The following is a 57,157-nucleotide window of genomic DNA, read 5'->3' as shown; positions in this document are numbered from 1 at the left end:
TGCGCGGCCAGCAACGACAGCGACAGGAGCTACAGGTGAAGAGAGCGACTCAGGTCACCGCGCTGGCGGCAGCCGCCGCGCTCGCGCTGGCCGCGTGCGGCGCGGCGCCGGAGGACGAGGAGACGACCGGCGGCGAGGACACGGCCGGGGGCAACCCGGACTTCTCCGCGTGCATGGTGTCGGACGCCGGTGGCTTCGACGACCAGTCCTTCAACCAGTCCGGCTACGAGGGCCTGCTCAAGGCCGAGGACGAGCTGGGCATCACGATCCACGAGGTCGAGTCGCAGGCCGACACCGACTACGGCCCCAACATCGACAACCTCGTCCAGCAGGGCTGCAACCTCGTCATCGGCGTGGGCTTCCTCCTCGAGGACCCGATCCAGGCCGCGGCCGAGGCGAACACGGACACCAACTTCGCCCTCATCGACTCCGCGTTCTCGGACGCCGACTTCAACCCGGTCGAGCTGGACAACGCGAAGCCCATCCTCTTCAACACGGCCGAGGCGGCGTTCCTCGCCGGGTACCTCGCCGCGGGGATGACGGAGTCGGGCACCGTCGCGACGTTCGGCGGCATCCAGATCCCGTCCGTCGCGATCTTCATGGACGGCTTCGTCGACGGCGTCGCGAAGTACAACGAGGACAACGGCACCGAGGTGGAGACGCTCGGCTGGGACAAGGAGGCCCAGACCGGCACCTTCACGGGCGACTTCGAGAACCAGGCGAACGGCCAGAACGTCACGCAGGGCTTCATCGACCAGGGTGCCGACATCATCATGCCGGTCGCCGGGCCGGTGGGTCTCGGTGCGGCGGCCGCGGCCGAGGGTGCGGACGCGAAGATCATCTGGGTCGACTCCGACGGCTTCCTCACCACCGACTACGGCAGCATCATCCTCACGTCGGTGATGAAGCAGATCGGCCCGGCCGTGTTCGACACCGTGAGCGAGGCCGCGGACGACGGGTTCAGCAGCGAGCCGTACGTGGGCACGCTGGAGAACGAGGGCGTCGGGCTCGCGCCGTTCCACGACTTCGAGGACGCGGTGCCGACGGAGCTCCAGGACAAGCTCGCGGAGTACCAGGAGCAGATCATCGCCGGCGACCTCGTCGTCGAGTCTCCCAACACTCCCTGACGCACGTGCACGACCGTGTCACCGGGCCGCCGCCGGCCCGCTGACGCGCCGACGGTGGCCCGGGCACCCCGCCCGGGCCACCGTCGTCCTGACCGGCGGGCGCACCCGCCCGTCCCGCGGGCCGACGGCTCCTCGACGCGACAGCGCGGAGCCGGGTGCGGTTCGATGGAGTACTCGGACGAACGGGAGAGGCCCACCGGTGAAGCTGGAGCTGCGAGGGATCACGAAGGTCTTCGGGTCCCTGGTCGCCAACGACCACATCGACCTGGTGATCGAGCCGGGCGAGATCCACGCCCTGCTCGGGGAGAACGGCGCAGGGAAGAGCACGCTCATGAACGTGCTCTACGGCCTGTACGACCCGGACGACGGCGAGATCCTCGTCGACGACGCCCCGGTGAGCTTCGACGGGCCGGGCGACGCGATGGCCGCGGGGATCGGCATGGTGCACCAGCACTTCATGCTCGTCCCGGTCTTCACCGTCGCCGAGAACGTCGCGCTCGGGCACGAGCCGGTCCGCGGCGGGGGCCTCATCGACGCGCGGCGCGCGCGGGGGCTCGTGCGGGAGATCTCCGACCGCTTCGGGTTCGAGGTCGACCCCGACGCGCTGGTCGAGGACATCCCCGTCGGCGTCCAGCAGCGCGTCGAGATCATCAAGGCGCTCTCGCGCGACGCCCGCGTCCTCATCCTCGACGAGCCCACGGCGGTGCTGACGCCGCAGGAGACCGACGAGCTCATCGCGATCATGCGCCAGCTCAAGGAGGCCGGCACGTCGATCGTCTTCATCACCCACAAGCTGCGCGAGGTCCGGGCCGTCGCGGACCGCATCACCGTGATCCGGCGCGGCAAGGTCGTCGGCACCGCGGAGCCGACCGCGAGCGAGACCGAGCTCGCGTCCCTCATGGTCGGCCGGTCCGTCTCGCTCGGCGTCGCCAAGGACCCCGCGGACACCGGCGAGGCGACGTTCCAGGTCCGCGACCTGTCCGTGCTGGACTCCGTGGGCACGGCCGTCGTCGACGCGGTCGACCTCGAGGTGGCGCGCGGCGAGATCCTCGTCGTGGCGGGCGTCCAGGGCAACGGCCAGACCGAGCTCACCGAGACCATCGTCGGCCTGCGCCGGCCCGTCGCCGGGTCGATCCGGCTCGACGGCGCCGAGCTCGTGGGCCGCGGGGTCGCCGACGTGCTGCGCGCCGGGGTCGGCTACGTCCCGGAGGACCGCAGCACCGACGGCATCGTCGGGACGTTCTCCGTCGAGGAGAACCTCGTCCTCGACCTCGTCTCGTCCGCGCCCTACTCCCGAGCGGGCGCGCTCAACAAGTCCGTCATCCGCAGCAACGCGGAGCGTCGCGTCGAGGAGTTCGACGTGCGCACGCAGACCGTCGAGGCGCCGGCCGGCACCCTGTCGGGCGGCAACCAGCAGAAGGTGGTGCTCGCGCGCGAGATGTCGCGACCGCTGCGGCTGCTCATCGCGTCCCAGCCGACCCGCGGGCTCGACGTCGGTTCCATCGAGTTCGTGCACCGGCGCATCGTCGCCGAGCGCGACGCGGGCACCCCCGTGATCATCGTGTCGACTGAGCTCGACGAGGTGCTCGCCCTCGCCGACCGGATCGCGGTCATGTACCGCGGCCGTGTCGTCGGGGTCGTGCCGGGCGACACGGACCGTGACGTGCTCGGGCTCATGATGGCCGGCGTGCCGCTCGACGAGGCGGTCGCCCAGGCGGCCCGGCACCACACGACGCTCGGCGGGGCCGACCTCGAGGCCGACCACCAGCAGCCCGCGCCCGGCGTCTCCCAGGAGGAGGACCAGTGACCCAGCAGGCCACGCCCGACGACGGCGGCCAGCCGCCCGTCCCGCCGACGCCGGCCCCGCCCAGCGACGTCGAGCGCCCGGACCGCCCCACCGGGCAGAGCCTCCTGCGGGAGATGCTCGAGAGCAGCTGGCTCGTGTCGCTCCTCGCGATCGTCGCCGCTCTCGTCCTCGGGGGCGTCCTCATCGCCGCGGCCGACCCCGAGGTGCAGGAGGCCGCGACCTACTTCTTCGCGCGTCCCCTGGACACCCTCACCGCGATCTGGAACGCCGTGTTCGGCGCGTACAGCGCGCTGTTCCAGGGGTCGGTGGTGAACTTCCAGGCGTCCACCGTCGAGGGGGCGCTGCGCCCGTTGACGGAGACCATGACGGTGTCCGTCCCGCTCATCTTCGCGGGTCTGGGCCTCGGCATCGGCTTCCGCGCCGGCCTGTTCAACATCGGCGCCCAGGGGCAGATCATCCTCGGCGGGGTGTTCGCCGGGTTCATCGGCTTCACGTTCGACCTCCCGCCCGGCCTGCACCTCTTCCTCGCGGTGCTCGGCGCCGCGCTCGGCGGCGCGCTGTGGGCGAGCATCGCCGGCGTGCTCAAGGCCCGGACCGGTGCGCACGAGGTGATCGTCACGATCATGCTCAACAACATCGCGATCTACCTCGTCGCGTACCTGCTGACGACGCCCGCGTTCCAGCGGCCCGGTAGCTCGAACCCCATCAGCCCGCCCATCCCGTCGAGCGCGACCTACCCGCTGCTGCTCGGCGAGGGGTACCGCCTGCACCTCGGCTTCCTCCTCGCGCTGCTCGCCGCCGTCGGCGTCTGGTGGCTCATGGAGCGGTCCACGCTGGGCTTCCGGTTCCGGGCGGTCGGGGAGAACCCGCACGCGGCTCGCACCGCCGGGATGTCGGTGCCCTGGGTGACGGTGTGGGTCATGGCGATCGCGGGCGCGCTCGCCGGCCTCGCCGGGTCGGCGCAGGTCCTCGGCACCGAGAAGGTCCTCACCGCGGGCGTCGCGGCGAGCTTCGGATTCGACGCCATCACGGTCGCCCTGCTCGGCCGGTCCCGTCCGCTGGGGACCGTGCTCGCGGGCCTGCTGTTCGGGGCGCTGCGGGCCGGCGGGTTCGCCATGCAGGCGCGCACGGGCACCCCCATCGACATCGTGCTCGTCGTGCAGTCCCTCATCGTGCTGTTCATCGCCGCACCGCCGCTCGTCCGGGCGATCTTCCGCCTCCCCACGCCCGGCGGGCCGACCCGTGCGGAACGCCGGGCCGCCCGTGGGCGCTCGACGGCCCCGACCACCCCGACGACGCAGGAGGCCGGCGCATGAGCACCGCGACCACCCCGGCACCGGCGGCGCCCCCGGCGTCCCGTCCCGCCGCGAAGCCCTTGGCCCCGATCAGCTGGCGCGCCCCGATCGTCTACGCCGTCGTCGGCCTCGTCTCGCTGGTCCTCTTCGCGCTGCTCCCCGCGTCCGGCCACCAGACGACCTTCCGGCTGTCGACGTCCGACGACTTCTTCCAGATCGAGCCGGTCACGGTCAGCTCGACGGGGGCGGCGCTCTTCCTGTCGATCCTCGCGCTCATGCTCGCCGGACTGTCGTTCTGGGCCGCGTACGACCGCCGCAAGACGGGCATGTGGCTGCCGATCGTCTTCGGCGTGCTCGTGGTGCTCGCGTTCCTGTGCTGGGCCGGCGCGGACAAGTCCGCCATCCCGCTCACGGGGCTGCTCCAGGGGTCGCTCTTCCTCGCGGTGCCGCTCGTGTTCGGCGCGCTGTCCGGCGTGCTGTGCGAGCGTGTCGGCATCATCAACATCGCGATCGAGGGCCAGCTCCTCGCGGGCGCGTTCCTCGCGGCGGTCGTCGCCTCCCTCACGTCCAGCGCGTACGCGGGCCTCCTCGCGGCGCCCGTCGCCGGTGCCCTCGTCGGCCTCCTGCTTGTCGTCTTCGCCGTGAAGTACTGGGTGAACCAGATCATCGTCGGCGTCGTGCTCAACGTGCTCGTCGTCGGCGTGACGAGCTACCTCTACTCGACGGTCCTCACGGAGGACCCCGGGACGTGGAACTCGCGCACCCCGCTGCCCGTGATCGAGATCCCGGTGCTGTCGCAGATCCCGGTGGTCGGGCCCGTCCTGTTCCGCCAGACGCTCCTCGTGTACCTCATGTACGCGGCCGTGATCGTCCTGCAGATCTTCCTCTTCCGCAGCCGGTGGGGCCTGCGGCTGCGGGCCGTCGGCGAGCACCCCAAGGCCGCGGACACCGTCGGCATCAAGGTCAACGCGACCCGCGTGCGCAACACGCTCCTCGGCGGGGCGGTCGCCGGGCTCGGCGGCGCGTTCTTCACGGTCGCGGCAGGGCTCGCGTTCGGCAAGGAGATGACGGGCGGCAAGGGCTTCATCGCCCTCGCCGCGATGATCCTCGGTCGGTGGAACCCGGTCGGTGCCCTCGCCGCGGCGCTGCTCTTCGGGTTCTCCGACAACCTGCAGACCGTGCTCGGCATCGTCGGGACCCCGATCCCCAGCCAGATCATGCTCATGACGCCGTACGTCGTGACGATCTTCGCCGTCGCGGGCCTCGTCGGGCGGGTGCGGGCCCCCGCGGCGTCGGGCGTGCCCTACGTGAAGTGAGGTCCGCATGACGCAGGCACCCGACGGGGTCGACTGGGACGCCCTGCGCGACGCCGCGCGCGACGTCATGCGGCGCGCGTACGCCCCGTACTCCCGGTTCCCGGTGGGCGCGGCGGCGCTCGTCGACGACGGGCGCCTCGTCGTGGGCTGCAACGTGGAGAACGCCGCCTACGGGGTGACGCTCTGCGCCGAGTGCTCCCTCGTGAGCGCCCTCGTCACGGGCGGCGGCGGACGGCTCGTCGCGTTCGCGTGCGTCGGGCAGGACGGGGCCGTCCTCATGCCGTGCGGCCGCTGCCGCCAGCTCCTGTGGGAGCACGGCGGTCCCGACCTGCTCGTCGACACCGTGCGTGGTATCAAGACGATGAGGGACGTGCTGCCCGACGCGTTCGGGCCCGACGATCTGGAGGGACGCTCGTGACCGGCGACGACGGGAACCAGGACACCGACCTCGGGCCGGACGGCGCCGCGGAGCACGACGGCACCGGGCAGCAGAGGGGTGGCGAGGAGCAGGGCGTCGAGGCGGACCCCGGTCCCGCCCCCGAGCCGTACGACGCGGTCGACGTGATCCGCACCAAGCGCGACGGCGGGCTGCTCGACGGCGCGCAGATCGACTGGGTGATCGACGCCTACACGCGCGGGGTCGTCGCCGAGGAGCAGATGGCCGCGCTCGCCATGGCGATCTACCTCAACGGCATGGACCGCACGGAGATCGGGCGGTGGACGCAGGCGATGATCGCGTCCGGCGAGCGCATGGACTTCACCGGCCTGTCCCGCCCCACGGTGGACAAGCACTCCACGGGCGGCGTGGGGGACAAGATCACGCTGCCGCTCGCACCGCTCGTCGCGTCGTACGGCGTCGCGGTGCCGCAGCTCTCCGGGCGCGGGCTCGGCCACACCGGCGGCACGCTCGACAAGCTCGAGTCGGTCCGGGGCTGGCGTGCCTCCATGACGAACGCGCAGATGATGGACGCGCTGGAGCACGTCGGCGCCGTCATCTGCCAGGCAGGCTCCGGCCTCGCGCCCGCCGACCGGCTGCTCTACGCGCTGCGCGACGTCACCGGGACCGTCGAGTCGATCCCGCTCATCGCGAGCTCGATCATGAGCAAGAAGATCGCGGAGGGCACCGGCGCGCTCGTGCTCGACGTCAAGGTCGGCACGGGCGCGTTCATGAAGGACCTGGGCTCCGCCCGCGAGCTCGCCCGCACCATGGTCGACCTCGGCACGGACGCGGGGGTGCGCACCGTCGCGCTCCTCACCGACATGTCGACGCCGCTCGGCCTCACCGCGGGCAACGCCCTCGAGGTGCGCGAGTCCGTCGAGGTCATGCAGGGGAAGGGGCCGAAGGACGTCGTCGACCTCACCGTCGCGCTCGCCGTGGAGATGCTCGCTGCGGTCGGCCGCCCTCAGGACCCGGACGACGTCGAGCACGCGCTCGTCGGCGGGCGTGCCCTGGACAAGTGGCGGGAGATGATCGCCGAGCAGGGCGGCGACTCGCGCGCCCCGCTGCCCGTGGCACGCGAGAAGGAGCACGTGGTCGCCGACCGCGACGGCGTGATGTCCCGGCTCGACGCGTATGCCGTCGGCGTCGCCGCCTGGCGGCTCGGCGCCGGTCGTGCCCGCAAGGAGGACGTCGTGCAGGCCGGCGCAGGCGTCGAGATGTTCGCCAAGCCGGGGGACCCGGTGCACCGCGGGCAGCACCTCATGACCCTGCACACGGACACGCCCGAGCGCATCGACCGCGCCGTCCAGGCGCTCGACGGCGCGTGGGAGATCGCCGCACCCGGCACCGACGTCGAACGCACGCCCGTCGTCCTCGGCCGCGTCGACTGACCGTGACGCACGAGCCCGACGAGCCCGAAGGCGACGACCGTCGCCCCCGCTCCGTCTACGGGGTCGGCACCGAGCCCGACGCGCGGTTCAGCCTCGCGAACGAGCGCACCGCTCTCGCGTGGGTCCGCACGGGCGTCGGTCTCGTCGCGGGCGGCGTCGCGCTGACGTCGTTCTCGACGTTCGCGAACCTTCCCGGCCTGGTCGACCTCGTCGCGGCCGTCGCCTGCCTCGTCGGGGCGGCCTGCGCCGTCTACGCCCTCGTCTCGTGGCGACGCAACGAACGCGCGCTGCGTCTGCGCGAGCCGCTGCCCGCGCCGAGCGGTCTCCCGGTCCTCGTGACCTGCGCCGTCCTCCTCGCCGCGCTCATCGGCGCGTACTCCGTCGCCGCCGGGCTCGGGGCGGCGGGCGGCACGTGAGCGGGCCCGCGCGCGACGAGGGGTTGCAGCCGGAGCGCACGGCGCTCGCCTGGCACCGCACCATCCTCGGCGTCGTGGTCGGGGCGTTGCTCCTGGGCGCCGCCGGGCTGCGCAGCGGGCACGTCGTCGTGGTCGTCGCCGCGTCCGTCGTGGCCGTGCTTGCCGTGCCGCGCGTCGTCGTCCGCGCGCCCACGGGCGGGCTCCCCTCCCACGGGCGGCTCCGCTCCTGGTCGTTCCTCGTCCGGCTCGTCCTGCTCGTCCTCGCGCTCGCCGGGACCGGCGCCGTCTGGGCGCTGTCCCGCGCCGTGGAGTCGCTGTGAGCGAGGGGCAGGCGCTCGACCGCGTGCGCAGGCTCCGGCTCACCGACGTCCTCGCCGTCCTCGACCGCAGGCCCCCGGTGCCGTCTCCGGTGCTCTCACCCGTTCCCGACGGATCGGGAGCGGGGGCCCGGACCGACGCCGGGATCGCCGCCGCGCTCGACCGTGCCCGGCGCAGCGGTCACCCGCCACGCGTCGTCGACGCCCTCGCCCACGTCCTGGACGGGCTCGACGCCGACGTGCTCCGCTACGTCCTCGACCCCCTGCGACGTACCACGGCCCGCGACCGACCCGTCGAGCAGGTCTCGCTCGGCCCCGTGCACGCCCATCAGGTCGACGGCACGACGTGCGGGTCCGCCGCCCTCGGCCTCCTCGCCGCCGCGGGCGACCCGGTGCTCGCGCTCTGGCTCGTCACCGGCGCGACGCCCGGCTCCTCGCACGGCACGGCCGCTGCGCGCGGCCCGGAGGAACCCGTCGACCGCTGGCGACACCTCCAGCAGACCCTCAAGCGGCGGACGACCCGCCACGCTCTCGGACCGATCCCCTGGCCGGGCGCGCTCGGCACACCACCCTGGGGCGCCGCGCGCGTCGCCCGCTACGCCGACGTCCGCTACGCCCACCGGGTCGTCGGCCCGCCGCAGGGCGACGCCGTCCTCACCACCGCCCTGCGCGCCGCCGCCCGCGGTGTCCCCGTCCCGCTGTTCACCGGGGGAGACCTCTCCGGCGGTCCGGCGGCCGCCGTCCCCCGCCACGTCGTCCTCCTCACCCGTGCCGACGCCGCGCCCGACGCCGTTCCCGACGATGCCCCCGAGGTGCGCCCCGGCGACCGAGAGCGCCCCTCCACCTCCTGCGACGTGTACGAGCCGTCCTCCGGGACCCTCCACCGGATCGACGCCGCCCACCTCGCCCACGGGGCCTACCACCCCGGCGTGCGGCGCGCCCTCGGCGGGTGGCCGCACGTCGTCTGGGCCCTGCTGCCCACCGCCCCGCCCGGCGTGCTGCCCAGCGTGCTGCCGCGCGTTGGCGACCACCCGCCGACCGCGTGAGGATGGGGACGGACGCACCACCGAGAGGAGCCGCCATGAGCACCGTGCCCGGAGAGGACACCTGGCGAGACGCCGGACTGGTCGAGCACGACGAGGCCACGAACCTCGTCGACGAGGTCGAGACCGGCGACGAGGCCCGCTCGGACGCCACCCGCGCACCCGACGAGTACCACCCCGGCTCCGCACGCCCCGACCTCGACGGGCAGGCCGACGAGGCCGACGTCGCCGAGCAGGCCGCCGCCGTCCCCGGCGACGAGGACGACTACGCCTGACCCTGCGCCCCATCGCCCGCGCTGCCGGTAGCGTGAGCGCATGACCACCGAGAACCGTGCGCTGACCGCCGACGTCATCCGCGAACTGCCCAAGGTCGTCCTCCACGACCACCTCGACGGCGGCCTCCGGCCGGCCACGATCCTCGAGCTGGCCGCCGACGTCGGGCACGAGCTGCCCGCCCGCGACGCCACCTCCCTCGGCACCTGGTTCGCCGAGTCCGCCGACTCCGGCTCCCTCGTGCGCTACCTCGAGACGTTCGACCACACCATTGCCGTCATGCAGACCCCCGACGCGCTCGCCCGCGTCGCCCGCGAGGCCGTGCTCGACCTCGCCGCCGACGGCGTCGTCTACGCCGAGCAGCGCTGGGCCCCCGAGCAGCACCTCCAGCGCGGGCTCACCCTCCAGGAGACCGTCGACGCCGTCCAGGCCGGCATCGAGCAGGGCGTCGCCGCCGCGGCCGCCGAGGGCCGCACCATCCGCGTCGGCCAGCTCGTCACCGCCATGCGGCACGCCGACCGTTGGCAGGAGATCGCCGAGCTCGCCGTCGCCAACCGCGGGAACGGCGTCGTCGGGTTCGACATCGCCGGCGCCGAGGACGGGTTCCCGCCCTCCCGGCACGCCGAGATCTGGGCCTACCTCGCCGCGCACAACTTCCCCGTCACCATCCACGCCGGCGAGGCCGCCGGGCCGGAGTCGATCGCCGAGGCCCTGCACGTCGGCCGCGCCACCCGCATCGGGCACGGCGTGCGCCTCGTCGAGGACATCACCTTCGACCCCGCGCACCCCCACACCGCCCCCGGCGAGACCGGCACCGCCGCACTCGGGCTCCTCGCGCACTGGGTCCGCGACCACCAGATCCCCCTCGAGCTCTGCCCCTCGTCCAACGTGCAGACCGGTGCCGCGACGTCGATCGCCGACCACCCGATCACGCGCCTCAAGGAGCTCGACTTCGCCGTCACGCTCAACACCGACAACCGCCTCATGTCGCGCACGACGATGACGCAGGAGATGACCCTGCTCGTCGAGCAGGCCGGTTGGACCATCGACGACCTCGCCGACGTCACCATGACCGCCGCGTGGAGCGCGTTCGTCCACCACGACGAGCGTCGCGCACTCGTCGACGACGTCATCCTCCCCGGCTACCAGCTCGTCGAGGGCGCGCAGCTCTAGTCCTCGCGCGTCGCGCGGCTCCGTGGGGCGGGTGCGGCTTTCGCGGGAGGGGCGTGGGTCTCGCGGACGGGCCGGAGGGGGCGCGGGTCTCCCATCCGCCGCTCGTTCCTCGCGGCTCCCGCCAGACCCGCCACGACCCGCGCCCCCTCCACCCCACCCGCGTGCCTGGACGTCGCCTCGGCGAGGTAGTACCGCGGTAGCCGAGGTAGTACGCGGGTTCGTCAGTGGTCTTGTCTGTCGGGGGAGAAGCGGTCGGGCCCTGGATGCACGACGACGCCCGGTGCCGTCCTCGGGAGGGCGGCACCGGGCGTCGTGGGCGTGGGTGGTCAGACGCCCTTGGGGTGCCAGACCGTCTTCGTCTCGGTGAACGCGAGGATGCGCTGCGGGCGCGGGGCCTCGGTCCAGTCGGGCTCGGTGTCGTTCCCGCGGCGGTCCGCCGCCGGGCGCAGGACGCGCTTGACCGAGTCGGCGGCCGCCGCCTCGAGGTCGCCCCAGGCGAGACCCTCGGCGCCGACGGCGCCCGCGAGGTCGAGGGCGTTGACGTCGAGGTGGGACGCGAGCGGGGGAGCGAGCTCCTTCGTGTACCCGGTGAGGACGTTGACGACGCCGCCGGGGACGTCCGACGTCGCGAGCACCTCGGAGAGGGTGACGGCCGGGATCGGGCGCTGCTCGCTCGCGACGACGACGGCGGCGTTGCCCGTGACGAGCGGCGGGACGATCGTCGAGACAAGGCCGAGGAGCGACGAGCGCTGCGGCGCGAGGACCACGACGACCCCCGTCGGTTCGGGCGACGAGAGGTTGAAGTACGGGCCCGCGACGGGGTTCGCGGAGCCCGCGACCTGCGCGACCTTGTCCGTCCAGCCCGCGTACCAGACCCACCGGTCGATCGCCTCGGACACGGCGAGCTCGGCCTGACGCGCGGTCAGCCCCTCGCCCGCGGCGACCTCGGCGACGAACTGCTCGCGGCGGCCCTCGAGCATCTCGGCGACGCGGTAGAGCACCTGGCCGCGGTTGTACGCGGTCGCCCCGGCCCAGCCGGCCTGGGCGGCGCGGGCCGCGACGACGGCGTCGCGCGCGTCCTTGCGCGAGCCCTGCGCGACGTTCGCGACGAACCGGCCCTTGGCGTCCGTGACCTCGTAGGTGCGGCCGGACTCGCTGCGGGGGAACTTCCCGCCGACGTACAGTTTGTACGTCTTGCGGACGCCGAGACGTTCGGGCGTGGAGGCGCCCCGTGACGTGCGCGACGACGCCGCCGTGCCGCTCGTGGTGCGGGCCATCAGTACGTGCTCCCCTCGATCAGGTAGGGCGCCAGGCCGTGCCGGCCGCCCTCGCGGCCATAGCCGGACTCCTTGTAGCCGCCGAACGGGCTGGTCGGGTCGAACCGGTTGAACGTGTTGGACCACACGACACCGGCACGCAGACGGTCCGCCATCCACAGGATGCGCGACCCCTTCTCCGACCAGATCCCCGCCGACAGCCCGTACGGCGTGTTGTTCGCCTTGGCGACCGCCTCGGCGGGCGTGCGGAACGTCAGCACGGACAGCACGGGCCCGAAGATCTCCTCGCGGGCGATGCGGTGCGCGGCGGACACGCCCGTGAAGAGCGTGGGCGCGAACCAGAACCCCGACTCCGGCAGGTCGCACGCCGGGCTCCAGCGCGTGGCGCCCTCGGCGACCCCCGCCTCCGTGAGCTCGGTGATGCGGGCGAGCTGCTGCGCCGAGTTGATGGCACCGACGTCGGTGTTCTTGTCCATCGGGTCGCCCACGCGCAGCGTGCCGAGGCGCGCCTTGAGCCGGTCGACGAGCTCGGTGGCGATCGACTCCTGGACGAGGAGGCGCGACCCCGCGCAGCACACCTGGCCCTGGTTGAAGAAGATCCCGTTGACGATGCCCTCGATCGCCTGGTCGAGCGGCGCGTCGTCGAACACGATGTTCGCGGCCTTGCCGCCGAGCTCGAGCGTCGCGTGCTTGCGCGTGCCCGCGATCTGCTGCGCGATCCGCTTGCCGACCGGCGTCGACCCCGTGAAGGCGACCTTGTCGACGCCCGGGTGCGCGACGAGTGCGGCTCCCGTGGCCCCTGCCCCCGTCACGATGTTCACGACGCCGGGCGGCAGCTCGGCCTGACGCAGCAGGTCGGCGAACAGCAGCGCCGTGAGGGGCGTGGTCTCGGCGGGCTTGAGCACGACCGTGTTGCCGGTCGCGAGCGCCGGGGCGATCTTCCACGCGAGCATGAGGAGCGGGAAGTTCCACGGGATGACCTGGGCGGCGACGCCGTGCGGTCGCGGGTCCGGGCCGTAGCCGGCGTGCTCGAGCTTGTCCGCCCAGCCCGCGTAGTAGAAGAAGTGCGCCGCCGCGGTGGGCACGTCGACGTCGCGCGACTCGCGGATCGGCTTGCCGTTGTCGAGGGTCTCCAGGACGGCGAACTCGCGGGCGCGCTCGGCGAGGAGCCGCGCGATGCGGAACAGGTACTTCGCGCGCTCGCGGCCCGGCATCGGGCCCCAGACCTTCTCCTGGGCGCGGCGCGCGGCGCGGACGGCGCGGTCGACGTCGTCCTCGGTGGCCTCCGCGACCTCCGCGAGGACCTCCTCGGTGGCGGGGTTGACGGTCTTGAACGAGCCGTCGTCGGACGCGGGCGTGAACTCCCCGTCGACGAAGAGCCCGTACGACGACGCGATGTCGACGACGGCGCGCGACTCGGGGGCGGGCGCGTACTCGAACGGCGAGCCGGCCGTGGTGAGCTGTGTGGTCATCGTGGTGCTGTCCTCGGTTCCGCTCAGTCGACGGTCACGTAGTCGGGACCCCAGTAGGTCCCCGTGGCGAGCTTGTTGCGCTGCAGGAGCACGTCGTTGAGCAGCGACGACGCCCCGAACCGGAACCAGTCCGGGTCGAGCCAGGCGGGGCCGGCGACCTCGTTGACGGCGACCAGGTACTTGATCGCGTCCTTGGAGGTCTTGATGCCGCCGGCGGGCTTGACGCCCACCTGGACCCCCGTGAGGGCGAGGAAGTCGCGCACGGCCTCGAGCATGACGACCGTCACCGGCAGGGTCGCGGCGGGAGCGACCTTGCCCGTGCTCGTCTTGATGAAGTCGGCGCCCGCGAGCATCGCGAGCCAGGACGCGCGACGCACGTTGTCGTACGTCGCGAGCTCGCCCGTCTCGAGGATGACCTTGAGGTGCGCGTGACGACCGTTCGCGCGGCACTCCGCGCGCACGGCGACGATGTCGTCGTAGACCTGGCCGTAGCGCCCGGACAGGAACGCTCCCCGGTCGATGACCATGTCGATCTCGTCGGCGCCCGCCTCGACGGCGTCGCGCGTGTCCGCGAGGCGCACGGCGCGGCTCGCCCGGCCGGACGGGAACGCCGTCGAGACCGCGGCGACCTTCACACCCGTCCCGGCGAGCGCCTCGACGGCGACGGGGACCATGTCGTTGTACACGCACACGGCGGCGGCGGACGGGCAGGTGGGGTCGTTCGGTTCGGGCCGCACGGCCTTCGCGGCGAGCGCGCGGACCTTGCCGGGGGTGTCGGCGCCCTCCAGGGTCGTGAGGTCGACCATGCGCACGATCGTGTCGAGGGCCCACCCCTTCGACGTCGTCTTCACCGACCGCGTGCCGAGCATCGCGGCGCGGCCGTCGGCGCCGACCGTGTCGACACCCGGCAGCCCGTGGAGGTAGCGCCGCCACGTGGTGTCGTCGAGCGCGGCGGAGCCGGTCACGGAGCGCGCGATCTCGGCGATCTCGGCGGCGGAACGGTCGGCGGCGGCCGGGGTCGCCGGCGTCGCGACCGAACCCGCCGGGCCGGTCCCGTCGACCGACGTCGGTGTCGTTGTGCTCATCGCCCCAGGTTACCCGCCGGTACGGTCGCGCGGCGTGCCCGGGGAGCCCTCACAGCCCCAGCGCACGCCGCATGTCGGCCCGGACGCGGTCGAGGCGCTCGCGGGCGAACGCGCGCGCCGCCGTGAGGTCGTCGTGGGACGCGTCCGGCGCGACGGGGACGACGACCTCGAGGTAGCACTTGACCTTCGGCTCGGTGCCGCTCGGGCGGACGACGACCCGGGAGCCGTCGGCCGTGAGGATGCGTATGCCGTCGGTGGGCGGGAGGCCGTCGAGCCCTCGGGAGAGGTCCGCGACGTCGGTCACGCCGGAGCCCGCGAGCGTGCGCGGCGGGGCGTTGCGCAGGTGCGTCATGGTCTCGCCGATGCGGTCGAGGTCGGTGAAGCGCGCCGAGAGCTGGTCGCTCACGTGCAGGCCGTGCGCCCGTGCGAGGTCGTCGAGCGCGTCGACGAGCGTGCGGCCCTCGGCCTTGAGGCGGTTCGCGAGCTGGGCGACGAGCAGGGCGGCGCTGATGCCGTCCTTGTCGCGCACGTGCTCCGGGTCGACGCAGTAGCCGAGGGCTTCCTCGTACCCGAAAACGAGCCCGTCGACGCGGCTGATCCACTTGAACCCGGTGAGCGTCGTCGCCGACCCGAACCCGTGGGCGGCCGCGACCCGCCCCAGCAGGCGGGACGACACGACCGAGCAGGCGAGCACCCCTCCCGGTGCGCCGGACGCCGCGGCCCGCCGCGCGACGTCGTCCCCGAGCAGCGCGCCCACCTCGTCGCCGTGCAGCACGCGCCACCCGTTGGACCGCGCGGTCTCCGCGCCCTGGTAGGTGCCGACGCGCGGGTCGTACACCGCGACCGCGCAGCGGTCGGCGTCGGGGTCGTTCGCGAGCACGACGTCGGCGCCCGCGTCCTGGGCGTAGGCCAGGGCGAGGTCCATCGCCCCCGGTTCCTCCGGGTTGGGGAACGACACCGACGGGAAGTCGGGGTCGGGGTCGAGCTGCTCCTCGACCGGGACCACGGTCGTGAACCCGGCCTCCCGCAGGACGTGCGCGACGACCGCGCCGCCCACGCCGTGCAGCGCCGTGGTGACGACCTTGAGCCGCCGCGGGGCGCCGTCGGACAGCGCGAGGACGGACCCGGCGTAGGCGCGCACGACGTCCCGGTCGAGCACCGTCCAACCGTTCTCCGCCCGGGGGACCGACCGGGCGGGCGGGGCGGACTCGATCGCCGCGGCGATCCGCGCGTCGTACGGCGGCACGATCTGCGCGCCCTGCCCCGCGTCCGTCACGACCCGGCCGCCCAGGTAGACCTTGTACCCGTTGTCCGCGGGCGGGTTGTGGCTCGCCGTCACCATGACGCCCGCGTCCGCGCCGAGGTGACGTACCGCGAACGCGAGGACGGGCGTGGGGAGCGCGCTCGGCAGCACCGACACGTCGGCCCCCGCCGCCGTGAGCACCGCCGCGGTGTCGACGGCGAACGCGCGCGACCGGTGTCGCGCGTCGAACCCGACGACGACCCGCGGGCGCACGCGCGAGGCGTCCCCGCCGAGCGCGTCCACGAGGTACGCACCGAGCCCGGCGGCCGCCCGGACGACGACCGCGCGGTTCATGCGGTGCGGGCCCGCGGCCATCGCGCCGCGCAGCCCGGCCGTGCCGAACTCCAGCGGACCGGAGAACCGGTCGCGCAGCTCGGCGAGGGCGGCCGAGCGCACGTCGTGCCGGCGCGGGTCGGGGGAGTCGGCGAGGTCGAGGAGCCGACGCAGCTCGGCCTGGTCGTCCGGGTCCACGTCGTCGTCGACCCACGCCGCGACCCGCTCCAGGAACGCCGCGTGGCTCGAACCCGGGTCGAACGACGGGTCGTCGGTGGCCTCGGCCGGGCCCGCGGCCCGGGACGCGGACCCGCGCGGGGTCGTGGCACGTTCGGTCATGTCACACCAGCTTCGCGATGTCGGCCAGGAGTGCGCTGATCCGGGGCCCCGCGGCCTGGCCGGCCTCGATGACCTCCGCGTGCGACAGCGGGGTGGGACTGATCCCCGCCGCCAGGTTCGTCACGAGGGAGATGCCCAGCACGTCGAGACCGCAGTGCCGCGCGGCGATGGCCTCGATCGTCGTCGACATCCCGACCAGGTCCGCGCCGAGCGTCCGCGCCATGCGGACCTCGGCCGGGGTCTCGTAGTGCGGGCCCGGGAACTGGGCGTACACGCCCTCGGCGAGGCTCGCGTCGACCTGCCGCGCGAGGTCGCGCAGCCGCGGGGAGTACACGTCGGTGAGGTCGACGAACGTCGGGCCCTCCAGCGGGCTGCGGCCCGTAAGGTTGAGGTGGTCGGACAGCAGGACCGGCGTCCCCGCCCCCCACGCCGGGTTCAGCCCGCCGCACCCGTTCGTCAGGACGACCGTCTCGGCGCCGGTCGCCGCGGCCGTCCGCACCCCGTGCACGACGGCGCGCACCCCCCTGCCCTCGTACAGGTGCGTCCGCGAGCCGATCACGAGGGCGTGACGCACCGAGCCGTCCGCGCGCTCGACCCGGATCGAGCGCGTCACCGACAGGTGGCCCGCGACCGCGGTCGCCGTGAAGCCCGGGATCTCGGCCGTGGGGATCTCCGCGACGACGTCGCCCAGCAGCTCCGCCGCGCCACCCCAGCCGGAGCCCAGCACCAGCGCCATGTCGTGCCCGTCGACCCCCGTGGCCTGCGCGACGTGGTCGGCCGCGGCGCGCGCCACGACGAAGGGATCGGTGCTCGGGTCGTCGAGCGGGGGTGTGCTCGCAGGCGTCGTCGTCATGTCGTCAGGCTAGCCCTCCTGCGACGCCACGACCTGGGGTGCGGAGGGTCCGGCGCAGGTCCGCGGTGCGGCCCGGCGACGGTGGCACGTCTCGCATCGTGACACGGGACGGTCGCCCGGGCTGTCAGAATGGTCGCCGTGACCCACGAGAGCACCGACCGTCAGGCCACCCGGATCGTCGTCGTCGGAGGGGGGCCCGGCGGGTACGAGGCGGCGCTCGTCGCCCGGCGCCTCGGCGCCGACGTCACCGTCGTCGAGCGGCACGGCATGGGCGGCGCCGCCGTCCTCACCGACGTCGTGCCGTCCAAGACCCTCATCGCGACCGCCGACTGGATGACGATCGCCGACCGCGCCGCCGACCTCGGCATCCGCCTGCCCGTCGACACCGCGCGGGCGCAGCACCCGTCCATGCGACGCCACATCGTCGACCTCGAGGCCGTCAACACCCGCGTGATGGCGCTCGCGGCCGCGCAGTCCGCCGACGTCCACGCCCGCCTGGAGCGCGAGGGCGTGCGCGTCGTCATCGGCGAGGGCCGCCTCGACGGGCCGTCGCGCGTCGTCGTCGACACGCCCGACGGGGGCGACGGACCGGTCGCGCTCGACGCCGACGTCGTCCTCCTCGCGCTCGGCGCCACCCCGCGCGTGCTGCCCACGGCCCAGCCGGACGGCGAGCGCATCCTCACCTGGACCCAGCTCTACAACCTCAAGGAGCTGCCCGAGCGGCTGATCGTCGTCGGGTCGGGCGTCACCGGCGCCGAGTTCGCCGGCGCGTACAACGCCCTCGGGTCCGACGTCGTGCTGGTCTCCAGCCGCGACCGCGTCCTCCCGGGCGAGGACGCCGACGCCGCCGAGCTCCTCGAAGGGGTGTTCCGCTCCCGCGGGATGACCGTCATGTCGCGCTCGCGCGCCGAGTCGGCCGAGCGCACCGAGGACGGCGTGCGCGTCACCCTCTCCGACGGCCGGGTCGTCGAGGGCTCGCACGTCCTCATCGCGGTCGGTGCGGTCCCGTCCACGCAGGGAGTCGGGCTCGAGGAGGCGGGCGTCCGACTGACACCCAGCGGGCACGTCGAGGTCGACAAGGTGTCGCGCACCTCCGTGCGCGGCGTCTACGCGGCCGGCGACTGCACCGGCGTCCTGCCGCTCGCGTCCGTCGCGGCCATGCAGGGCCGCGTCGCGATGTCCCACGCGCTCGGCGACGCCGTCGTCCCCATCAAGCTGCGCACCGTCGCCGCGAACATCTTCACCGCCCCGGAGATCGCGACCGTCGGGTACAGCGAGCAACGTCTCAAGGCCCAGGGGAGCAAGTACGTCACCACGATGCTGCCCCTCGCGCGCAACCCGCGCGCGAAGATGCTCGGCATGCGCGACGGGTTCGTCAAGCTCTTCGCCCACCCCGAGGCGGGCGTCGTGCTCGGCGGGGTCGTCGTCGCGCCGCGCGCCAGCGAGCTCGTCTTCCCCATCACGCTCGCCGTCTCGCACCGCCTCACGGTGGACGACGTCGCGTCCGCCTTCACGGTCTACCCCTCGCTCTCGGGGTCGATCGCCGAGGTCGCGCGCATGCTGCACCACCGCGAGGACTGAGGCGGACCTCCGTCAGAGGCTCACTTGCGCGCGCAGCGTCCCGTCGGCGTACGCCAGGTCGGTGACCTCCACCGCCGGAAGCGTCCCCGCCACGCCCGCGCGCAGCAGCGCCTGGACGTCGACGGCGACCCGCGCGTCGGGCAGGACGCGCACCGCGTCTCCGGGCAGCCCGCGCGAGCGCAGCGCGCCCTGCAGCGGCGACTCGACGACACCGAGCAGCTTGTGCGCCGGCAGGCCGGCGGCGCTCGCCTCCACGGCGACCACCGCCGTGCCGGCGACGCACGACTCGACCCGCAGCGTCGCGCGCACCACCGGCACGAGCCGGGCCGCGAGCCGCAGGGCCGACGGCGGGTCGGGCACCTCGCGCAGGTCCACGACGACGCGCACGTCGTCCCCCTCGCCCGTCACCGACCGCACGAACGGGGGCAGCACGCCCGTCGCCCGCGCGAGCTCGACGGCCTCCGTCACGGTCATCTCGATGCGCACCCGCCGACCCTAACCCTCGCCGAGGGGAGTACCGGGGTCGGCCGAGGGAGAACCCTGGTTGGCCGGGGGAGTACCGGGGTTCTCGTGCCCGACGGCGCGTGGTCGCCTCGGGTGTCGGGGTGGGTGGGGCGCCGCGTCTTCCCTCCGCCGCTCGTTCCTCGCGGCTCCCGCCAGGCCCGCCACGACGCGGCGCCCCACCCACCCCTCCCGGTGCCGTCCCACCAGGGGTGACTGCTCGCCGTCGGGCAGGACCGACCTGGGACTGGGCCGTTGCCGGCGAGCCTGGGTACTCCCTCGGCAGATCCCGGTACGACGTCGGCGGGCTGCGGTACTCCCTCGGCGGAGTGCGGTACCCCCTTGTGCGAGCGGGTGCGGTGGGGTCAGCCGGCGGCGCGGATCTCGGTGAGGAGCGGGCGGTGGTCGGAGGAGGTGTCGTCGAGGACCTCGAACGAGCGGAACGTGACGGCGGACGAGCCGAGGACCCAGTCGATGCGGTGGGCCGGGGCGACGGCGGGCGACGTGAGGGCGTCGGGGTCGCCCGCGACGTCCTGCCCGCTCTCCAGCCCCGCGTCCTCGAGGAGGATGAGCTCGTCCCAGCCTGGCTCGGCGTTGAGGTCGCCCGCGAGGACGTACGCGCCGTCGACCGGCTCGTCCGTGAGGAGCGCGTCGAGCTGGTCGAGGCGCGTGGGGGTGTTCTCCTCGCGGTGCTGCAGGTGGACGGACGTGACCCGCACGGGGACGCCGTCGGCGTCGACGGTGCCGGAGATCGCGGACCGCTGCTGCGGGCCCGCGCCGTACGGCAGCGCGTGCCGGGCGACGTCCGTGAGGTCGCCCAGCGCCGGGTCCCAGAGGATCACGTTGACGAACTGCCGGTCCGCCGCCGGCGCGGCGACCGACCGCATGCCCGTCGCCCGCGCGAGGTACGACTCCATGTCGACGCCCCCGCCCAGCACCCAGCCGCGCGAGACCTCCTGGAGCGTGACGACGTCGGCCCGTGAGGACTCGATCGTCCTCACGACGTCGTCGAGCGGCACGGACGGGTCGGCGCTGACCCCGTAGTGGAGGTTCCAGTCGAGGACCCGCAGGTCGCCCGGGACGCGCTCGGCGGCGACACCGGAGCTCGGGGGCAGGACCTGGGTGACGCCCAGCAGCGCGACGACGCCCACGCCGGCCGCGACGACCAGGGGCGCGGCGGTCGACTCCGACCGGTCGGGCGCCGTCCCCTCGGGTGCGGCCCCGGACGACCACCCGGCGCGCGTCCCTCGGACGACGGCGACGACGGCGAGCAGGGCGGCGGTCGCGACGGGGACCCAGCCGTTGCGGACGGGCAGGGGGACGTCGTAGTCGATCTGGTAGCCGAGGAGCGGGACGACGATGCCGAGCCCGGCGACGCTGGCCGTCCCTGCGAGGCGCAGCCAGGTGAGAGGCCGCGCGGGGCGCAGGAGGCACAGGGCGAGCGTCACGGCGGCGGCGGGCACGAGGACGGTGAGGAGCGCGAGCAGCACCCACCCCCCGACGACGCCCGGGCCCTGCAGGCGGGGCACCGCGAGAAAGGTGACGGCGACGCCGGCGACGACGAGCAGGGGCGCTCCCCAGACGGCGACGGCACGCGCGACGCGACGGCCGCCGCGTGCGGCGCCGACGGCCCAGGGCACGGCGGCGGCCGTGGCGAGCGCGGCGACGGCGAGGGCGGCGACCGCGGCCGGGACGGGGACGTCGGCCTGGGAGGCGACGAACGCGGGGTTGGCGAGGACCTGCACCGCGAGGGCGAGGGCAGGGCCGAGGAGCCAGAGCCCGCGTGCGCCGGGCCGGGCCTCGCGGCCGCGGAGCAGCCAGGCGACGGCGAGCGCGCCGAGGCTCACGGCGACGGTGGTCGTCCACGCGAGGAGGCCGGGCCGCCAGTAGGCGTCCCACGTGCCGAGGGTCGCGCTGACCGCGGCGGCGAGCAGGGTGCCGAGTCCGACGCCGAGCGCGACGGTGCCGGCCCGCGCGGGTCCGGGCGGGCTGGTGGTCGTCCCGCTGGCGAACGCGGCGACGAGCACGAGTGCCGCGACGGCGAGGGCGACGCTCGCCAGGCCGACGCCGTACCGCACGAGGCCGAGGTCGGCCCCGGCCGCGACGGCGGTCCCGAGGCCCTGGAGCGCGAGGCGGGCGACGACGAGCGCGGCGACGGCGAGGAGCACCACCTTCCCGGTGAGCTCGAGCCGAGCGGCGATCATCACGACGAGCACGCCCGGTGCAGCGTAGGTCGCGAGGGCCGTGAGGGCGACCGTCGCGATCCCGGCGGCGAACGCGTGGTCGAGGAGGGGGCCGCTGGACCGGACGAGCTCGACCGTGAGCGCGCTGACGAGGACGAGCAGCACGAGGGCGAGCCGGCCACGGTCCGGTGCGGTGGCCGGGCGCGGGTCGGGCGCGGCCGGGTCCGGACCGGTCGTGGGGTGGTCCTCCTGCGGGGGCGGGGGAGCCTGCGGCGTCGCGCTCACGGGTCCGAACGTACCGGGGGCGGGTCGTGCGCGCGACGGGCGCGACGCGCTGCGGTGGGGCCGCCGTCGTGCCGGGACGCGAGCCCGGTGGTGGTCCGTGTGATCCGTGCCACACTGGGGGATCGGCTGCGACGGCGTGCTACCACCTCGGTGCGCGAGGAGGAGACGATGGAACGGACCACGCTGACGGCGGGCGCCACGAGCACCGCCGCCGGGCTCGTCGGGCACTGGGTCGCGGGCGCGTCGCGGACGGGCGGCGACCGGACGGGACCGGTGCACGACCCCGCGCGCGGCACCGTGACGGGCCGGGTCGCGCTCGCGTCGGCGGACGACGTCGACGCCGCGGTCGCCGCGGCCCGCGAGGCGTTCGGCGCGTGGCGCACGACGAGCGTGTCGCGCCGCACCGAGATCCTCTTCGCGTTCCACCGGCTCCTCGTGGACCACCGGGACGAGCTCGCGGCGGTCGTCAGCGCCGAGCACGGCAAGGTGCTCTCGGACGCGGCGGGGGAGGTGGCGCGCGCGCTGGAGTGCGTGGAGTTCGCGTGCGGGATCGGCCAGCTCCTCAAGGGCGGGTACACGGAGCAGGCGTCCGCGGGCGTCGACGTGCACGAGGTGAAGCAGCCGCTGGGCGTCGTCGCGTGCGTCACGCCGTTCAACTTCCCCGCGATGGTGCCGCTGTGGATGATCCCCAACGCGGTCGCGTGCGGGAACACGGTGGTGCTCAAGCCGAGCGAGCGCGACCCGTCGGCGTCGCTCCTCGTCGCGCGCCTGCTGCAGGAGGCGGGGCTGCCCGACGGCGTGCTGAACGTCGTCCAGGGGGACCGGGTCGCGGTGGAGCGCCTGCTCGAGCACCCGGACGTCGAGGCCGTGAGCTTCGTCGGGTCGACCCCGGTCGCGCGCCACGTGTACGAGACGGCGACGCGCCACGGCAAGCGCGTCCAGGCCCTCGGCGGGGCGAAGAACCACATGGTCGTCCTGCCCGACGCCGACGTGGACGTCGCCGCGGACGCGGCGGTCTCCGCGGCGTACGGGTCGGCGGGGGAGCGGTGCATGGCGGTGTCGGTGCTCGTCGCGGTCGGCGCCGTGGCCGACCCGCTGGTCGAGGCGATCCGGGAGCGGGTGGGGCGGCTCGTCGTCGGGCCCGGGGACGACCCGGCGTCGCAGATGGGGCCGCTCGTCACGGCGGAGCACCGCGACCGCGTGGCGGCGCGCGTGGGGACGGCGCAGGCGGAGGGCGCGACGCTCGTCGTCGACGGGCGCCGGACCCCGCCGGGCGCCGCCGACCTCGGGGACGGGTTCTTCCTGCACCCGACGCTCGTCGACCACGTGCGCCCCGAGCACACCGTGTACCGGGAGGAGATCTTCGGACCGGTGCTGTCCGTGGTCCGCGCCGAGACGTACGACGAGGCGGTCGGCCTGGTCAACGACAGCCCGTACGGCAACGGGGCGGCGATCTTCACGCGCGACGGCGGCGCGGCCCGCGCGTTCGAGGTCGACGCCCGCGCGGGGATGATCGGCGTCAACGTCCCCATCCCCGTTCCCGTCGGCTACTACTCGTTCGGCGGCTGGAAGAGCTCGCTGTTCGGCGACCTGCACGTGTACGGGCCCGAGAGCGTCCAGTTCTACACGCGCACGAAGGTCGTCACGACCCGCTGGCCCGACCCGGCGACGTCGGCCGTCGACCTCGGCTTCCCGCGGACGCGCTGAGACGGGGCCCGATGACGACCGAGGAGCTCGCGCGGCGCACGTCGCGCACGCGCGCCGACGACCGGTACGTCTTCCACTCGTGGTCCGCGCAGGGGGCGATCGACCCGCTGCCCGTCGCGGGCGGGGAGGGCGCGTGGTTCTGGGACGAGGACGGCACGCGCTACCTCGACTTCGCGTCCCAGCTCGTCAACCTCAACCTCGGCCACCAGCACCCGCGCCTCGTCGCGGCGATCCAAACGCAGGCGGCGCGCCTCGCGACGGTCGGCCCGACGTTCGCCAACGACGTGCGCGGCGAGCTCGCCCGCCTGATCGTCGAGCGTGCCCCGGGCAGGACGGGTCCGCTCGCCGAGGGCGACCGGCCCTGGCGGGTGTTCTTCACCAACGGCGGTGCGGACGCGGTCGAGAACGCGGTCCGGCTCGCGCGCCTGCACACCGGTCGCGCGAAGGTGCTGTCCGCGTACCGCTCGTACCACGGCAACACGTCGACCGCGATCACTCTCACGGGCGACCCGCGCCGCTGGCCCAACGAGGTCTCGCCCGACCCGCACGTGCGGCACTTCCTCGGCCCGTACACGTACCGGTCCGCGTTCGGCGCGGCCGACGACGCGCAGGAGGGCGAGCGCGCGCTCGCGCACCTGCGCGAGGTCGTCGCGCTCGAGGGCCCCGGGACGATCGCGGCGGTCCTGCTCGAGACCGTCGTCGGGACGAACGGCGTGCTCGTCCCGCCCGACGGGTACCTCGCGGGCGTGCGGGCGCTGTGCGACGAGCACGGCATCCTGCTGGTCGCCGACGAGGTCATGGTGGGGTTCGGCCGCGTGGGGGAGTGGTTCGCGATCGACCGGTGGGGCGTCGTGCCGGACCTCGTCACCTTCGCGAAGGGCGTGAACTCCGGGTACGTGCCGCTCGGGGGCGTGCTCGTCGGCGAGCACGTGGCGCGCACGTTCGACGACCGTGTCTTCCCCGGAGGGCTCACCTACTCCGGCCACCCCCTCGCGTGCGCGGTCGCGGTCGAGTCGATCCGCACGTTCGAGGACGAGGGGATCCTCGACCGCGTCCGGCGCCTCGGCGACGAGGTGATCGGGCCCCGCCTGCGCGACGTCGCGTCGCGCCACGGATGCGTCGGCGAGGTGCGCGGCCTCGGCTTCTTCTGGGCGGTCGAGCTCGTGCGCGACCGCGCGACGCGCGAGCCCTACGTCCCGTTCAACGCGAGCGGCCCCGCCGCCGCACCCATGGGTGCGGTCGTCGCCGCCGTCAAGGCGCGCGGCGTGTGGCCGTTCGTCCACTTCAACCGCCTGCACGTCGCCCCGCCCCTCGTGACGTCCGCCGGCGACCTCGTCCGCGGCCTCGACGCGATCGACGCGGCCCTGGACGTCGCCGACGAGCACCTCGACCACCCCGCCCCCGAGGAGGACCGATGACCACCGTGCGCGCCGCCCTCACGCAGGTCCGCTGGACCGGCGACAAGGAGTCGATGATCGACGCCCACGAGAAGCACCTGCGCGACGCCGCCGACCAGGGCGCACGGCTCGTGTGCTTCCAGGAGCTGTTCTACGGCCCGTACTTCTGCCAGGTGCAGGACGCCGCCTACTACGCCTACGCCGAGTCCGTCCCCGGCCCGACGGTCGAACGGTTCTCGGCGCTCGCGGCCGAGCTCGGGACGGTCGTCGTGCTGCCGGTGTACGAGGAGGAGCAGCCCGGCGTCCTGTACAACACGGCGGCGGTGATCGACGCGGACGGGCGCTACCTCGGCAAGTACCGCAAGACCCACATCCCGCACGTGCGCGGGTTCTGGGAGAAGTTCTACTTCCGCCCCGGGAACCTCGGCTACCCGGTGTTCGACACGGCGGTCGGGCGCGTGGGCGTCTACATCTGCTACGACCGGCACTTCCCCGAGGGGTGGCGCGCGCTCGGCCTGAACGGCGCGGAGATCGTCCTCAACCCGAGCGCGACGAGCCGTGGCCTGTCGAACTACCTGTGGAGGCTCGAGCAGCCCGCCGCGGCCGTCGCGAACGAGTACTACGTCGGCGCGATCAACCGCGTGGGCGTCGAGGACCTCGGCGACGACGACTTCTACGGCACCTCCTACTTCGTCGACCCCGAGGGCGCGTTCGTCGGCGACCCGGCCGACGACCACGAGGAGGAGCTCGTCGTGCGCGACCTCGACATGGACCTGCTGCGCGTCGTGCGCGACCGCTGGCAGTTCTACCGGGACCGCCGGCCCGACGCCTACGACGACCTCACCCGGCCCTGACGGGCCGGGGACGCGACCGCACCACCGGAGGGGAGAACCTGCGATGCCGCACACGCTGATCCGGGGAGGGACCGTCGTCGGGCCCACCGGCTCGACGCTCGCCGACGTGCTGGTCGACGGCGAGCAGGTCGCCGCGCTGCTGCGACCCGGCGACACGAGCCTCGGCGCCGACCTCGCCGCGAACGCCGAGCGCGTCGTCGACGCGACGGGGAAGTACGTCGTCCCGGGCGGCGTCGACTGCCACACCCACATGGAGCTGCCGTTCGGCGGCACCGCCGCCTCCGACACGTTCGAGACGGGGACGCGCGCGGCGGCGTGGGGCGGCACGACGACGATCGTCGACTTCGCCGTCCAGCGCACCGGGGAGCGCGTCCAGGACGGGCTCGCGGCGTGGCATGACAAGGCGAGCGCGAGCTGTGCCGTGGATTACGGGTTCCACCAGATCCTCGGCGGCGTCGACGACGACGCCCTCACGGCGATGGACGAGCTCGTCGCCGAGGGCATCACGAGCTTCAAGCTCTTCATGGCCTACCCGGGCGTGTTCTACAGCGACGACGGCCAGATCCTGCGCGCGATGCGCAAGGCGCGCGACAACGGCTCGGTGGTCATGATGCACGCCGAGAACGGCATCGCGATCGACGTGCTCGTGCGCGAGGCGCTCGACCGCGGCGACACCGCGCCGTTCTTCCACGGCACGAGCCGGCCGTGGGAGACGGAGGAGGAGGCGACCCACCGCGCGATCATGCTGGCGCGCCTCACGGGCGCGCCGCTGTACGTCGTGCACATGTCCGCCAAGCAGGCCGTCGCGACGCTCGCCGCCGCGCGCGACGAGGGGCACACGGTGTTCGGCGAGACGTGCCCGCAGTACCTGTACCTGTCGCTCGAGGAGCAGCTCGGCGCGCGCAGCGAGGAGTGGGGCGACTTCGAGGGAGCCAAGTGGGTGTGCTCGACGCCGCTGCGTTCGCGGGCCGAGGGCCACCAGGACGCGCTGTGGACGTCGCTGCGCACGGGCGACCTGTCGGTCGTGAGCACCGACCACTGCCCGTTCTGCATGAAGGAGCAGAAGGAGCTCGGGCGTGGCGACTTCTCGAAGATCCCCAACGGGATCGGGGGCGTCGAGCACCGCCTCGACCTGCTGTACCAGGGCGTGGTCGACGGGAGGATCACCCGCGAGCGCTGGGTCGAGCTGTGCTGCACGACGCCGGCCCGCATGTTCGGGCTCGACGGCCGCAAGGGCGTGCTCGCCCCGGGCGCGGACGCCGACGTCGTCGTCTACGACCCCGCCGGGCGCACGACCATCGGGGTCGACGCGACCCACCACATGAACATGGACCACTCGGCGTGGGAGGGGTTCGAGGTCGCGGGGCACGTCGACCTCGTCATGTCGCGCGGCCGTGTGCTCGTCGAGGACGGCGCCTACCACGGCAGTCCGGGGCACGGGCGGTACCTGCGCCGCGGCCACTCGGCGTACCTGCGCTGAGGGGGCCGCGTGGACCTCGGGGTGGTGCTGCAGAACGACCCGCCCGCGTGGCGGGTCGTCGACCTCGCGCGGCAGGCGGAGACGTACGGGTTCAGCCACGTGTGGACGTTCGACTCCCACCTGCTGTGGGAGGAGCCGTTCGTCGTGTACTCCCAGATCCTGTCCGCCACGCACCGCGTCACCGTCGGGCCGATGGTGACCAACCCCGCGACGCGCGACGTCACCGTCACCGCGTCGCTCTTCGCGACGCTCAACGAGATGTTCGGCAACCGCACGATCTGCGGGATCGGGCGCGGCGACTCGGCGGTGCGCGTCATCAACGGCAGGCCGGTGTCGCTCGCCGAGCTGCGCGAGGCGATCGGCGTCATCCGGGGGCTCGCGTCCGGCGAGGCGGTCGAGTACCGCGGCTCGACCCTGCGCCTGCCCTGGAACCCGGACTCGCGCCTGCCCGTGTGGGTCGCGGCCTACGGGCCGAGGGCGCTCGCGCTGACGGGCGAGGTGGGCGACGGGTTCATCCTCCAGCTCGCCGACCCCGACGTCGTCGCCTGGTCGGTCGCCGCCGTGCGGGCCGCCGCCGAGCGCGCCGGGCGCGACCCCGACGCGGTGCGCATCTGCGTCGCCGCGCCCGCCTACGTGACCGACGACGCGCCGTCGGACGGCGAGTCGGGACGCCGCACGCTCGCGCACGCCTACGACCAGTGCCGCTGGTTCGGCGGGATGGTCGGCAACCACGTCGCGGAGATCGTCGCGCGCTACGGACCCGGCGGCACCGAGGAGAGCGCCGGGGTGCACATCCCCGACGCGCTCACCGCGTTCGTCGCGGGGCGCGCGGGGTACGACTACAACGAGCACGGGCGGGCCGGGAACACGCACACCGCGTTCGTCACGGACGAGATCGTCGACCGGTTCTGCCTCGTCGGCCCGCCCGAGCGGCACGTCGAGCGCCTGCGCGAGCTCGCCGCGCTCGGGGTCGACCAGTTCGCCGTCTACCTCCAGCACGACGCGAAAGACCGCACGCTGCGCGCCTACGGCGAGACCGTCGGACCCGCCGTCCGCCACCTCGCGCGGGCGCGCGAGGAGCCGCTCTGACCAGGCGCGCTGATCAGGCGCCCGGGGCGCCGTCGAGCAGGGCGCGCAGGCCCGGCCACGCGTCGGCGAACGCGGGCAGCAGGGGAAGGTCCGCGACGTCGTCGACGGGCACCCACCGGACCTCGACGCTCTCGGCGTCCGTCGCGCGGGGATCGAGCGTGGCACCGTCGGCGAGCTCCGCGACGACCGTCGTGTACCGCCACGGCCCGTGGTCGAGCACCCGCTCGGCGAGCACGCGCACCGCCGCAGGGTCGACGCCCGCCTCCTCCTGCGCCTCGCGCAGCGCCCCCTCGACCGGCGTCTCGTCCGGCCCGACGGCGCCCCCCGGCACGCCCCACGTCCCGCCCTGGTCGGACCACGGGGCCCGGTGCTGCAGCACGACGGCGGACGCGCGGCCGCGCGCGTCGCGCCGGGCGAGGAGGAGCCCCGCCGCGCCGAACAGGCCCCAGTGCCGGCGCCCGCACGCGCACTCCACCCACCCGTCACCGGGCTGCAGGTGGCGGGGCGGCCGCGGCGGCGGCTCGCCCGGGTCGCGAGGGGTCGTCGGGATCGTCACGGGGCCATGCTGCCAGGCCGGACGCCACCTCCCGACCGCGGCGCGGCCGGTCGTCGCCCGGGGCACGTAAGATCTCGCCCTTGTGAGCGAGGCGCGTGGTGCGGGCAGGGTCGTCGAGGCCGTCGTGCCCCGACGCATGGGGACGAGCTTCCGCTGGCTCGTCGGCTCGTCGTGGACGAGCAACATCGGCGACGGCATCGCGCTCGCCGCGGGCCCGCTGCTCGTCCAGTCGCAGACCGACTCCGCCTTCCTCGTCGCCCTCGCCGCGCTCGTGCAGCGCCTGCCGTGGCTGCTCCTCGGCCTCTGGGCAGGAGCGATCGCCGACCGGGTCGACCGGCGTCTCCTCGTCGTGGGCGCGAACCTCGTCCGGGCCGGCGTCGTCGCGGTCCTGTGCGCGTTCGTCGTCACGGGCCACGTGAGCATCACGGTCGTGCTCGTCGCGCTGTTCTGCCTCGGCGTCGCGGAGGTGTTCGTCGACACCACCACGAGCACCCTCCTGCCCATGCTCGTCGACCGTCGCGACCTCGGGACCGGCAACGCGCGCCTGCAGGCCGGGTTCCTCGTCGGCAACCAGCTCGTCGGCCCGCCCGTCGGCGCGTTCCTCTTCGCGGCGGGCATGGCCTGGCCGTTCGTCGTGCAGGCGGTGAGCATCGTCCTCGCCGTCCTGCTCGTCGCGCGCATCGCCACCACGCCCGGCCCCGTGCGCGACGGCGGCACGCACGTGCGGCAGGACATCGCCGAGGGCGTGCGCTGGATCCTCGGCAACGCGCCCGTGCGCACCCTCGCGCTCGTCATCCTCGCGTTCAACGTCACCTGGGCGGCCCCCGGCGCGATCATGGTGAAGTACGCGATCGATCACCTCGGCATGGACGAGGTCGGGTTCGGGCTGCTCACCACCGCCTCCGCCGTCGGCGGCGTGGTCGCCATCGGGATCTACGGCCGGCTCGAGCGGCACGTCAGCCTCGCGACGCTCATGCGCGTGTGCCTCACGCTCGAGGTGCTCATGCACGGCGTCCTCGCGCTCACCACGACCGGCTGGGTCGCGATCGTCGTCATGGGCGTCTTCGGGCTCTACGCCTTCGTCTGGGGGACCGTGTCGAGCACCGTGCGCCAGCGCGCCGTGCCCACCGAGCTCCAGGGCCGCGTCTCCGCCGCGTACATGGTGTGCGTGTTCGGCGGCATCGCCGTCGGACAGCTCCTCGGCGGCGTCCTCGCGGAGGTGTGGGGGCTCACCGCGCCGTTCTGGTTCGCGTTCGTCGGCGCGGGCCTGACCCTCGCCCTCGTCTGGCGCCGGCTCACGAACGTCGCCCACGCGGGCGACGTCGACCCCGCCAGCGACTGACCGGGCGCCCCTCCCGCGCCGTCCGCGGTCGCCGGGAGCGAAACCCGTGGACCGGGGTGGGTGCCTCGGGCGAGGATGTGCGCGTGAGTCATACGCCGTACGAGAACGACGCGTCGACCGGTCCCGCCGACGACGACCCGGGGACCGCCGTCGTCACCGACGCCCCGCAGCCCCTGGGGGCCGGGACCGGCCCGGACGACGACGCGGCCCGGCCCGGCTGGCGGCGCGACACCACGATCTTCCTCACCGGGCAGACCGTCTCGCTGTTCGGCTCCATGCTCGTCCAGTACGCCGTGATGTGGCACCTGACCATCGAGACGAAGTCCGGGAGCGTCCTCGCCCTGAGCACCCTCTTCGGCTTCCTCCCGCAAGCCGTCGTGTCGATCTTCGGCGGCGTCTGGGCCGACCGCGTCAACCGCAAGGTCCTCATCGTCGCCGCCGACGCCACCATCGCCGTCACGACCCTCGCCCTCGCCCTGCTCATGCTCGGGGGCGCCGACGACCTGTGGCTCATCTACGCCGCCCTCGCGATCCGCTCGACGGGCGCCGGCATCCAGACCCCCGCCGTCGCCGCGCTGCTGCCGCAGATCGTCCCGACGACCAAGCTCCTGCGCGTCAACGGCATCAACCAGTCCATCCAGTCCGCCATGATGCTGCTCGCCCCGGCGCTCGCGGCCGCGATCTACGCGAGCTCGTCGATCGTCACTGTGTTCTTCGTCGACGTCGTCACGGCGGTCGTGGGGATCGGGCTGCTGCTGCTCGTCCCCGTGCCGACGCTCGCGCACGCCCGTGCGTCCGCGGACCGGCCCGGCTACCTCGACGACCTCGTCGAGGGCTTCCGGTACCTCGGGTCCCACGCGTTCGTGCGGTGGGTGCTCAGCCTGTACGCGGCGATCTTCCTGCTCATCGTCGCGCCGTCGTACCTCACGCCGCTCATGGTCGCGCGGACGTTCGGGGAGGAGGTCTGGAAGCTCACGGTCAACGAGATCGCGTTCTCCGTCGGCATGCTGCTCGGCGGCGTGCTGCTCGCCACGTGGGGCGGGCTGAAGAACCGCATCGCCATGATGGTCGGCGCGACCTTCGTCTTCGGCGTGCTGTCGGTCGCCATGGGCCTGTCGACGAACATGTGGGTGTTCTTCACCTTCATGTTCCTGCTGGGGCTGTTCGTCCCGCCGTTCTCCACGACGTCGATGACGATCCTCCAGGAGACCGTCGAGCCGGAGCGCCAGGGTCGCGTGTTCGGGTTCGTCGGCATCGTCATGGCCGTGTCCATGCCGCTGGGCATGGTGGTGCTCGGACCGCTCGCGGACCGCTACAGCGTCGGGTCCCTGCTCGTGGTCTCGGGCGTGCTGATGTTCGTCGTCATCGGCGTCGCGACCGTGCTGCCGTCGGGTCGGCGGGCGATGCGTTCGGCCGCCGAGCCGCCCCCGACCCGTTGAGTGCGGGGGATCGGTCGCCCGACAGCGGTGGCGGACGACGTATCGCCCGCACCCACGGGATGACGGTCAGTCGACGATCTCGCAGATCGCGGTCCCGGCGCTGACGCTCGCCCCGGCGTCCGCCGCGAGCGAGCGCACGGTGCCGGCACGGTGCGCCAGGAGCGGCTGCTCCATCTTCATGGCCTCCAGCACGACGACGAGATCCCCCTCGGCGACCTGCGTCCCGTCCTCGACGGCGACCTTGACGATCGTGCCCTGCATGGGGGACGCGAGCGTCGTCCCGGACGCGCCGCCGTTCGCGCGTGCGGCGGCACGACGTGCCGGGCGGCGGGCGGCGTTGGCGGTGCGGGCACGACCGGCGGCCATGCCGAGGCCCGCGGGCAGGACGACCTCCAGCCGCTTGCCCCCGACCTCGACCACGACGCGCTCCGTCGCGGGCGCCTCGTCCTCGTCGTCGTCGCCCGTCCCGGGTGCCGCGGCGGGAGCGAGGGCGGCGAGGGTGTCGGTGAACTCGGTCTCGATCCATCGGGTGTGCACGCTGAAGGGAGCGTCGTCGGCGGGGACGAACGCCTCGGCGTCGAGCACGGCGCGGTGGAACGGCACCACGGTGGGGATGCCCTCGATCTCGAGCTCGCGCAGCGCGCGGCGCGACCGCTCGACGGCCTGCCGGCGGGTCGCGCCCGTGACGATGACCTTGGCGATCATGGAGTCGAACGCGCCGGAGATCGTGTCGCCCTCGACGACGCCGGAGTCGACGCGCACGCCCGGACCGGACGGGAAGCGCAGCGTCGAGATGCGGCCGGGCGCGGGCAGGAAGTTCGCCGCCGGGTCCTCGCCGTTGATGCGGAACTCGATGGAGTGCCCTCGGGTCGCCACGCTGCTGTAGCCGAGCGGCTCGCCCGCGGCGATGCGCAGCTGCTCGCGCACCAGGTCGATGCCGGTGACCTCCTCGGACACGGGGTGCTCGACCTGCAAGCGCGTGTTCACCTCGAGGAACGAGATCGTGCCGTCGGCGCCCACGAGGAACTCGCACGTGCCTGCGCCGACGTAGCCCGCCTCGCGCAGGATCGCCTCGGACGCCTTGTACAGCTCGGCCTCCTGCTCCGCCGTGAGGTAGGGCGCCGGTGCCTCCTCGACGAGCTTCTGGTGGCGGCGCTGGAGCGAGCAGTCGCGGGTCGAGACGACCACGACGGTGCCGTGGGAGTCCGCGAGGCACTGCGTCTCGACGTGGCGCGGCGTGTCGAGGTAGCGCTCGACGAAGCACTCGCCGCGGCCGAACGCGGCCGTCGCCTCGCGGACGGCGGACTCGAAGAGGTCGTCGATCTCGTCGGCCGAGCGCGCGACCTTGAGGCCGCGCCCACCGCCGCCGAACGCCGCCTTGATCGCGACGGGCAGGCCGTGCTCCGCCGCGAAGGCGTGCACCTCGCCCGCGTCGGCGACCGGGTCGGGCGTGCCGGGGACGAGCGGCGCGCCGGCGCGCTGCGCGATGTGGCGCGCGCTCACCTTGTCGCCGAGCGCGTCGATCGCCGCGGGGGGCGGGCCGATCCAGACGAGGCCCGCGTCGATGACCGCCTGCGCGAACGCCGCGTTCTCTGCGAGGAAGCCGTACCCGGGGTGCACGGAGTCCGCGCCCGCGCGGCGCGCGACGTCGAGCAGCTTGTCGACGTCGAGGTAGGTCTCGGCGGCGCGGGCGCCGCCGAGCGCGTACGCCTCGTCGGCGACGCGCACGTGCAGCGCCTGCCGGTCCGGGTCGGCGTAGACCGCGACGGACGCGATGCCGGCGTCGGCGCAGGCACGGGCGATCCGGACGGCGATCTCACCGCGGTTCGCGATCAGGACCTTGCTCAGAGGACGGGGAGGGTTCGCGGGCACGGCTCACCGTAACGCGTGCCCGGACCGCCGATCACGCTCCGACGCACGGTAGCGGGCAAGACTGTCGAACAAGCCAAGGGGTGTCGAGGGTGGTTGGAGGAAACCTCCATAGCGGGAGGGCTGGGACGCTCTCGGTCGACGCCGCGTTGTCAGGCACCCACAAGTTCGCTCAGGAGCGCAGCTCGTGCCAGGCGACGCCGACCTCGTCCAGGAGCCCGCGCAGCAGGGGCAGGCTGATCCCCACGACGTTGTGGTGGTCGCCCTCGATCCGCTCGACGTACGGGCCGCCGAGGCCGTCCACCGTGAACGCCCCCGCGACGTGCAGCGGCTCGCCGGTCGCCACGTACGCGTCGATCTCGGCGTCCGTCAGGTCCGCGAAGTGGACCGTCGTCGAGGCCGTCGCGCCGAACGTCGCGCCGGTCCCGCCGTCGTCCGGGTGACGCAGGTCCACGAGCCAGTGCCCGGTGTGCAGCACACCCGCCCGTCCGCGCATGGCGCGCCACCGCGCTCGGGCGTCGTCCGCGTCGCGCGGCTTGCCGAGGACCTCGCCGTCCAGCTCGAGCATCGAGTCGCACCCCACGAGGAGGTCGGTGTCACCGGGCTCGGTGTCGCCCGGCTCGGTGTCGTCCTGCTCCGCCTCGAGGACGCGCGTGACCTCCTCCGCCTTGGCCCGGGCCAGGACGAGCACGGCGTCCACGGGGTCGAGGTCGCCGTAGCGCTGCGCGGCGTCGCGCAGGACGGCGTCCTCGTCGACGTCCGAGACCCGGACGGCCGGGTCGACCCCCGCGGCGCGCAGCGTCGCGAGGCGGGCGGGGGAGCGGGAGGCGAGCACGAGTCGGAGCACCCGCGCAGACTACCCGGCCGACCCGCCCCGGACCGGCCCGGCCCGACCCGGGACGGCCGTCGCGGGTCACGCGAGGAGCAGCGCCGCGACGAGCAGCACCACGGGCGAGGCGAGCGTCGTCACGAGGATCGTGTCGCGCGCGAGGATCTCGCCCCGTCCGAAGCGCGCCGCGTAGTTGTACACGTTCTGTGCGGAGGGGAGCGCGGCGAGCGTCACCGCCGAGGCGACCGCCGCGTCGTCGAACCCGAACGCGTACCGGGCGACGACGAAGACGGTGACGGGCATGACCAGCAGCTTGACCGCGCTCGCGACGACCACCGCCGCCCGCGCCTCGCCGCGTCGCAGCGGCCGGGTGCCGTGCAGCGACATGCCGAACGCGAGGAGGATCATGGGGATCGCCGCGCCGCCGAGGATGTCGAGCGGTGCCATGACGGCCGTGGGCGGGGTCCAGCCCGCCAGGGAGCAGACGGCGCCCGCGGCCGACCCGAGGATGATCGGGTTGCGGACCGGCTGGGCGAGGACGAACCGCCACGACAGCCGACCGGTCGTCGTCGCGTCCAGCACGAGCAGGGCGACCGGCGCGAGGACGAGCAGCTGCAGGAGGATGACGGGCACCACGGCCGTCGCGTCGCCGAGCACGTACACGGCGACGGGCAGGCCGATGTTGTTCGCGTTGACGTAGCCGGACCCGACGGCGCCGACCGTCGCCTCCGGCGCGGGCATGCGCAGCCACGACCGGTCGACGAGGACGAACACGCCCGCCGCGACGACCGCGCCGATCGCCGCCACCGCGAGCGGCGCCTGCACGAGCGCCGCGACGTCCGCGCGCGCGAGGACGGTGAAGAGCAGGGCCGGGCTCGCGACGAAGAACCCGACCTGGTTGAGCGCCGTGCGCGCACCGGGCCCGCCGACGCCGAGCCGCGCGCTGACGTAGCCCGCGGCGACGACGACGCCGATGACCGCGAAGCCGACGAGGACGTCACCCACGGTCGGTCGCTCCCGGCGCCGTCAGGCGAGCGCGCCGCGCAGCACGTCCAGGCCGACCGACCCGAGGTTCAGCGCGCGCGCGTGGAAGGCCTTGACGTCGAAGTCCTCCCCGCGCGCCCGCGCGGCGTCGCGCGCCGTGTCGCGCGTGGCCTCCCACAGCCGCTGCCCGACCTTGTACGACGGCGCCTGCCCGGGCCAGCCGAGATAGCGGTCGAGCTCGAACCGCACGAACGACTCGGGCATGTTGACGTTCGCCGACAGGAACGTCCAGGCCTTCTCCGCGTCCCACCGAGGATCGGCAGAACCTCCGCGCCACTCCTGGGGCGCGGGCAGGCCGAGGTGCACGCCGATGTCGAGCACCACGCGAGCCGCGCGCATGCGCTGCGCGTCGAGCATGCCGAACCGGTCGCCGTCGTCCTCGAGGAACCCGAGGTCCGCCATGAGCCGCTCGGCGTACAGGGCCCAACCCTCGCCGTGCCCGGACACCCAGCAGGCGAGCCGGCGCCACGTGTTGAGCGTGTCGCGCGCGAACACCGCCTGGCCGCACTGCAGGTGGTGGCCCGGCACGCCCTCGTGGTAGACGGTCGTCTTCTCGCGCCACGTGGTGAACTCCGTGACGTCGGCCGGCACCGACCACCACATGCGGCCCGGGCGCGAGAAGTCGTCGCTCGGCGGCGTGTAGTAGATCCCGCCCGTCTGGGTCGGGGCGATCCGGCACTCCAGGTCGAGCACGGGCGCCGGGACGTCGAAGTGCGTCCCGTTCAGGGCCGCGACGGCGGCGTCCGACGTCTCCTGCATCCAGGCGCGCAGCGCGTCGGTGCCGTGCAGCGTGCGGGCCGGGTCGGCGTCGAGCGCCGCGACCGCGTCCTGCACGCTCGCCCCCGGTCCCGCGATGCGGCGCGCGACCTCCTCCTGCTCGGCGACGACGCGCGCGAGCTCGTCCAGTCCCCACGCGTACGTCTCGTCGAGGTCCACCTCCGCGCCGAGGAACGTGCGCGAGAACAGCCCGTACCGCTCACGCCCCACCGCGTCCTCGGCACGCGCCCGCGGCGCGAGCTCGGTCTCCAGGAAGTCCGCGAGGCGGCCGTACGCCTCCCGCGCCGCGCTCGCCCCGCGCTCGAGCTCGGCCCGCACGAGCGAGCACGCCGCGGAGTCGTCGAGCACCGCCGCGGGCTCCGGGCCGGACACGAACGACGTGAAGAACGACCCGTCGCCCGCGAGCTCGCGCGCCTGCTCGACGCCGAGCCGCACCTGCCGGACCGCGGCCACGTTCCCGCGCCGCGCCGCCTCGGCGAGCGACGCCGTGTACCCGTCGACCGCCGACGGCAGCCCGTTCAGGCGCGCCGCGACGTTCTCCCACGCCTCGACCGTGCCCGTCGGCATGAGGTCGAACACGTCCCGCAGCTCCTGCACCGGCGACGCGATGTTGTTCAGCGCGGCGAGCGGCTCGCCCGCCTCGTACAGCTCGACCTGCAGCCCCACCCGCTCGCGCATCGCCGCCAGCGTCACCCGGTCCACGTCGTCGACCGGCGCGAGGCCGTCGAGCTCGCGCAGCACCGCGCGGTCGGCCTCCGCGCGCGCCTCGTGACCCTCGGGAGAGAGGTCCGTGACGAGGTGGTCGTACCCCGACAGGCCCATCGCCGTCGCGGCGAACGGGTCGAGCTCCGCGAGACGGGCCGTGTAGGCCTCGGCGACGCGGTCCACCGCCGTCGGCGTCCGGGTCGCCCCCGACGGGCCGGCGAGGTCGGGGCGGGCAGGGGCGTCGTCGGGCACCGGGGTGTCGTGGCTCACCCGCCCGAGCGTACCCGCGGCCGACGACGCCGACCGCGGGACGGTTCACGACGCGTTCACCCCCGCGCCCCCGATGTTCGCCCGGGCCCCGTGTCGGCGTCGCCTCCCGGACACCTCACGCTCCTACGTTCGCCGCATGCACGACAGCTCAGCCCTCCCTCCGGACGCCGACCCGGCCCACGGCAACGACGCAGCGTCCCGCCCACCCGCCCTCGTCGTCGTCCCGGCGCGCGGCGGCTCCCGGGGCGTGCCGCGCAAGAACCTCCAGCTCGTCGGCGGGGACACGCTCGTCGCCCGGGCGGTGCGCGCGTCGCTGGCCGCGACCACCGTCGACCAGGTCGTCGTCAGCACCGACGACGCGGAGATCGCCGACGAGGCGCGCCGGCACGGCGCGCGCGTCGTGCTGCGGCCCGCAGACCTGTCCGGTGACCTCGCGTCGTCCGAGTCCGCGGTGCTGCACGCGCTCGACGCCCTCGGGCTGCGGCACGACCCGCCCGTCACCGTCCTCGTGCAGTGCACGTCGCCGTTCCTCGACCCCCACGACCTCGACGCGGCCGTCGCCCGCGTCGCGTCGGGCGACCGCGACGTCGTGGTCGCCGTCGCCCCGACCCACGACTTCCAGTGGCGCGCCGACGACGACGCGGTGCGCGCGGTCGGGCACAGCGTGCTCGAGCGCCAGCGCCGCCAGGACCGCGCCCCGCACTACCGCGAGACGGGGTCGTTCTACGCCATGCGCACCGCCGGCCTCCGCGAGTCCGGGCGACGCTTCTTCGGCGACGTCGGCCTGCACGCCGTCGACCCCGTCACCGCGGTGGAGATCGACGACCAGCACGACCTGTGGTGGGCCCGCCAGCTCGCGACCCTCGCGCGCACCGGGGCCGCCGACACCTACCCGCTCCTCGCCGACCTCGACGCGCTCGTGACCGACTTCGACGGCGTCCACACCGACGACCACGCCTGGGTCGACGCCGCCGGGAACGAGCACGTGCGCGTGCACCGCGGCGACGGCCTCGGGATCGCCGCCGTCCGCGACGCGGGCCTGCCGTTCCTCGTCCTGTCGACCGAGCGCAACCCCGTCGTCACAGCGCGCGCCGAGAAGCTGCGCGTCCACGTCCTCCAGGGGGTCGACGACAAGGCGACCGCGCTCACGGCGTGGCTCGACGAGCACGGGCTCGACCCCGCACGCGTCGCGTACGTCGGCAACGACGTGAACGACCTGCCCGCGCTGCGTCTCGTCGGCTGGCCGGTGGCCGTCGCCGACGCGCACCCCGACGTCGCCGCGGCCGCCCGCCTCGTGCTGACCCGCCACGGCGGGGACGGTGCCGTGCGCGAGCTGTGCGACGCCGTCCTCGGCCGCCGCCTGCCCGACCCCGTCCCCGACCCGGCGTTCGCCCAGCACCTCGACCCGTTCGACGTCTCGGCGCGCACCCTCACGCAGACCACCCCCCGACCCGACGAAAGGCCCCGACCGATGAGCACCACGACCACCCCGCGCACCGCCGAGACCGCCGCCGCACCCGTGGCGATCGGCGACCGCCTCGTCGGTGACGGCCAGCCGGTGTACGTCATCGGCGAGATCGGCCTCAACCACAACGGCGACGTCGAGATCGCCAACCGCCTCATCGACGTGGCGGCCGCCGCCGGCGTGCAGGCCGTGAAGTTCCAGAAGCGCACCCCCGAGATCTCGACCCCCGCCGACATGCGCGACGTGCGCCGTGAGACGCCCTGGGGCGAGATGTCCTACCTCGAGTACCGCTACCGCGTGGAGTTCGACCGCGAGCAGTACGAGAAGGTCGCGGCCCACGCCGCCGACCGCGGGCTGCAGTGGTTCGCCTCCCCGTGGGACGTCCCCTCCGTCGCGTTCCTCGAGGACCTCGACGTCCCGACCCACAAGGTCGCCTCCGCGTCCGTCACCGACCACGAGCTCCTGCGGGCGCTCGCCGACACGGGCAAGCCGATCATCCTGTCGACCGGCATGTCGACGCTCGAGGAGATCGACGCCGCGGTCTCGGTCCTGGGGACGGACCGGCTCGTCATGCTGCACGCGACGTCGACCTATCCGCTGCCCCCCGAGGAGGCGAACCTGCGCACCATCGCGACGCTCCGCGAGCGCTACGGGGTCCCCGTCGGCTACTCGGGCCACGAGCGCGGACTGCAGATCTCCCTCGCCGCGGTGGCGCTCGGCGCCGTCGCCGTCGAGCGCCACATCACGCTCGACCGCACCATGTGGGGCTCCGACCAGGCGTCGTCCCTCGAGCCCACCGGCCTGGAGCACCTCGTGCGCGACATCCGCATCCTCGAGCAGGCCATGGGCGACGGCACCAAGCGCGTCTTCGAGGGCGAGCTGAAGCCCAGGGCGCGCCTGCGCCGGGTCGACTCCCTCGCGGCGGCCGCCGGCACCGACGCCCGGTGACCCGCGGGTCCACCGCCCTCGTCGAGTCCCCGCTCCAGCTCCTCGGGGTGCTCGAGGCCGTCCACGCCGGGCTCGTCCCCGCACCCGTCGAGATCCGGTGGCGGGCCGCCGTCCCCGGCCTGCGCGAGGCGGTGGACGCGGTCCGCGCCGACCCCCTGCCCCCGGGGACGCGTCTCGTCGGGACGGGCCGCGCGTCGTCGGGCGACCTGCCCCGCGCGGGCCGCACCCTCGTCGTCGGGGACGCGTTCTCCGGCCGGGCCCAGGCCGTCCTCGCGCTCGCCGGGCCGCGCCGCGTCGTCCTCGTCGACGACGGTCTCGCGACGGTCGAGGCCGTGCGTCGCCTCGGGACCGCAGGCAGCACCCTCGTCCGGGTCGGGCACCGGGTCGGCGCCGCCCGCCGCGCGCTCGGCGCTCGCGCCGTGCACCAGGTCCGCGCCGCCGCACGCGCCGGCGGCGCCGTCCTGTGCACGGCCCTCGACCTCGACCCCGCGGACCGGGCGGCGCTGGCCGACGCCGGGGTCGACGTCGTGACGCACCGCTTCGACCGCCTCGCCACGCTGCCTCCCGCCCCGCGCGTGCCCGAGCCCGTCGTCGTCGTCGGCTCCGCGCTCGTCGCCGACGGCCTGCTCGACCCGGACGCGTACGTCGCGTGGGTGGCGTCGGCCGCCGCGCCCGCCGCCCGGGCGGGCGGCACCTGCTACGTCCCCCACCGGCGCCACGACCCGGGGGTGCTCGCACGCGTCGCGGCCCTGCGCGGCGTGCGCGTCGCCCCCGCCGGCCCGCCCGTCGAGCTCCGGCTGCGGTCCCTCGGACCCGGCCAGACCGTGGTGTGCCTGCCCTCCACCGCGTACCGGTCGCTGCGCCTCGTGCTCGCAGGGACGGGCGCGCGCGTCGAGATCTCCCGGGTCGCGCCCCACTGGTGGACACGCCGCGCCGACGCAGCCCTGCGCCACCACCTGGAGTCCGCGGCCACGGGCGGTGGCCGGTGACGTCGCGCACCGGCTTCGTGCGGCTGGTGGCGGTCGCCGACTCCGACTCCTACCTCAAGTGGGCCGCCGCCACGCTCGCGTCCCTGGACGACGTCGCCGCCGGGATCGTGCTCCTGCGCAACCCCATCCAGCCGTCCCCCGCACAGGTCGGGGCGGCGCTCGCGGGGACGCCGTTCCGCCCGGACGACGTCGCGTCGGTGCACGTGGCCCGCCTGCGGGCCCACCTGCGCCGTGCAGCGCCCGACGTCGTCCTCGTCGCGGCGACCGGCCCCGTCGTCGAGCTGGTGGTGCGTGCGGTCGCGGGCCTGCGTCCCCGGCCCGCCGTCGTGACGGGCCTGCCGGGGATGGCGCTGCCCGCGACGTCGCTCGGCGTCCGCTACCGCGCCGCGAGCGACGCGTTCGTGGTCCACTCCCACACGGAGCGCGAGGCGTACGAGGCGGCCTTCGCGACCCAGGGCCTCCACCCCGTCCTCGCGCTCGAACGCCTGCCGTTCGTGCCGGTCGGCCCCGGCCCCGCCGCGGCACCGGCACCGGAACCGGGGGCAGCGCCCCCGGTGGAGCGTGTCGTGTTCGCGGCGCAGGCCAAGGTGCCCGCGACGCGTGCTGACCGGCTCTGCGTGCTCGACGCTCTCGCCCGGGCCGGGCGGGACCGCGACGTCGTCGTCAAGCTGCGCGCGGTCGGGGGCGAGCGGCAGACGCACGCCGAGGAGCACCCGTACCCGGCGCTGTGGGAGGCGGAGCGGGCGGCGCGCGGCTGGTCGGACGAGGTCCGCTTCGTCGCGGGCCCGCTCGGTGACTGGCTCGGGCCGGGCGCGGGACTGGTCACGGTGAGCTCGACCGCGGCGCTCGAGGCCGTCGCCGCGGGGGTGCCGGTCGCGGTGGTGGAGGACTTCGGCGTCGACGACTCGATGCTCACGGGCGTGTTCGCGGGCAGCGGGCTCCTGCGACCGCTGGACGCCGTGGTCCGTGGCGACCTCGGCCTTCCCGACCCGGTGTGGTGGGCGCGGAACTACGGGCACGACGACCCGGGCGAGCTCGGGCACGTCGTCGCCGGGCTCGCCCGGGCGGTGCGCACCGGACGGCTCGACCCGCGTCCCGTGCGGCCGCGGTCCTGGCGTCGCTACGTGCGGTCCTGGTTGCGCTGCGCTGTCCCGCTCGTCGTCGTCAGGCCCGGTGGTCCGCGCGGGCACGGCGGTCGACGCCCCGGAGGAAGCCCGCCCCCCAGCACAGGTGCATGACGACGAGGACCGCGGGCAGCCGCCACCGCGTCGCCGCGCTCTCCCGGGCGCCCGCGTGCAGCGAGGCGACGAGCACGGCCGCCGCGTAGAACGACGGGACGAGCAGCGCGAGGCGCACCCAGCCCGCGTCGAGCACGGCACCGAGCACGCCGACCACGACGGACAGCGCGAGACCGAGCACGAGCGCAGGGGGGGCGAGGTAGCGCACGCCGGCGCTGCGGTGGTCGCGGCGCACGAGCTCGCGTCGCCACATCCCGGTGCGCCAGAACTGCTTGGCGAGCGCGCGGAACGTCGAGCGCGGGTAGTAGACGACCTGGAGCTCGGGGTCGAACCAGACGACCCCGCCGCGCTCGCGCAGGCGCTTGTTCAGCTCCCAGTCCTCGCCCCGCACGACGCTCTCGTCGTAGCCTCCCGCGGCGACCAGGGCGTCGCGACGGAACACACCGAGGTACACGGTCGCGACCGCGCCCTCCTGCCCGCCCGTGTGGAACGCGGCCGCACCGATCCCGGCGGGGTGGCTCATGGCACGGGCCGTGGCCCGCTGCGTGGGGGTGAGGCCGACGGGCATCATCATGCCGCCCACGTTCACCGCGCCGGTCCGTTCCAGGGTCCGCACGGCCCGCCGCACGTACGTCACGGGCAGGACGGCGTGGCCGTCGACGCGCACGACGACGTCGTTGCGGGGGTCCGCGGCCGCCAGGGCACGGTTGAGGCCGTCCGACCGGCCGCCCGTGGGGTTGTCGACGACGACGACGCGGGGGTCCCGCAGCGACCAGGCGTGGGCCAGCTCCGCGGTGCCGTCGTGCGAGGGCCCGACGGCGAGGACCACCTCGAGCCGGCCCTCCCAGTCCTGCAGCAGGGCGGAGCGCACCATCGCGTCGAGGAACGCCTCCTCGTCGCGCACCACGGCGACGACGCTCACCCCCCGCAGGGTCTCGCGCGGGGTCGCACGAGGGCGGGGGAGCGGCCGGGGGGCGTCCGTGCGGGTCGTGGGCGCGCGGACGACGGCGGAGGTGTCGGCGGGGCCCACGCCGCCCGGGTCGGCACGGACACCGTTCATGCGCCGGAGGCTACGCAGCGTGGGCGACGAACGGGCCAGGAGCCGCGGAACGACGGGTGAACGGACGACGACGCCCGTGTGGCGACGTCAGTCGCGCGCGACGCGGGAGAGCAGGTCGTCCGCCCAGCCCCGGTCGTACCGCACGAGCAGCACGCCCGTCGCGTCGGGGTCGGTGGCGGCGTGCCACACCGCGAGCGGGTCGCCGGCGCGCGGGCCGGCGGCCCCGTCCGGGACGACGACGCGCAGCGGCCGCGCGAGCGTCTCTCCCGCCGCGGTGGTCAGGGTGACGAGACCGGAGAGCGGCGAGCGCGCGGCGTCGTCCTGGTCGGTGGGCGACGCGGAGCCGGTGGGCGTGAACGTCCCCGTGGCACGGGCCGGTGCGTCGAGCAGCGCGCGCTGCCCCCGCGTGTCCGCCGCGGCGGCACGGTCGTCCTGGTAGCGCACGAGCGCGAGCAGCGCGGTCGCGAGGAGCCCGACCGTCGTCGCGGCGACGACCCACGACGGCACCGGCCAGCCCTGCCCGGGCGCGGTGCGCTGGTAGACGATCGCGGCGAGCGTCGGGACGAACGCGACGGCCCAGCCCCAGCGCCGCCACGCGGCACGGCGCGGCGGTGCGGGCAGCGCGGTCGGGTCGGTCTCGACGGCGTCCGGCGCGCCGGGCAGCTCGACGAGCACCGTGCGGACGGGCAGGCGCCGGACGCGCGGGCCGCCGCTCACGAGCGCAGGCTCCAGCGCCACGCGTCGGCGTTGTGCCGTCCTGCGCGGCCCCCGAAGCTCTTCGCGGTCGCTCCCGCACCGGTCCCGCGCAGCCCCCGGACGCGGTTGTTCCACTCCTCGACCGGTGCGACGTCGTCGGGCAGGCCCTGCGCAGCGGCCGCCGCGGCGAGGCCGGCGACGAGCGCCGCGACCTCGACGTCGTCGGGCACGCCGCGCACCACCCGCACGCTCGCCGGCTCCGTCATCGGTGCCCACCGTCCTCGTCGTCGTCCTCGTCCTCGTCGTCGAACGCGTCGCCCCGGGACGCGGTCCACTCCACCACGTCGAAGCCGGAGTCGACGAGGCGGGCCACGACCTGCGAGCCCGCGTCGTCGAGGAGCCCGACGACGTCGTCCAGGCCGACGTCCGTCGTCCCGGCGGGCGGTGCGACGACGAACCCCAGGTAGAACTCCTCGGCGGCCTGGTCGACCTCCTCCCCGCGGTCCGTGGCCTCTCCCGCGTCCGGCCCGGGCTCCCACACCGACGACGTGAGGTCGGGGTGCATCCCGAGCGACGTGTGCAGCGCGTCGAAGAGGCCCGCGTTGAGGGCCCCCACGCGGTCCTCCAGCGCGAGGATGCGCGGGTCCTCGTCCGCCTCGTGGGCCCCGAACTCGGCCCGCACGCCCACGGCCGCCTCGACGTACTCGTGCAGCGCCGCGGCCAGGGCGTCGACGGCGGCGTGCATGGGGGCGGGGTCGACCGCGCCGAGCGGGGTCGGTCCGTGGGTGGTGTCCTCGTGGCTCATCGGGTCTCCCTCCCGGTGGTCGTGCGAGCGCGGGTCGCGGCGGTCGGTGCGTTCACAGCGGGATGTTGCCGTGCTTCTTCGGGGGCAGGCTCGCGCGCTTGGTGCGCAGCGCGCGCAGCGCCCGGACCACCTGCACGCGCGTCTCGGACGGGCGGATCACCGCGTCGACGTAGCCGCGCTCGGCCGCGTCCCACGGGTTGACGATCGCGTCCTCGTACTCGGCGACGAGCCGGGCGCGCTCCGCCTCCACGTCCTCGCCCGCGTCCGAGACCCGCTTGAGCGTGGCGCGCTGCAGGATGTTCACCGCGCCGCCGGCACCCATGACGGCGACCTGCGCCGTCGGCCACGCGAGGTTGACGTCCGCGCCGAGCTGCTTGGAGCCCATGACGATGTACGCGCCCCCGTACGCCTTGCGCGTGATGACGGTGACGAGCGGGACCGTGGCCTCCGCGTACGCGTAAATGAGCTTGGCGCCGCGCCGGATGATGCCCTGGTGCTCCTGGTCGACGCCCGGGAGGAAGCCCGGCACGTCGACGAGCGTGAGCACCGGGATGTTGAACGCGTCGCACGTGCGCACGAACCGGGCCGCCTTCTCCGCGGCGTCGATGTCGAGCGTCCCGGCCATCGACAGCGGCTGGTTCGCCACGACGCCCACCGACTGCCCCTCGACGTGCCCGAACCCGACCACGACGTTCTTCGCGAACAGCGGCTGCACCTCGAGGAACGCGCCCTCGTCGAGCACGTGCTCGATCACGGTCCGCATGTCGTACGGCTGGGAGTCCGAGTCGGGGACCAGCGCGTCGAGCTCGGCATCGGCGTCCGTCACGTCGAGCACGGTGTCCTCGGGCGGGAACGACGGCGCGTCCGACAGGTTGTTCTGCGGCAGGTAGGACACGAGGTGGCGCACGTAGTCGATCGCGTCGTCCTCGTCGGTGCCCATGTAGTGCGCGACGCCGGAGCGCTCGTTGTGCGTGAGCGCGCCGCCCAGCTCCTCGAACCCGACGTCCTCGCCGGTCACCGCGCGGATCACGTCCGGGCCGGTGATGAACATGTTCGACGTCTGGTCCGCCATGACGATGAAGTCCGTCAGCGCGGGGGAGTACACCGCCCCGCCCGCGCTCGGCCCGAGGATGAGCGAGATCTGCGGGACCACGCCCGACGCCGCGACGTTGCGCCGGAAGATCTCCGCGAACTGCGTCAGCGCCGCGACGCCCTCCTGGATGCGCGCCCCGCCGCCGTCCGAGATGCCGATCAGCGGCACCCCCGTACGCAGCGCGAGGTCCTGCACCTTCGTGATCTTCTGGCCGTGCACCTCGCCGAGGCTCCCGCCGAACGCCGTGAAGTCCTGGCTGTACACGCACACCTGGCGGCCGTCGATCGTGCCGTGTCCGACGACGACACCGTCGCCCGCGAGCCGCTTCTTCTCCAGCCCGAAGTTGTGCGAGCGGTGCTTCGCGAACGCGTCGAGCTCGACGAAGCTCCCCTCGTCGAGGAGGAGCTCGATGCGCTCGCGGGCCGTCTTCTTGCCGCGCGCGTGCTGCTTGGTGCGCGCAGCCTCCTCGGGCGCGGTCGTCGCCTCGGCGCGACGGCGGTCGAGGTCCGCGAGCTTCGCGGCCGTCCCCGTGAGGCGGGTCGTGCCGTCGGCGGCGGTCGGGGCGGGGGTCGCGGCAGTGGAGGCTTCGGTCACACGGTCGAGACTAGTTGGTGGGTGCCTCCACCTCGATGCGGCGGGCACCAGCACCGCCCGGGCCCGCGTTGGTGGGTGTCCACAACCCGCGGCCCTCCGCTGCGCGCCCCGGCACGTGGGGGAGGATGGCCCGATGGCGAACGACGAGACCGGCCGACCCGCGCTGCGCCCGGGCTTCCTGCGCGACCTGCTCGTGCAGCCCGCCGGGCCGCTCGCCCGCCTCGAGGTCGTCGAGGAGTCGGGCTCCACCAACGCCGAGCTCGCCCGCGCCGCGGCGGCCGACCCCGACGCGTGGCCCGCTCCCGCGCTGCTCGTCACCGAGCACCAGGCCGCGGGCCGCGGCCGCCTCGGCCGCACCTGGGAGACGCCGCCGCGCGCCGCGCTGCTCGGGTCGCTGCTGCTGCGCCCCGACGCCCCCCGCACTGCGCTGAGCTGGCTGCCGCTCCTCGCCGGGCTGGCCACCGTGCACGCCCTGCGCGCCACGGCGGGCGTCGACGCCGTCGTCAAGTGGCCCAACGACGTGCTCGTCCCCGACCCCTCCGACGGCGCCCCGCGCAAGGTCGCCGGCATCCTCGCCGAGGTCCTTCCCGACGGCGGCGTCGTCGTCGGCGTCGGCCTCAACGTCTCCCAGAGCGCGGACGAGCTGCCCGTGCCCACCGCCACCTCCCTCGCGCTCGCCGGGGCCGCGACGACCGACCGGGAGGTGCTGCTCGTCGCCCTCGAGGAGGCCTTCCACGCCGTCCTCGTGCGCTGGCAGGACGCCGACGGGGACGCGCACGCCGCCGGTCTCGCCGCCGACCTGGACCGCGTCTGCGCCACCCTCGGCACCCGCGTGCGGGTCGAGCGCGTCGCGGGCGACGCCCTCACCGGCACCGCGACCGGCATCGCCCCCGACGGCGGGCTGGTCGTGCGGCACGACGACGGCACCACGAGCGTCCAGCACAGCGGCGACGTGCACCACCTGCGTCCCGGCGGGGGGACGTAGGATCACGGGGTGCCCGAGGAGAACGACGCCCTGGACCGGACCGACGCCGGACCGGTGGGTGAGCACCCCGGCGACGACCCCGGCCCCGCACCCGAGGCGGCCCTCGACGAGGCGCTGCTCGGCGGTCCGCCCAGCCTCACCCTGGAACGCCTCGCCCACCGCGCCGGCGCCGACGAGGAGCGCGTGCGCGCCTACTGGCAGGCCCTCGGCCTTCCTGTCACCGACGAGCACGCCTTCACCGAGCAGGACGCGCGGACGCTCGCGGAGGTGTTCGCGTTCGCGGAGGGGGAGGAGCTCGACGAGCGCGCGCTGACGACGCTCATCCGCTCGACCGGGCACACGACCGAGCGGCTCGTGCTGTGGCAGGTGGAGGCCCTCGTCGAGCACGTGACGCGTCGGTTCGACCTCGACGACACGAGCGCCCGCCTGCTCGTCCTGGACCGCCTGCCCGACCTCGCCCCCGTCCTGGAGCAGCAGCTCCTGCACGCGTGGCGCCGCCAGCTCGCGGCCGTCGCGGGCCGGTTCGCCGTGGAGTTCTCCCAGGCGCGCACGGCCGCGGTCGACGACCACGAGCTGCCCCTGCCGCGCGCGGTCGGCTTCGCGGACATCGTCGCCTTCACCCAGCGCACGCGCGGGCTCGGGTCGGGCGAGCTCGCCGAGTTCGTCCAGCTCTTCGAGACGAGCGCGCGCGACATCATCACCGCCGCCGGTGGGCGGGTCGTCAAGACCATCGGCGACGCCGTGCTCTACGTCGCGGACGACGCGGCGACGGGCGCCCGGGTGGCGCTCGGGCTCGCGGAGGCGGGCCGGCGCGCGGAGGCGATCGACGTGCCCCCGGTGCGGGTAAGCCTCGTGTGGGGCAGGGTGCTGTCCCGGTTCGGCGACGTGTTCGGCCCGAGCGTGAACCTCGCCGCACGGCTTGTCGACATCGCCGACCCGACGACGGTGCTCGTCGACCGGGAGACCGCGGGGGTGCTCGCCCGCGACCCCCGGTTCGCGCTCACCGCGCAGCCCGAGCGCGAGGTCCAGGGGCTCGGCACGATCGAGCCCGTCCGTCTCCAGTGGGCCTATCGCGGCTGACCGTGCGGTCGAGGCGCGGCTGCCCGTCCGGGCGGGACGTGGGGACGGGCGAGGGGACGGGCGCGGCTCAGACCTCGGCGAGGAGGCCGGGGCCGTCGTTCGTCACGGCGTTGACGAGGGTCGGGACCTTGCGTGCGTGCATCGGCACGTCCTCGTGCGGGCCGCCGAGAGCGAGCAGGTCCGCGGCGCCCTTCGCGTCGACGGCGGGGTCCAGCCACGCGTCCCACGCCTCGGGCGGCAGGACGAGCGGCATCCGGTCGTGGATCTCGGCGAGGGAGGGTGCGGCGTCGGTCGTGACGACTGTCGTCGACACGAGCCAGCGGTCGGGGTCGTCGTCCGCCTTCGTCCGGTCGCGCCAGAACTCGTAGAGCCCGGCGAACGCGGCGGTGCGGCCGCTGCCCGGCTCGATGTAGTAGGGCTGCTTCGGGGTGCGCCCGCGCCGGGCGGGGCCCGCGTCCCCGGCCGGCGACGCGCCGTCGGGCAGGGGCCGCCACTCGTAGTACCCGTCCGCCGGGACGAGGCAGCGCCGGACCCCGAACGGCTTCGCGAACGCCGGCTTGTCGAGGATCGTCTCCGCGCGCGCGTTGATCATGCGCGCGCCACCCGCGGGGCTCTTCGACCACGACGGCACGAGCCCCCAGCGCGCGACCCGCAGCGAGCGGCGTACCTCGCCCGTGTCCTTCGCGGCGCGCTCGACGACGATGCGCACGGGGTCCGTCGGGGCGACGTTCCACGACGGGGGGAGGAGCCACGCGTCGTCGGCGATCTCCGCGACGGCGAACTCGTCGGCGAGGTCCTGGGCGTCGGTGAAGGAGGCGTAGCGGCCGCACATGCCTCCAGGGTGCCCGACGCCGCCCACACCCGACGAGAGGCGGATCACGTCGCCCGGGGCGACCGTCGAGGTGTCGAATCGATACGATGGGGGTCATGCCCACCCCCTCGGACGAGACCGCCGCGCCCCGACCGAGGTCCACCGTCCGCTGGGTGCTCCTCCTCGGCGCGCTCGCCACCCTGCCGGCGCTCACCGTCGACATGTACCTGCCGTCGCTGCCCGACGTCGCGACGGACCTGCACGCCGACCCGGCCCTCGCCCAGCTCACGCTCTCCGGCATGCTCGTCGGGGGAGCGGTCGGCCAGCTCGTCATCGGGCCGCTCTCGGACCGCTTCGGCCGCCGCCCGCCCCTGCTCATCGGTCTCGCGCTCGGCGTCGTCACGTCCGTGCTCTGCGCGGTCGTGCCCAGCATCGGGGCACTCATCGTGCTGCGCGTGCTCCAGGGGTTCTGCAACGCCGCGTCCCAGGTGGCCTCCATCGCCACCATCCGCGACCGGTTCACCGGGTCCGACGCCGCCCGCATCCTCTCGCGCCTCATGCTCGTCATCGGCGTCGCGCCGCTCCTCGCGCCCACCCTCGGGTCGTTCGTCGCCGCCCAGGCCGACTGGCGCGCCGTGTTCTGGGTGCTCGCCGTGCTCGGCGTCCTGCTCGGCGCCGTCGTGTGGCGGTTCATGCCCGAGACCAACCCGCCCGCACGCCGCCGCACCGGCGGCGCCACGACCGTCCTGCGCGGGTACGCCAGCCTGCTTCGCGACCGGCACTTCCTCGCCCTCGCCGTCCTGCCCGGCCTCGGCATGGCCGTCCTCATGAGCTACGTCGTCGGCTCGCCGTTCGTCCTGCAGGAGGGCTACGGCCTCAGCCACGGCCAGTTCGCGCTCCTGTTCGCCGTCAACGGCATCGGCCTCGTCGTCTCCGCGCAGGCCAACGCCGCCCTCGTGCGCCGCGTCGCCCCCGTCCGCCTGCTGCGCGCCGCACTCGTCCTCCAGGGCGTCTTCGCCGTCGGCCTCGTCGTCGTGGCCGTCACCGGCGCGGGCGGGCTCGTCGGGCTCCTCGTGGCGCTCTTCCTCACCCTGTCGCTCCAAGGCCTCATCCCGGCCAACGCGTCCGCGCTCGCCCTCTCGCGCCACGGCGAGATCGCCGGCACCGCCGCCGCCGTCATCGGCGCCTTCCAGTCCGGCGTCGCCGGCGTCGTCAGCCCCCTCGTCGGGGTGCTCGGCGGCGACGCCGTCGCCATGGCCACCGTCATGCTCGGCGCCGTCGTCGCGTCCCTCCTCGTGCTCGGCCTCGCCACCCCCGCGTTCCGGCGCGGTGGCTGGCACACGCCCATCTGACACCACCGGCCCGGCGAGCCGCGACACGACGGCAAGACGGGGCACAGCGGGCGAATCGTGCTCTCGGCGACGTGGAGGACGCCGGAGGTCGGGCCTCCTTCACACGTCCTCCGGCTGGTCGTGCACACGTGTCCACGAGCAAACCCTTACCCTCGGACCGTGCCATCGATCGTCGAGCCCGCGACGGAACCGTCGCGAGGCCGTCCCGCCGGGCCCGGCCGGTCAGCCGGCGACCCGCCGAAGCCGTCGGGCGGACCGCACCACGCGCGGGCGCTCCGCTCCCACCGCGTCGCCCGTGCGATCGGGCTCGTCGTCACCGGCGCCCTGAGCTTCGCCGCCGTCGCGGGTGCCGCGGTCTACCTCGACCTCAGGTCGAAGGTCACGGTCAGCGACGTCAGCGACCTCGTCGTCGGGGGCCCGACGGTCGAGCCGCCGAAGGACCCCGACGACCCGTTCGCCGGCCGGGCGCTCAACATCCTCGTCATGGGCACCGACTTCCGCGACGCCGAGAACGCGGCCATCGCGGGCAGCGAGGAGGGCATGCGCTCGGACACCACGTTCATCGCGCACGTCTCCGGCGACCGCACGCGCATGGAGGTCGTGTCCATCCCGCGCGACTCGCTCGTCGACCTCCCGGCGTGCAAGCTGCCCGACGGCTCGATGTCGCAGCCGCACAACGCGATGTTCAACTCCGCGTTCGAGATCGGGTCCGGCGGCGTCGACGACATCGACCACGCCGCCGCGTGCACCATCACGGCGGTCCAGGAGCTCACGGGCATCCCGATCACGAACCACGTCGTCGTCAAGATGACCGGGGTCATCGGGGTCGTCGACGCCCTCGACGGCGTCACGATGTGCTTCCCCGAGGATGTCGTCGGCGGGGCGCACTCGCCGGGTCTGAACATCGAGGCAGGAGAGCGCACGATCGACGGCAGCACCGCGATCGACTACCTCCGTGCACGCCAGGGCCAGGGCATGGGCCTGGAGATGGGGAGCGACCTCGCCCGGATCGAGCGTCAGCAGGGGTTCATCGACGCGATGGTCCGGCAGATCCTCGCCCAGAACATCATCACGAACTCGCCCCAGCTCTACGGCGTGATCGAGGCCGTGCTCAGCTCCATCAGCGCCGACCCCTCGATCGCCGACCCGGCCGCGCTCGCCGGGCTCGCGTTCAGCCTGCGCACCATCAACCCCTCGGAGGTCGTCTTCACCGAGCTGCCCGTCGTCGACTCGCCGCGCGACCCGAACCGCGTCGAGTGGACCGCGGAGGCCGACGCGATCTGGGAACGCATCGTCGCCGACGAGCCGCCCCCCGGCCACGAGGACACGACCGACCCGCGCGACGACGCGACGTCGGGCGCCCCCGGGTCCCAGGACCCTGCGGACGGCACGGACGGTCCGGTCGAGGACGACGGCGGTGCGGCCGCGGGAGACGGTGGCACGACGGGCACCGAGGGCACCGAGGGCACCGAGGGCTCGGACGGGGACGGCACGACCGACGGCACGACCGACGGAGAACCGGAAGACGAGGCCGAGCTCCTCCCCGGCGTCTGCGGCTGAGCCGCGTCAGGCCGGGTCGAGTCAGGCCGGGTCGAGTCAGGCCGGGTCGAGTCAGGCCGGGTCGACGAGCCCCCGCGTCCGGTCCCCGGACCGGAGGGCCTGCAGGCGCTCCACCGCCTCGACGAGGACCTCCTCGCGCTTGACGAACGTGAACCGCACGCGCGAGGCGAGGGCGCGGGCCGTCGTCGACCCCGGCGTGCAGAACGCGCTCACCGGGACACCGACCACGCCCGCCAGGGCGGGCAGGGACCGGCACAGGGCGACGCCGTCGTCGAAGCCCAGCGGCGCGCCGTCGGCCACCACGAAGTAGGTGCCCTGCGGCACGACGACACCGAACCCGGCGTCCTCGAGGCCCGCGCACAGCAGGTCACGACGCCGCTCCAGCGAGTCCGCGAGGGCACGCGGCGTCTCGTCCTCGGCGAGGGCGTCCGCGACCGCCGGCTGGAACGGGGCGCCCGACGTGTACGTGAGGAACTGCTTGACCGTCCGTACCGCCGTCACGAGCGGCGCGGGTCCGTGCATCCACCCGACCTTCCACCCGGTGAACGAGAACGTCTTGCCCGCCGACGAGATCGTCAGGGTGCGCTCGCGCATGCCGGGGAGCGTCGCGACGGGGACGTGGGCGACGTCGTCGAACGTCAGGTGCTCGTAGACCTCGTCGGTGACCACGAGGGCGTCGTGGCGGCGGGCCGCCGCCGCGATCGCTTCCAGCTCGTCGAGCGTGAGGACCGTCCCGGTCGGGTTGTGGGGCGAGTTCACCACGACGAGCCGCGTGCGGTCCGTCACGGCCGCGTCCAGCGCGGCGACGTCGAGCCGGAAACGATCGGGTCCCGGGACGAGCGGCACGGTGACGTGCCGCGCACCGGCGAGCGCGATGCACGCCGCGTACGAGTCGTAGAACGGCTCGAGGGTCACGACGTCGTCGCCCGGGCCGGCCAGGGCGAGGATCGTCGCGGCGAGCGCCTCCGTCGCGCCCGTCGTCACGAGGACCTCCGACGCCGGGTCGGGGTCCAGCCCGTAGTGGCGGGACTGGTGGTCCGCGACCGCGTCGCGCAGCCGGAGGATCCCGGGGCCGGGCGGGTACTGGTTGTGCCCGTCCTCGATCGCGCGCTGCGCCGCGTGCTTCACGGGCGGCGGGCCGTCGACGTCCGGGAAGCCCTGCCCGAGGTTGATCGCGCCCGTGCGCCGCGCGAGGTCCGTCATCTCCGCGAACACCGTCGAGGCGACCGTGCCGTCCGCGCCGAGCAGGCCCGTCGCACGGGCCGCGTCCTGCCATCGGCCGCGGGGGAGACCGGTCGTGGGAGCCATGCCCCGACAGTACCGGCGCGACGTCCCCGCAGGCCGCTGACCAGCATGCAAGACGACGCCCGGCCGAGATCCGCACGATTCCGCGCCTCCCGCGGCACTGTCCACAGGGGCGCGTGCCGACGAGCGTCGCCGTGCCCTACTCTCTGGCGCAGATCGCCACAGACCCGGCACCGGGTCGCCCGGTCGGAGAGCAGGGGGAACTCTCGGATGTCCGTCGACGCGCGCCCGGTCGCGCTGCTGGAGAGCGAGGTGCGCGAGCTCGTCCGACGCCGCGGCGTGGACCCGGCCCGCGACCGCGCCGCCGTCGACCGCCTCGTGCGCGACGCCATCGCCGACTACGAGACGCGCAGCGCGCTCGGTGCCGTCACCCCGCTCGCCGACCCGGCTGCCGCCGGGCGGGCCGTCCTCGACGCCGTCGCCGGGCTCGGGCCCCTCCAGCAGTACCTCGACGACCCGGAGGTCGAGGAGATCTGGATCAACGCCCCGCACCAGGTTTTCGTCGCCCGCCGCGGCGAGCCCGAGCTCACCACGACCATCCTCACCGCCCAGCAGGTGCGCGACCTCGTCGAGCAGATGCTGCGCTCGTCCGGCCGCCGTCTCGACCTGTCCAGCCCGTTCGTCGACGCGTCGCTGCCCGGCGGCGAGCGGCTCCACGTCGTCATCCCCGACGTCACGCGCGAGCACTTCGCCGTCAACGTCCGCAAGCACGTCGTGCGGGCCACGAGCCTCGACGACATGGTGCGGCTCGGGTCGCTCACCGCGCACGCCGCCGCGTTCCTCGACGCGTCCGTGCGCGCCGGGCTCAACATCCTCGTGGCGGGCGCGACCCAGGCCGGGAAGACGACAATGCTCAACGCCCTCGCCGGGTCCGTCCCGGCCACCCAGCGCGTCATCACGTGCGAGGAGGTGTTCGAGCTCCGGTTCGCCGTGCGCGACGTCGTCTCGATGCAGTGCCGCCAGCCCAGCCTCGAGGGAACCGGTGAGATCCCGCTGCGCCGGCTCGTCAAGGAGGCGCTGCGGATGCGCCCCGACAGGATCGTCATCGGCGAGGTCCGCGAGGCGGAGAGCTTCGACCTGCTCATCGCGTTGAACGCCGGTGTCCCGGGCATGTGCACCCTGCACGCCAACTCGGCGCGGGAGGCGATCGCGAAGATGTGCGCGCTGCCGCTGCTCGCGGGGGAGAACGTCTCGGACCGGTTCGTCGTCCCGACCGTCGCGTCGGCGGTCGACCTCGTGGTGCACCTCGGGACGGACGCGTCGGGCCGCCGCGGAGTGCGCGAGATCCTCGGGGTGCCCGGTCGCGTGGAGCAGGGCGTCGTCGAGACCTCCGAGCTGTTCGTGCGGTCGGGGGACCGGCTCGTGCGCGCCGACGGCTACCCGCCCGCCGCCGACCGCTTCGCGCGGGCCGGGATCGACCTCGCGGCGCTGCTGCGCGACGACCGCGGCCACGTCCTGGCGCATTCTCCCGTCGAGACCTGGGCGGGGGTGCGCTGACGTGGGAGTGGTGGTCGGTCTCCTGCTCGGGGCGGGGCTGCTCAGCGTGTGGTGGTCCTTCTGGGAGCCGGGCCCACGCCGCGCGCGCGGCGCCGACGGCTGGGCCGCCCGGACGCAGGACCTCCTGGTCCAGGCGGGTGCCCCGTCGGTGACGCCGGGCGGGCTCGTGGGCGCGAGCGTCGGCGTCGGGCTCGTCGTCCTCGTGGTCGCGAGCGTCCTGACCCGGTCGCTGACGATCGCGACGTGCTTCGCCGTCATGGCGGCCGTGGCGCCCGGCGTCCTCGTCCGGTCCCGTGCCCGACGGCGCCGCGCCCGGCTGCGCGACGTGTGGCCCGAGGTCGTCGACCACCTCGCGTCCGGCGTGCGGGCCGGTCTGTCGCTGCCCGAGGCCGTCGGTCAGCTCGGCGACCGCGGCCCTGTCGAGCTGCGCGAGCCGTTCCTGCGCTTCGCGCGCGACTACCGGGCCACCGGCAGGTTCGGCGACAGCCTCGACGCCCTCAAGGAACGCCTCGCCGACCCCGTCGCGGACCGCATCGTCGAGGCGCTGCGGCTCACCCGCGACGTCGGCGGGACAGACCTCGGCCGGCTCCTGCGCACCCTCTCGACGTTCCTGCGCGACGACGCCCGCACCCGCGGCGAGCTGGAGGCCCGCCAGTCCTGGACCGTCAACGGCGCCCGCCTGGCCGTGGCCGGCCCGTGGGTCGTCCTCGGCTTCCTCGCGACCCGCGCCGAGACCGCGGCGGCGTACAACACCGTCACCGGGGGCCTGGTCCTCGCCGGGGGTGCCGCCTGCACCGTCGTCGCCTACCAGCTCATGCTGCGGATCGGGCGGTTGCCCGAGGAGGAGAGGGTCCTGCGATGAACGACGTCTCCTGGCTCGGCGCCGCGATCGGTGCTCTCGGCGGTCTCGGGCTCGTCCTCGTGGTCAGCGCGGTCCGGGGCCGCGCGATCCGGCTCGACGAACGTCTCGCCCCCTACCTGCGCCTGCAGGACGGGACGTCCGCGCTGCTGCGGGACCAGCCCGTCCACACCCCGTTCCCCACGATCGAACGTCTCCTCGCGCCGTGGGTGGCCGACGCGGCGCGCGCGCTCGACCGCCTGGGCTCGACACGTGCCGACGTGCGACGCCGCCTCGACCGCGCGGGCCGGACGGAGAGCGTCGACCAGTTCCGCGCCCGCCAGCTCCTGTGGGGCGTGCTCGGCCTCGCAGCCGGGACGGCCCTCGCCGTCGTGCTCGCCGCGACCCGGGGGTCGTCCCCGGTCGCGCTCGTGCTGCTCGTGCTGGTCTGCGGTGTCGTGGGCGTCGTCGGGTGCGACCAGCACCTGACGCGGACCGTGCGCCGCCGGGAGGACCGCATGCTCGCGGAGTTCCCCACCGTCGCCGAGCTGCTCGCCCTGTCGGTCAGCGCAGGGGAGGGACCCGTCGCGGCGCTCGACCGGGTCGCGTCCACCGCTCGGGGCGAGCTGTCCGGCGAGCTCGCGACGACCCTCGCGGCCGTGCGGGCGGGCGCACCCCTCACGCGTGCCCTCGAACAGCTCGCCGACCGCACGGCGCTCCCCAGCCTCACCCGCTTCGCCGAGGGCGTCGCGGTCGCCGTGGAACGGGGGACGCCGCTCGCCGAGGTGCTGCGCGCCCAGGCGCAGGACGTGCGCGAGACCGGTCGGCGCGCGCTCATGGAGTCCGGCGGGCGCAAGGAGGTCCTGATGATGGTCCCGGTGGTGTTCCTCATCCTCCCGGTGACCGTCGTGTTCGCGATCTTCCCGTCCGTGGCGACGCTGCGGCTCGGGTTCTGACCTGGTGGGACGAGTCTCCCGGGTTCTGGCCCGGCGGGACGACGGGCGGCCGACGGTCGGTCGCCCCGACGGAAGGATGGACGGATGCAGGGGTGGGCGGTCAAGGTCGCACGAGGGGCGCACGGCGTCGTCGGCGGGACGGTGCGTCGTGTCGCCGGTGGTGACCGGGAGCGGGGGGACGTCCCCGGCTGGGTCCTCATCACGTTGATGACGGCAGGCCTGGTCATCGCGCTGTGGGCGGTCGCCGGGCCGGCGCTCACGGCGGCGTTCAGCGACGCGATCAGCAGCGTCGGCGGGCCGTGACGGCGACGAGGGACGCGCCGGCGAGCCGGGAGTCCGGGTCGGCGGTCGTCGACTTCACGCTCGTGTCGATCCTCGTCCTGGTGCTGTTCCTCGGTGTGGTCCAGGTCGCGCTGGCCCTGCACGTGCGCTCGACCGTGATCGACAGCGCGGCGGAGGGTGCTCGCGTGGCGGGGCGTGCGGATCGCGGGCCCGCCGACGGGGTGGCGCGGACCCGCCAGCTCGTCGCGGCGGCGCTGTCCGACCGGTACGCGCGGGACGTCGTGGCGCGGGAGACCACGGTCGACGGCCTGCGGGTCGTGGAGGTGACGGTGACGGCGCCCCTGCCCGTCGTCGGGCTGCTCGGTCCGTCGGGGTCGCTCACGGTCTCGGGACGGGCGCTGGAGGAGGGGACGTGATCGTGCGCGAGGGCGTCGAGGGCGTCGAGGGCGTCGAGGGCACGGACGGGGAACGGGGCAACGCGGTCGTCGAGTTCCTC

General features: G+C 74.7%; 51 protein-coding genes and 1 pseudogene (1 of these 52 running past the window's edge). 33 read left to right on the top strand and 19 right to left on the bottom strand.

Going from position 1 to position 57,157, the window contains the following annotated elements:
* Positions 1–35: 35 nt before the first annotated feature.
* The 11 genes from LGQ04_RS08010 (at position 36) to LGQ04_RS07960 (ending at position 10,597) form a co-directional block, all read left to right on the top strand.
* Entirely contained in the window at positions 36–1,127 is a 1,092-nt protein-coding gene (locus LGQ04_RS08010; RefSeq protein ID WP_229243174.1) for a BMP family lipoprotein, read from the top strand.
* A gap of 199 nt (positions 1,128–1,326) precedes the next feature.
* On the top strand, positions 1,327–2,934 hold the full coding sequence (locus tag LGQ04_RS08005) for an ABC transporter ATP-binding protein (protein ID WP_229243173.1): 1,608 nt from the start codon (positions 1,327–1,329) through the stop codon (positions 2,932–2,934).
* Positions 2,931–4,250 (top strand): ABC transporter permease, encoded by a 1,320-nt coding sequence (locus LGQ04_RS08000; RefSeq protein WP_372470009.1) that lies wholly within the window; start codon positions 2,931–2,933, stop codon positions 4,248–4,250. Before LGQ04_RS08005 ends, LGQ04_RS08000 begins: the two co-directional genes overlap by 4 nt.
* Positions 4,247–5,545, top strand: a complete 1,299-nt coding sequence (locus LGQ04_RS07995; RefSeq protein ID WP_229243172.1) for an ABC transporter permease — start codon at positions 4,247–4,249, stop codon at positions 5,543–5,545. Before LGQ04_RS08000 ends, LGQ04_RS07995 begins: the two co-directional genes overlap by 4 nt.
* A gap of 7 nt (positions 5,546–5,552) precedes the next feature.
* Entirely contained in the window at positions 5,553–5,963 is a 411-nt protein-coding gene (locus LGQ04_RS07990) for a cytidine deaminase (RefSeq protein WP_229243171.1), read from the top strand.
* 143 nt (positions 5,964–6,106) lie between these two features.
* Positions 6,107–7,375 carry a thymidine phosphorylase gene (locus LGQ04_RS07985; protein WP_229243514.1) on the top strand — a complete coding sequence of 423 codons (1,269 nt, stop codon included), beginning with the start codon at positions 6,107–6,109 and terminating at the stop codon, positions 7,373–7,375.
* Positions 7,376–7,377: 2 nt separating this feature from the next.
* Positions 7,378–7,791 carry a YidH family protein gene (locus LGQ04_RS07980; RefSeq protein ID WP_229243170.1) on the top strand — a complete coding sequence of 138 codons (414 nt, stop codon included), beginning with the start codon at positions 7,378–7,380 and terminating at the stop codon, positions 7,789–7,791.
* Positions 7,788–8,111, top strand: a complete 324-nt coding sequence (locus LGQ04_RS07975; RefSeq protein WP_229243169.1) for a DUF202 domain-containing protein — start codon at positions 7,788–7,790, stop codon at positions 8,109–8,111. The genes LGQ04_RS07980 and LGQ04_RS07975 overlap by 4 nt, the downstream gene beginning before the upstream one ends.
* Entirely contained in the window at positions 8,108–9,154 is a 1,047-nt protein-coding gene (locus LGQ04_RS07970) for a hypothetical protein (RefSeq protein WP_229243168.1), read from the top strand. The genes LGQ04_RS07975 and LGQ04_RS07970 overlap by 4 nt, the downstream gene beginning before the upstream one ends.
* A 35-nt stretch (positions 9,155–9,189) precedes the next feature.
* The gene (locus LGQ04_RS07965) at positions 9,190–9,426 is read left to right on the top strand and encodes a hypothetical protein (RefSeq protein WP_229243167.1); all 237 of its coding nucleotides are present in this window, start codon (positions 9,190–9,192) and stop codon (positions 9,424–9,426) included.
* A 40-nt stretch (positions 9,427–9,466) separates the two neighbouring features.
* Positions 9,467–10,597: an adenosine deaminase gene (locus LGQ04_RS07960; RefSeq protein WP_229243166.1), complete on the top strand. Its 1,131-nt coding sequence runs from the start codon at positions 9,467–9,469 to the stop codon at positions 10,595–10,597.
* 326 nt (positions 10,598–10,923) lie between these two features.
* Here the strand turns inward: LGQ04_RS07960 and LGQ04_RS07955 are convergent, their stop codons facing one another.
* From LGQ04_RS07955 to LGQ04_RS07935, 5 genes are read right to left on the bottom strand one after another with little or no spacing between them, the layout of a single operon-like run.
* On the bottom strand, positions 10,924–11,874 hold the full coding sequence (locus tag LGQ04_RS07955; protein WP_229243165.1) for an aldehyde dehydrogenase family protein: 951 nt from the start codon (positions 11,872–11,874) through the stop codon (positions 10,924–10,926).
* Positions 11,874–13,346, bottom strand: a complete 1,473-nt coding sequence (locus LGQ04_RS07950) for an aldehyde dehydrogenase family protein (protein WP_229243164.1) — start codon at positions 13,344–13,346, stop codon at positions 11,874–11,876. The genes LGQ04_RS07955 and LGQ04_RS07950 overlap by 1 nt, the downstream gene beginning before the upstream one ends.
* A gap of 23 nt (positions 13,347–13,369) precedes the next feature.
* Positions 13,370–14,431, bottom strand: coding sequence for a deoxyribose-phosphate aldolase (gene deoC / locus LGQ04_RS07945; RefSeq protein WP_229243163.1), 1,062 nt, complete (start codon positions 14,429–14,431; stop codon positions 13,370–13,372).
* A 49-nt stretch (positions 14,432–14,480) separates the two neighbouring features.
* A complete protein-coding gene (locus tag LGQ04_RS07940; protein ID WP_229243162.1) occupies positions 14,481–16,346 on the bottom strand; it encodes a phospho-sugar mutase in 1,866 nt (621 codons plus the stop codon).
* 1 nt (position 16,347) lies between these two features.
* The gene (locus LGQ04_RS07935) at positions 16,348–17,199 is read right to left on the bottom strand and encodes a purine-nucleoside phosphorylase (RefSeq protein WP_229243161.1); all 852 of its coding nucleotides are present in this window, start codon (positions 17,197–17,199) and stop codon (positions 16,348–16,350) included.
* Positions 17,200–17,328: 129 nt separating this feature from the next.
* Here LGQ04_RS07935 and LGQ04_RS07930 point away from each other — a divergent pair, with 129 nt between their 5' ends.
* The gene (locus tag LGQ04_RS07930; RefSeq protein ID WP_229243160.1) at positions 17,329–18,780 is read left to right on the top strand and encodes an NAD(P)H-quinone dehydrogenase; all 1,452 of its coding nucleotides are present in this window, start codon (positions 17,329–17,331) and stop codon (positions 18,778–18,780) included.
* A 12-nt stretch (positions 18,781–18,792) separates the two neighbouring features.
* On the opposite strand, the gene LGQ04_RS07925 is transcribed toward LGQ04_RS07930, so the two are convergent.
* A complete protein-coding gene (locus LGQ04_RS07925; RefSeq protein ID WP_229243159.1) occupies positions 18,793–19,266 on the bottom strand; it encodes a hypothetical protein in 474 nt (157 codons plus the stop codon).
* A gap of 380 nt (positions 19,267–19,646) precedes the next feature.
* The gene (locus LGQ04_RS07920; RefSeq protein ID WP_229243158.1) at positions 19,647–21,749 is read right to left on the bottom strand and encodes an endonuclease/exonuclease/phosphatase family protein; all 2,103 of its coding nucleotides are present in this window, start codon (positions 21,747–21,749) and stop codon (positions 19,647–19,649) included.
* Between the two features lie 168 nt (positions 21,750–21,917).
* Here LGQ04_RS07920 and LGQ04_RS07915 point away from each other — a divergent pair, with 168 nt between their 5' ends.
* The 5 genes from LGQ04_RS07915 to LGQ04_RS07895 are packed head-to-tail and all read left to right on the top strand — an operon-like array spanning position 21,918 to position 28,276.
* On the top strand, positions 21,918–23,456 hold the full coding sequence (locus tag LGQ04_RS07915; protein WP_229243157.1) for a CoA-acylating methylmalonate-semialdehyde dehydrogenase: 1,539 nt from the start codon (positions 21,918–21,920) through the stop codon (positions 23,454–23,456).
* 11 nt (positions 23,457–23,467) lie between these two features.
* Complete coding sequence (locus LGQ04_RS07910) at positions 23,468–24,874, top strand: aspartate aminotransferase family protein (RefSeq protein ID WP_229243156.1); 1,407 nt, start codon at positions 23,468–23,470, stop codon at positions 24,872–24,874.
* On the top strand, positions 24,871–25,707 hold the full coding sequence (locus LGQ04_RS07905; protein WP_229243155.1) for a nitrilase-related carbon-nitrogen hydrolase: 837 nt from the start codon (positions 24,871–24,873) through the stop codon (positions 25,705–25,707). Before LGQ04_RS07910 ends, LGQ04_RS07905 begins: the two co-directional genes overlap by 4 nt.
* Positions 25,708–25,750: 43 nt before the next feature.
* A complete protein-coding gene (gene hydA / locus LGQ04_RS07900; protein ID WP_229243154.1) occupies positions 25,751–27,187 on the top strand; it encodes a dihydropyrimidinase in 1,437 nt (478 codons plus the stop codon).
* Positions 27,188–27,196: 9 nt separating this feature from the next.
* Positions 27,197–28,276 (top strand): TIGR03842 family LLM class F420-dependent oxidoreductase, encoded by a 1,080-nt coding sequence (locus tag LGQ04_RS07895; protein WP_229243152.1) that lies wholly within the window; start codon positions 27,197–27,199, stop codon positions 28,274–28,276.
* Between the two features lie 13 nt (positions 28,277–28,289).
* Here the strand turns inward: LGQ04_RS07895 and LGQ04_RS07890 are convergent, their stop codons facing one another.
* The gene (locus tag LGQ04_RS07890) at positions 28,290–28,826 is read right to left on the bottom strand and encodes an NUDIX hydrolase (RefSeq protein WP_229243513.1); all 537 of its coding nucleotides are present in this window, start codon (positions 28,824–28,826) and stop codon (positions 28,290–28,292) included.
* Between the two features lie 142 nt (positions 28,827–28,968).
* Here LGQ04_RS07890 and LGQ04_RS07885 point away from each other — a divergent pair, with 142 nt between their 5' ends.
* On the top strand, positions 28,969–30,174 hold the full coding sequence (locus LGQ04_RS07885; RefSeq protein WP_229243512.1) for an MFS transporter: 1,206 nt from the start codon (positions 28,969–28,971) through the stop codon (positions 30,172–30,174).
* An 83-nt stretch (positions 30,175–30,257) separates the two neighbouring features.
* Positions 30,258–31,613 (top strand): MFS transporter, encoded by a 1,356-nt coding sequence (locus tag LGQ04_RS07880; RefSeq protein WP_308016379.1) that lies wholly within the window; start codon positions 30,258–30,260, stop codon positions 31,611–31,613.
* 66 nt (positions 31,614–31,679) lie between these two features.
* Here the strand turns inward: LGQ04_RS07880 and LGQ04_RS07875 are convergent, their stop codons facing one another.
* From LGQ04_RS07875 to LGQ04_RS07860, 4 genes are all read right to left on the bottom strand, one after another.
* Complete coding sequence (locus tag LGQ04_RS07875; protein ID WP_229243151.1) at positions 31,680–33,485, bottom strand: acetyl/propionyl/methylcrotonyl-CoA carboxylase subunit alpha; 1,806 nt, start codon at positions 33,483–33,485, stop codon at positions 31,680–31,682.
* Positions 33,486–33,654: 169 nt separating this feature from the next.
* Positions 33,655–34,329 carry a Maf family protein gene (locus tag LGQ04_RS07870; RefSeq protein ID WP_229243150.1) on the bottom strand — a complete coding sequence of 225 codons (675 nt, stop codon included), beginning with the start codon at positions 34,327–34,329 and terminating at the stop codon, positions 33,655–33,657.
* A gap of 66 nt (positions 34,330–34,395) precedes the next feature.
* On the bottom strand, positions 34,396–35,316 hold the full coding sequence (locus LGQ04_RS07865) for an AEC family transporter (protein WP_229243149.1): 921 nt from the start codon (positions 35,314–35,316) through the stop codon (positions 34,396–34,398).
* Between the two features lie 21 nt (positions 35,317–35,337).
* Positions 35,338–37,089, bottom strand: a complete 1,752-nt coding sequence (locus LGQ04_RS07860; protein WP_372470037.1) for a DUF885 domain-containing protein — start codon at positions 37,087–37,089, stop codon at positions 35,338–35,340.
* A gap of 91 nt (positions 37,090–37,180) precedes the next feature.
* On the opposite strand from LGQ04_RS07860, the pseudogene LGQ04_RS07855 reads away from it, so the two are divergent.
* From LGQ04_RS07855 to LGQ04_RS07840, 4 genes and pseudogenes are all read left to right on the top strand, one after another.
* A pseudogene (locus LGQ04_RS07855) lies at positions 37,181–38,422 on the top strand (cytidylyltransferase domain-containing protein); the annotation flags it as partial.
* A gap of 156 nt (positions 38,423–38,578) precedes the next feature.
* A complete protein-coding gene (locus LGQ04_RS07850) occupies positions 38,579–39,520 on the top strand; it encodes an N-acetylneuraminate synthase family protein (protein ID WP_229243509.1) in 942 nt (313 codons plus the stop codon).
* A complete protein-coding gene (locus LGQ04_RS07845) occupies positions 39,517–40,509 on the top strand; it encodes a hypothetical protein (protein WP_229243148.1) in 993 nt (330 codons plus the stop codon). Before LGQ04_RS07850 ends, LGQ04_RS07845 begins: the two co-directional genes overlap by 4 nt.
* Positions 40,506–41,747 carry a DUF6716 putative glycosyltransferase gene (locus LGQ04_RS07840; RefSeq protein WP_229243147.1) on the top strand — a complete coding sequence of 414 codons (1,242 nt, stop codon included), beginning with the start codon at positions 40,506–40,508 and terminating at the stop codon, positions 41,745–41,747. The genes LGQ04_RS07845 and LGQ04_RS07840 overlap by 4 nt, the downstream gene beginning before the upstream one ends.
* Here the strand turns inward: LGQ04_RS07840 and LGQ04_RS07835 are convergent.
* The 5 genes from LGQ04_RS07835 to LGQ04_RS07815 form a co-directional block, all read right to left on the bottom strand.
* Positions 41,674–42,807, bottom strand: a complete 1,134-nt coding sequence (locus tag LGQ04_RS07835; RefSeq protein WP_229243146.1) for a glycosyltransferase family 2 protein — start codon at positions 42,805–42,807, stop codon at positions 41,674–41,676. The two genes, LGQ04_RS07840 and LGQ04_RS07835, sit on opposite strands and share 74 nt — an antisense overlap.
* 87 nt (positions 42,808–42,894) lie before the next feature.
* Entirely contained in the window at positions 42,895–43,545 is a 651-nt protein-coding gene (locus LGQ04_RS07830) for a hypothetical protein (RefSeq protein WP_229243144.1), read from the bottom strand.
* The gene (locus LGQ04_RS07825) at positions 43,521–43,769 is read right to left on the bottom strand and encodes an acyl-CoA carboxylase epsilon subunit (protein ID WP_229243143.1); all 249 of its coding nucleotides are present in this window, start codon (positions 43,767–43,769) and stop codon (positions 43,521–43,523) included. Before LGQ04_RS07825 ends, LGQ04_RS07830 begins: the two co-directional genes overlap by 25 nt.
* Positions 43,766–44,308: a hypothetical protein gene (locus LGQ04_RS07820; RefSeq protein ID WP_229243142.1), complete on the bottom strand. Its 543-nt coding sequence runs from the start codon at positions 44,306–44,308 to the stop codon at positions 43,766–43,768. The genes LGQ04_RS07825 and LGQ04_RS07820 overlap by 4 nt, the downstream gene beginning before the upstream one ends.
* 52 nt (positions 44,309–44,360) lie before the next feature.
* Entirely contained in the window at positions 44,361–45,995 is a 1,635-nt protein-coding gene (locus LGQ04_RS07815) for an acyl-CoA carboxylase subunit beta (protein ID WP_229243141.1), read from the bottom strand.
* Between the two features lie 133 nt (positions 45,996–46,128).
* Here LGQ04_RS07815 and LGQ04_RS07810 point away from each other — a divergent pair, with 133 nt between their 5' ends.
* Both LGQ04_RS07810 and LGQ04_RS07805 read left to right on the top strand, forming a co-directional pair.
* On the top strand, positions 46,129–46,980 hold the full coding sequence (locus LGQ04_RS07810) for a biotin--[acetyl-CoA-carboxylase] ligase (RefSeq protein WP_229243140.1): 852 nt from the start codon (positions 46,129–46,131) through the stop codon (positions 46,978–46,980).
* A 9-nt stretch (positions 46,981–46,989) separates the two neighbouring features.
* A complete protein-coding gene (locus tag LGQ04_RS07805) occupies positions 46,990–48,060 on the top strand; it encodes an adenylate/guanylate cyclase domain-containing protein (RefSeq protein WP_308016378.1) in 1,071 nt (356 codons plus the stop codon).
* Between the two features lie 67 nt (positions 48,061–48,127).
* Here LGQ04_RS07805 and LGQ04_RS07800 read toward each other — a convergent pair whose 3' ends face one another.
* Complete coding sequence (locus tag LGQ04_RS07800; RefSeq protein ID WP_229243139.1) at positions 48,128–48,892, bottom strand: SOS response-associated peptidase; 765 nt, start codon at positions 48,890–48,892, stop codon at positions 48,128–48,130.
* A gap of 95 nt (positions 48,893–48,987) precedes the next feature.
* On the opposite strand from LGQ04_RS07800, the gene LGQ04_RS07795 reads away from it, so the two are divergent.
* Entirely contained in the window at positions 48,988–50,223 is a 1,236-nt protein-coding gene (locus LGQ04_RS07795) for a multidrug effflux MFS transporter (RefSeq protein WP_229243138.1), read from the top strand.
* 159 nt (positions 50,224–50,382) lie between these two features.
* Positions 50,383–51,783 (top strand): LCP family protein, encoded by a 1,401-nt coding sequence (locus LGQ04_RS07790; RefSeq protein ID WP_229243137.1) that lies wholly within the window; start codon positions 50,383–50,385, stop codon positions 51,781–51,783.
* 51 nt (positions 51,784–51,834) lie between these two features.
* Here LGQ04_RS07790 and LGQ04_RS07785 read toward each other — a convergent pair whose 3' ends face one another.
* Positions 51,835–53,091 (bottom strand): pyridoxal phosphate-dependent aminotransferase, encoded by a 1,257-nt coding sequence (locus tag LGQ04_RS07785; RefSeq protein ID WP_229243136.1) that lies wholly within the window; start codon positions 53,089–53,091, stop codon positions 51,835–51,837.
* Positions 53,092–53,298: 207 nt separating this feature from the next.
* Here LGQ04_RS07785 and LGQ04_RS07780 point away from each other — a divergent pair, with 207 nt between their 5' ends.
* The 6 genes from LGQ04_RS07780 to LGQ04_RS07755 all read left to right on the top strand — a co-directional run.
* Positions 53,299–54,585 carry a TadA family conjugal transfer-associated ATPase gene (locus tag LGQ04_RS07780; RefSeq protein ID WP_229243135.1) on the top strand — a complete coding sequence of 429 codons (1,287 nt, stop codon included), beginning with the start codon at positions 53,299–53,301 and terminating at the stop codon, positions 54,583–54,585.
* A gap of 1 nt (position 54,586) precedes the next feature.
* Entirely contained in the window at positions 54,587–55,447 is an 861-nt protein-coding gene (locus LGQ04_RS07775) for a type II secretion system F family protein (RefSeq protein ID WP_229243134.1), read from the top strand.
* Positions 55,444–56,379 carry a type II secretion system F family protein gene (locus LGQ04_RS07770; protein ID WP_229243133.1) on the top strand — a complete coding sequence of 312 codons (936 nt, stop codon included), beginning with the start codon at positions 55,444–55,446 and terminating at the stop codon, positions 56,377–56,379. Before LGQ04_RS07775 ends, LGQ04_RS07770 begins: the two co-directional genes overlap by 4 nt.
* Positions 56,380–56,463: 84 nt before the next feature.
* Positions 56,464–56,682: a hypothetical protein gene (locus LGQ04_RS07765; RefSeq protein ID WP_229243132.1), complete on the top strand. Its 219-nt coding sequence runs from the start codon at positions 56,464–56,466 to the stop codon at positions 56,680–56,682.
* Positions 56,679–57,077, top strand: coding sequence for a TadE/TadG family type IV pilus assembly protein (locus LGQ04_RS07760; RefSeq protein WP_229243131.1), 399 nt, complete (start codon positions 56,679–56,681; stop codon positions 57,075–57,077). The genes LGQ04_RS07765 and LGQ04_RS07760 overlap by 4 nt, the downstream gene beginning before the upstream one ends.
* A protein-coding gene (locus LGQ04_RS07755; protein WP_229243130.1) for a pilus assembly protein crosses the window boundary here: on the top strand, positions 57,074–57,157 show its start. The gene runs 399 nt beyond the window's last position; the window shows 84 of its 483 coding nt (coding positions 1–84); the start codon lies at positions 57,074–57,076; its stop codon lies off the right edge, out of view. The genes LGQ04_RS07760 and LGQ04_RS07755 overlap by 4 nt, the downstream gene beginning before the upstream one ends.

Source organism: Cellulosimicrobium marinum, from assembly GCF_020551945.1.
Taxonomy (GTDB): domain Bacteria; phylum Actinomycetota; class Actinomycetes; order Actinomycetales; family Cellulomonadaceae; genus Cellulosimicrobium; species Cellulosimicrobium marinum.
This window is presented reverse-complemented; position numbering and strand designations above follow the sequence as displayed.

Bases quoted from the DNA above. Each gene is read 5' to 3' on its own strand.
- LGQ04_RS07795 (WP_229243138.1), top strand. From the start codon at position 48,988: ATGCCCACCCCCTCGGACGAGACCGCCGCGCCCCGACCGAGGTCCACC.
- LGQ04_RS07965 (WP_229243167.1), top strand. From the start codon at position 9,190: ATGAGCACCGTGCCCGGAGAGGACACCTGGCGAGACGCCGGACTGGTC.
- LGQ04_RS07960 (WP_229243166.1), top strand. From the start codon at position 9,467: ATGACCACCGAGAACCGTGCGCTGACCGCCGACGTCATCCGCGAACTG.
- LGQ04_RS07915 (WP_229243157.1), top strand. From the start codon at position 21,918: ATGGAACGGACCACGCTGACGGCGGGCGCCACGAGCACCGCCGCCGGG.
- LGQ04_RS07940 (WP_229243162.1), bottom strand. From the start codon at position 16,346: ATGACCGAACGTGCCACGACCCCGCGCGGGTCCGCGTCCCGGGCCGCG.
- LGQ04_RS07800 (WP_229243139.1), bottom strand. From the start codon at position 48,892: ATGTGCGGCCGCTACGCCTCCTTCACCGACGCCCAGGACCTCGCCGAC.
- LGQ04_RS07930 (WP_229243160.1), top strand. From the start codon at position 17,329: ATGGTCGCCGTGACCCACGAGAGCACCGACCGTCAGGCCACCCGGATC.
- LGQ04_RS07820 (WP_229243142.1), bottom strand. From the start codon at position 44,308: ATGAGCCACGAGGACACCACCCACGGACCGACCCCGCTCGGCGCGGTC.
- LGQ04_RS07780 (WP_229243135.1), top strand. From the start codon at position 53,299: ATGTCCGTCGACGCGCGCCCGGTCGCGCTGCTGGAGAGCGAGGTGCGC.
- LGQ04_RS07765 (WP_229243132.1), top strand. From the start codon at position 56,464: ATGCAGGGGTGGGCGGTCAAGGTCGCACGAGGGGCGCACGGCGTCGTC.
- LGQ04_RS07950 (WP_229243164.1), bottom strand. From the start codon at position 13,346: ATGACCACACAGCTCACCACGGCCGGCTCGCCGTTCGAGTACGCGCCC.
- LGQ04_RS07990 (WP_229243171.1), top strand. From the start codon at position 5,553: ATGACGCAGGCACCCGACGGGGTCGACTGGGACGCCCTGCGCGACGCC.
- LGQ04_RS07785 (WP_229243136.1), bottom strand. From the start codon at position 53,091: ATGGCTCCCACGACCGGTCTCCCCCGCGGCCGATGGCAGGACGCGGCC.
- LGQ04_RS07770 (WP_229243133.1), top strand. From the start codon at position 55,444: ATGAACGACGTCTCCTGGCTCGGCGCCGCGATCGGTGCTCTCGGCGGT.
- hydA (WP_229243154.1), top strand. From the start codon at position 25,751: ATGCCGCACACGCTGATCCGGGGAGGGACCGTCGTCGGGCCCACCGGC.
- LGQ04_RS07910 (WP_229243156.1), top strand. From the start codon at position 23,468: ATGACGACCGAGGAGCTCGCGCGGCGCACGTCGCGCACGCGCGCCGAC.
- LGQ04_RS07810 (WP_229243140.1), top strand. From the start codon at position 46,129: ATGGCGAACGACGAGACCGGCCGACCCGCGCTGCGCCCGGGCTTCCTG.
- LGQ04_RS07995 (WP_229243172.1), top strand. From the start codon at position 4,247: ATGAGCACCGCGACCACCCCGGCACCGGCGGCGCCCCCGGCGTCCCGT.
- LGQ04_RS07825 (WP_229243143.1), bottom strand. From the start codon at position 43,769: ATGACGGAGCCGGCGAGCGTGCGGGTGGTGCGCGGCGTGCCCGACGAC.
- LGQ04_RS07955 (WP_229243165.1), bottom strand. From the start codon at position 11,874: ATGGCCCGCACCACGAGCGGCACGGCGGCGTCGTCGCGCACGTCACGG.
- LGQ04_RS07935 (WP_229243161.1), bottom strand. From the start codon at position 17,199: ATGACGACGACGCCTGCGAGCACACCCCCGCTCGACGACCCGAGCACC.
- LGQ04_RS07850 (WP_229243509.1), top strand. From the start codon at position 38,579: ATGAGCACCACGACCACCCCGCGCACCGCCGAGACCGCCGCCGCACCC.
- LGQ04_RS07835 (WP_229243146.1), bottom strand. From the start codon at position 42,807: ATGAACGGTGTCCGTGCCGACCCGGGCGGCGTGGGCCCCGCCGACACC.
- LGQ04_RS07905 (WP_229243155.1), top strand. From the start codon at position 24,871: ATGACCACCGTGCGCGCCGCCCTCACGCAGGTCCGCTGGACCGGCGAC.
- LGQ04_RS07885 (WP_229243512.1), top strand. From the start codon at position 28,969: ATGGGGACGAGCTTCCGCTGGCTCGTCGGCTCGTCGTGGACGAGCAAC.
- deoC (WP_229243163.1), bottom strand. From the start codon at position 14,431: ATGAGCACAACGACACCGACGTCGGTCGACGGGACCGGCCCGGCGGGT.